Origin of the sequence: Bartonella sp. CR127HXZ (assembly GCF_042194555.1) — a bacterium.
In the GTDB taxonomy this organism is placed as follows: Bacteria; Pseudomonadota; Alphaproteobacteria; order Rhizobiales; family Rhizobiaceae; genus Bartonella; species Bartonella grahamii.
On sequence record NZ_JBHIMZ010000012.1, the window covers coordinates 1 to 57,671 of the forward strand.

Annotated in this window: 32 protein-coding genes, 1 tRNA gene and 1 riboswitch; of the genes, 15 read left to right on the forward strand and 18 right to left on the reverse strand. The window is 38.0% G+C overall.

Going from position 1 to position 57,671, the window contains the following annotated elements:
- Positions 1 to 229: 229 nt before the first annotated feature.
- The 5 genes from ACFIKY_RS07195 to ACFIKY_RS07215 all read right to left on the reverse strand — a co-directional run bounded on the left by ACFIKY_RS07195 (position 230) and on the right by ACFIKY_RS07215 (position 4,074).
- Positions 230 to 303: transfer RNA gene (locus ACFIKY_RS07195), tRNA-Gln, on the reverse strand.
- A 63-nt stretch (positions 304 to 366) separates the two neighbouring features.
- A complete protein-coding gene (locus ACFIKY_RS07200) occupies positions 367 to 1,125 on the reverse strand; it encodes an ABC transporter ATP-binding protein (protein WP_375661594.1) in 759 nt (252 codons plus the stop codon).
- Positions 1,122 to 2,072: an iron chelate uptake ABC transporter family permease subunit gene (locus ACFIKY_RS07205; protein ID WP_375661595.1), complete on the reverse strand. Its 951-nt coding sequence runs from the start codon at positions 2,070 to 2,072 to the stop codon at positions 1,122 to 1,124. Before ACFIKY_RS07205 ends, ACFIKY_RS07200 begins: the two co-directional genes overlap by 4 nt.
- Positions 2,065 to 3,021, reverse strand: a complete 957-nt coding sequence (locus ACFIKY_RS07210; protein ID WP_375636427.1) for an ABC transporter permease — start codon at positions 3,019 to 3,021, stop codon at positions 2,065 to 2,067. The genes ACFIKY_RS07205 and ACFIKY_RS07210 overlap by 8 nt, the downstream gene beginning before the upstream one ends.
- A 102-nt stretch (positions 3,022 to 3,123) precedes the next feature.
- Entirely contained in the window at positions 3,124 to 4,074 is a 951-nt protein-coding gene (locus tag ACFIKY_RS07215) for a siderophore ABC transporter substrate-binding protein (protein ID WP_375661596.1), read from the reverse strand.
- 197 nt (positions 4,075 to 4,271) lie between these two features.
- Here ACFIKY_RS07215 and ACFIKY_RS07220 point away from each other — a divergent pair, with 197 nt between their 5' ends.
- From ACFIKY_RS07220 to ACFIKY_RS07260, 9 genes are all read left to right on the forward strand, one after another.
- Positions 4,272 to 10,220, forward strand: coding sequence for an autotransporter outer membrane beta-barrel domain-containing protein (locus ACFIKY_RS07220; protein ID WP_375661597.1), 5,949 nt, complete (start codon positions 4,272 to 4,274; stop codon positions 10,218 to 10,220).
- A 674-nt stretch (positions 10,221 to 10,894) separates the two neighbouring features.
- A complete protein-coding gene (locus ACFIKY_RS07225) occupies positions 10,895 to 14,023 on the forward strand; it encodes an autotransporter outer membrane beta-barrel domain-containing protein (protein ID WP_375661598.1) in 3,129 nt (1,042 codons plus the stop codon).
- A gap of 1,170 nt (positions 14,024 to 15,193) precedes the next feature.
- Positions 15,194 to 17,995 carry an autotransporter outer membrane beta-barrel domain-containing protein gene (locus tag ACFIKY_RS07230; protein ID WP_375661599.1) on the forward strand — a complete coding sequence of 934 codons (2,802 nt, stop codon included), beginning with the start codon at positions 15,194 to 15,196 and terminating at the stop codon, positions 17,993 to 17,995.
- 444 nt (positions 17,996 to 18,439) lie between these two features.
- Positions 18,440 to 21,619: an autotransporter outer membrane beta-barrel domain-containing protein gene (locus ACFIKY_RS07235; RefSeq protein ID WP_375661600.1), complete on the forward strand. Its 3,180-nt coding sequence runs from the start codon at positions 18,440 to 18,442 to the stop codon at positions 21,617 to 21,619.
- Positions 21,620 to 22,369: 750 nt separating this feature from the next.
- Complete coding sequence (locus ACFIKY_RS07240; RefSeq protein ID WP_375644981.1) at positions 22,370 to 22,933, forward strand: hypothetical protein; 564 nt, start codon at positions 22,370 to 22,372, stop codon at positions 22,931 to 22,933.
- Between the two features lie 479 nt (positions 22,934 to 23,412).
- The gene (locus ACFIKY_RS07245) at positions 23,413 to 23,703 is read left to right on the forward strand and encodes a hypothetical protein (protein ID WP_375636439.1); all 291 of its coding nucleotides are present in this window, start codon (positions 23,413 to 23,415) and stop codon (positions 23,701 to 23,703) included.
- 594 nt (positions 23,704 to 24,297) lie between these two features.
- Positions 24,298 to 24,438, forward strand: coding sequence for a hypothetical protein (locus tag ACFIKY_RS07250; RefSeq protein WP_375661601.1), 141 nt, complete (start codon positions 24,298 to 24,300; stop codon positions 24,436 to 24,438).
- Between the two features lie 332 nt (positions 24,439 to 24,770).
- Positions 24,771 to 28,091, forward strand: coding sequence for an autotransporter outer membrane beta-barrel domain-containing protein (locus ACFIKY_RS07255; RefSeq protein ID WP_375661602.1), 3,321 nt, complete (start codon positions 24,771 to 24,773; stop codon positions 28,089 to 28,091).
- A 152-nt stretch (positions 28,092 to 28,243) separates the two neighbouring features.
- On the forward strand, positions 28,244 to 31,816 hold the full coding sequence (locus tag ACFIKY_RS07260; protein ID WP_375661603.1) for an autotransporter outer membrane beta-barrel domain-containing protein: 3,573 nt from the start codon (positions 28,244 to 28,246) through the stop codon (positions 31,814 to 31,816).
- 254 nt (positions 31,817 to 32,070) lie between these two features.
- Here the strand turns inward: ACFIKY_RS07260 and ACFIKY_RS07265 are convergent, their stop codons facing one another.
- The 4 genes from ACFIKY_RS07265 to ACFIKY_RS07280 all read right to left on the reverse strand — a co-directional run bounded on the left by ACFIKY_RS07265 (position 32,071) and on the right by ACFIKY_RS07280 (position 35,619).
- The gene (locus ACFIKY_RS07265) at positions 32,071 to 33,042 is read right to left on the reverse strand and encodes a WD40 repeat domain-containing protein (protein ID WP_375647643.1); all 972 of its coding nucleotides are present in this window, start codon (positions 33,040 to 33,042) and stop codon (positions 32,071 to 32,073) included.
- A gap of 10 nt (positions 33,043 to 33,052) precedes the next feature.
- On the reverse strand, positions 33,053 to 34,081 hold the full coding sequence (locus ACFIKY_RS07270) for a CobW family GTP-binding protein (RefSeq protein ID WP_375636447.1): 1,029 nt from the start codon (positions 34,079 to 34,081) through the stop codon (positions 33,053 to 33,055).
- A 13-nt stretch (positions 34,082 to 34,094) separates the two neighbouring features.
- On the reverse strand, positions 34,095 to 34,838 hold the full coding sequence (locus ACFIKY_RS07275) for a creatininase family protein (RefSeq protein ID WP_375656233.1): 744 nt from the start codon (positions 34,836 to 34,838) through the stop codon (positions 34,095 to 34,097).
- 613 nt (positions 34,839 to 35,451) lie between these two features.
- Complete coding sequence (locus ACFIKY_RS07280; protein ID WP_375636449.1) at positions 35,452 to 35,619, reverse strand: hypothetical protein; 168 nt, start codon at positions 35,617 to 35,619, stop codon at positions 35,452 to 35,454.
- 1,351 nt (positions 35,620 to 36,970) lie between these two features.
- Between ACFIKY_RS07280 and ACFIKY_RS07285 the strand changes: the two genes are divergently transcribed.
- Positions 36,971 to 37,327, forward strand: coding sequence for a hypothetical protein (locus ACFIKY_RS07285; RefSeq protein WP_375661604.1), 357 nt, complete (start codon positions 36,971 to 36,973; stop codon positions 37,325 to 37,327).
- An 800-nt stretch (positions 37,328 to 38,127) separates the two neighbouring features.
- On the opposite strand, the gene ACFIKY_RS07290 is transcribed toward ACFIKY_RS07285, so the two are convergent.
- Complete coding sequence (locus tag ACFIKY_RS07290; protein ID WP_375636451.1) at positions 38,128 to 39,462, reverse strand: NAD(P)H-dependent oxidoreductase; 1,335 nt, start codon at positions 39,460 to 39,462, stop codon at positions 38,128 to 38,130.
- Positions 39,463 to 39,625: 163 nt separating this feature from the next.
- Between ACFIKY_RS07290 and ACFIKY_RS07295 the strand changes: the two genes are divergently transcribed.
- Complete coding sequence (locus ACFIKY_RS07295) at positions 39,626 to 40,105, forward strand: MaoC family dehydratase (RefSeq protein ID WP_375661605.1); 480 nt, start codon at positions 39,626 to 39,628, stop codon at positions 40,103 to 40,105.
- Positions 40,106 to 41,027: 922 nt separating this feature from the next.
- Here ACFIKY_RS07295 and ACFIKY_RS07300 read toward each other — a convergent pair.
- The 3 genes from ACFIKY_RS07300 to ACFIKY_RS07310 are packed head-to-tail and all read right to left on the reverse strand — an operon-like array spanning position 41,028 to position 43,560.
- Positions 41,028 to 41,687, reverse strand: a complete 660-nt coding sequence (locus ACFIKY_RS07300; RefSeq protein ID WP_015856780.1) for a methionine ABC transporter permease — start codon at positions 41,685 to 41,687, stop codon at positions 41,028 to 41,030.
- Positions 41,680 to 42,714, reverse strand: a complete 1,035-nt coding sequence (locus tag ACFIKY_RS07305; RefSeq protein WP_375661606.1) for a methionine ABC transporter ATP-binding protein — start codon at positions 42,712 to 42,714, stop codon at positions 41,680 to 41,682. The genes ACFIKY_RS07300 and ACFIKY_RS07305 overlap by 8 nt, the downstream gene beginning before the upstream one ends.
- A 27-nt stretch (positions 42,715 to 42,741) precedes the next feature.
- A complete protein-coding gene (locus tag ACFIKY_RS07310) occupies positions 42,742 to 43,560 on the reverse strand; it encodes a MetQ/NlpA family ABC transporter substrate-binding protein (RefSeq protein ID WP_273788251.1) in 819 nt (272 codons plus the stop codon).
- A 535-nt stretch (positions 43,561 to 44,095) separates the two neighbouring features.
- Between ACFIKY_RS07310 and ACFIKY_RS07315 the strand changes: the two genes are divergently transcribed.
- Positions 44,096 to 44,743, forward strand: a complete 648-nt coding sequence (locus tag ACFIKY_RS07315; RefSeq protein ID WP_375656231.1) for an SH3 domain-containing protein — start codon at positions 44,096 to 44,098, stop codon at positions 44,741 to 44,743.
- A gap of 284 nt (positions 44,744 to 45,027) precedes the next feature.
- Here ACFIKY_RS07315 and ACFIKY_RS07320 read toward each other — a convergent pair whose 3' ends face one another.
- The 4 genes from ACFIKY_RS07320 to ACFIKY_RS07335 all read right to left on the reverse strand — a co-directional run bounded on the left by ACFIKY_RS07320 (position 45,028) and on the right by ACFIKY_RS07335 (position 49,202).
- Positions 45,028 to 46,059 (reverse strand): aspartate-semialdehyde dehydrogenase, encoded by a 1,032-nt coding sequence (locus ACFIKY_RS07320; protein WP_375644965.1) that lies wholly within the window; start codon positions 46,057 to 46,059, stop codon positions 45,028 to 45,030.
- Between the two features lie 1,258 nt (positions 46,060 to 47,317).
- Positions 47,318 to 47,698 carry a helix-turn-helix domain-containing protein gene (locus tag ACFIKY_RS07325; RefSeq protein WP_375629171.1) on the reverse strand — a complete coding sequence of 127 codons (381 nt, stop codon included), beginning with the start codon at positions 47,696 to 47,698 and terminating at the stop codon, positions 47,318 to 47,320.
- Positions 47,699 to 48,319: 621 nt separating this feature from the next.
- The gene (locus ACFIKY_RS07330) at positions 48,320 to 48,526 is read right to left on the reverse strand and encodes a Trm112 family protein (RefSeq protein WP_375661607.1); all 207 of its coding nucleotides are present in this window, start codon (positions 48,524 to 48,526) and stop codon (positions 48,320 to 48,322) included.
- Positions 48,527 to 48,539: 13 nt separating this feature from the next.
- Positions 48,540 to 49,202 carry an LON peptidase substrate-binding domain-containing protein gene (locus ACFIKY_RS07335; protein ID WP_375644963.1) on the reverse strand — a complete coding sequence of 221 codons (663 nt, stop codon included), beginning with the start codon at positions 49,200 to 49,202 and terminating at the stop codon, positions 48,540 to 48,542.
- Positions 49,203 to 49,648: 446 nt separating this feature from the next.
- Positions 49,649 to 49,746: riboswitch (glycine riboswitch) on the forward strand.
- A 137-nt stretch (positions 49,747 to 49,883) separates the two neighbouring features.
- Here ACFIKY_RS07335 and gcvT point away from each other — a divergent pair.
- From gcvT to gcvP, 3 genes are read left to right on the forward strand one after another with little or no spacing between them, the layout of a single operon-like run.
- The gene (gene gcvT / locus ACFIKY_RS07340) at positions 49,884 to 50,996 is read left to right on the forward strand and encodes a glycine cleavage system aminomethyltransferase GcvT (RefSeq protein ID WP_375653203.1); all 1,113 of its coding nucleotides are present in this window, start codon (positions 49,884 to 49,886) and stop codon (positions 50,994 to 50,996) included.
- A gap of 6 nt (positions 50,997 to 51,002) precedes the next feature.
- Entirely contained in the window at positions 51,003 to 51,371 is a 369-nt protein-coding gene (gene gcvH / locus ACFIKY_RS07345; protein WP_273723568.1) for a glycine cleavage system protein GcvH, read from the forward strand.
- A gap of 5 nt (positions 51,372 to 51,376) precedes the next feature.
- Positions 51,377 to 54,172, forward strand: a complete 2,796-nt coding sequence (gcvP, locus tag ACFIKY_RS07350; protein WP_375661608.1) for an aminomethyl-transferring glycine dehydrogenase — start codon at positions 51,377 to 51,379, stop codon at positions 54,170 to 54,172.
- A gap of 1,628 nt (positions 54,173 to 55,800) precedes the next feature.
- On the opposite strand, the gene alr is transcribed toward gcvP, so the two are convergent.
- Positions 55,801 to 56,916 (reverse strand): alanine racemase, encoded by a 1,116-nt coding sequence (alr, locus tag ACFIKY_RS07355; RefSeq protein WP_375647637.1) that lies wholly within the window; start codon positions 56,914 to 56,916, stop codon positions 55,801 to 55,803.
- Positions 56,917 to 57,671: the final 755 nt, after the last annotated feature.

Here is a 57,671-nt window from a genome sequence, read left to right on the forward strand (position 1 = left end):
ATGTGCTTAGGATACAGAAAAATCATCAGTCAATTTGATTGATCATCTCAAATTGCGATTTTGAGCAGAAAAGAAAAAGAGGCTTTAAATGATCTTTGAAAGGTCTTTGAAGATCCTTTGAGAACCACTTTAAAACTCTTTGAGAAAAAATAAATTGGTACAAAACCTAGTGGCAAAATATACAAAACCCGCTGGCAAGCTACAGCTGGCAAGCTACATACAGCGACACTGGCTGGGGAACTTGGATTCGAACCAAGATTGACGGAGTCAGAGTCCGCTGTTCTACCATTAAACTATTCCCCAATAAGCCAATTTTATCATCTCTAGCAGATTCTACAGTGTAGGCAAGCGCAAAAAATCTTTAGATTATCGATAATAAAGAGCAATAGGAATGTCATTGATTGTTTTGATTTGAATATCAACATCATAAATGTCTTTAAGAATTTCTGGTTGCATAATTTCTTTGGGAGTTCCACAATAGGCTGCTTTGCCATTTTTCAGTGCAACAATCATATCTGAATAAGATGAGGCAAAATTAATATCGTGCATAACAATAAGAATGGTTTTTTTCAGTTCATCAGCTGTGCGGCGTAACTGCTTCATCATAGAAACGGCATGTTTCATGTCCAGATTGTTTAATGGTTCATCTAAGAGAAGATAATCAGTATCTTGGCAGATAACCATGGCTATAAAAGCGCGTTGACGCTGACCGCCAGAAAGCTCATCTAAAAAACGGTCTTTTAAATCTTGTAAGCCGAGATAGCGTAGCGAACTGTCGATAAATTGTTTATCTTCATGTGTATACCAGCCTTTTGAATAAGGATAGCGTCCGAAACTTACTAAATCGTACACGGTTAAACGGAAGGATAAAGGATTATCTTGACGCAGAATTGAGAGTTTTTGAGCCAAAATATCGTGGGGCATTTTATCAATATCAAAGCCGTCGATATGAATTGTACCATTATGGTGTGGCAAAAGACGTCTTATCAGCATTAAAAGAGTTGATTTTCCCGAACCATTTGGCCCAATGAGAGAAATAATCCCCCCTTTGGGAAGATGAAGGCATAAATTATCGATAATCAATCGTGCTCCGTAAGCCTTGGAAAGATGATTGATCTCAATCATTTTAGTTTTCCCTTCATCAGTAACATTAAGAAAACAATTCCCCCACAAAATTCAATGATAAAACTTAAACGTCCTGCCATGTGAAAAATTTGTTCTAAAATAAATTGTCCTCCCACCAAACAAATAATCGCTAATAATATTGCAATCGGCACAACAACACAGTGTTTTGCTTGAGGAGAAAGTTCATAGGAAAGGTTGGCAACTAACAGTCCAAAAAAGGTGACGGGGCCTACTAATGCGGTAGAAATGGATACGAGAATGGAAACAAAAATAAGGACAGCTGTCGCACTTTTGTGGTAATTAACGCCAAGATTGAGGGCATTTTCACGTCCCAAAGCTAAAATATCAAGAAGATGACGGGAATGCCATCCAATCAGACTCACAATGAAGATAATGATTGTGGCAAAGCTTATTAATGGTGTATTGAATTTATTAAAATTTGCAAACATAATATCGGTTAAATTCATCATTTGGTCTGGATTTAGTTGCAATTGCATAAACATCCGTAAACTGAAAAAAAATCCGCCTAAAACAACACCGATTAAAAGCGTCAAATGAAGCCCTTTTAGGCTTCCTGAAAAGAGCCAGCGAAAAAGGCTTATTGAAAAAAGAATAAGAATGAGGGCTTCGAGAATGAGTTGTCCTTCTTCATTTAAAAAGGGCAAAGAAAGAGAGCCTACAAAATATATCAGAACAGTCTTTATTAAAATATAAAGCTGATCAAATCCCATAATTGAAGGGGTAAGAAGACGGTTATTAACGATTGTTTGAAATAAAACCGTAGAAACGCTTATTGCATAGGCAATAAGAAGCAGAGAGGAAAGTTTTGTAAGACGAAATGTCCATGTATAAACATTGATATTCCACGTCATGTAAAGACTAATGACAGTACATGCTATGATGATAAGTGTTGTTAGTACACATATTGTTTTTTTTCTTCTATCCAAGACGCTTTCTCCAGCGTAAAAGCAGTATCATAAAAATAAAACTACCGATTACACCCATCATAGTGCTGATGGGAATTTCAAGAGAGGGATGAATTATTCGTCCTACAAGATCACAAATTAAGACCAATCCTGCACCGCTGATGGCCACCCAAGGAGCGGTACGGCGCATATTATCGCCCATGAAATTTGACACAAGGTTGGGAACAATGAGTCCAACAAAAGGAATACGGCCAATTGTACAGACAACAACAGCAGTGATTGAGGCGACAATAAAAAGACCAAAAAACATGACAGCACGATAATTCAATCCAAGGTTATTGGTTAAATCTTCTCCCAAACTTGCAACTGTAAAGCGATCAGCAGTGAAATAGGCGAGAATACAAAGGGGAAGGGATAGCCATAAGAGCTCATATTTTCCTTCAAGAACCATTGAAAAACTGCCAAATAAGTAAGCTTGAAGAGAGGGAAGTAACATTTCATAATCTGCAATGGCATTGGTTAAAGAGCCAATAATATAGCTGAGCATAATCCCTGTAAGGGGTACAATGAGAGCAGATTTTAGAGGAATGCGGCGCAATAAAAACATAAAAAGTAAAGTGCCTGTCATGGCAAAAAGTGTCGCAACGACCATTTTTCCTAAAACAGAAATATCGGGCAGAAAAATCATAATGAAAAGAATGCCAAGGGAAGCAGATTCAACAGTTCCAGCGGTTGATGGCTCGACAAAGCGATTGCGTGTCAATAGTTGCATAATCATACCTGAAAGTGCAAGTGATGCACCTACTAAAAGGATTGCAATGGTACGAGGAAGACGTGTTTGCCAAAAAATAAGCCACGCATGGGGATCTGCTGCGAAAAGGTCAGAAGGCGTGACATCAGAATAACCAACAAAAATGCTGAGGATAGACAGGAGAATGAGAAGTGTTATGGTTATCCAGTAATTCTTCACGTTAAATCATTTTCTAACAAAACCTAAAAAAGCAAAGACTGCTTAATAAACAATCTCTGCTTTTAAATTTTATTTATATAGCAAGCAAGCTCTTTTGTACGCTTATTTGCTCTTTGTAAAGGCTTCATTGATCTGCTTAGCGGTTTCAATGAGTCCCGTTAAACCACCACTTGCACGATACCAGCTCCAAGAGTCCAAATAAATAATTTGATTTTGTTTGCTTGCTGTTGTGCGGTGAACAAGCTCATTGTTAAGCAATTGTGCTGCAGATTGCCCTTCACGTCCAATTGCGGCATCCCGATCAATCACCAACAACCAATCAGGATTTGTCTCAAGAATAAATTCAGGAGAAATGAGCTGTCCATGTTTTTGTACAGTGAGTTTATCGGTTGCTGGGGCAATTCCAAAAGCGGAATGCAAAATATCAAAACGTGATTTTGGTCCTAAGGCACTGATTTTTCCACCAGAGGTCATGAGTACAAGACCTTGGCCTTTTCCTTTAGTATTTTTACGAACTTCAGCTAAAGTTTCATTTAGTTTTGCAATTTCTGCTGCAGCTTCTTTTTCTTTGCCAAAAATTTTGCCAAGGATAGACACATTCCGTTCAATATCTGCAAGAGAGTTTTCATTTCCTACAGTTAGATCAATTGTTGGAGCGATTTTGGATAAATCGTTATATTTTGCTTGAGTTCTGGAGGAAATGATAATCAAATCAGGTTGAAGAGTGGCAATTTTTTCATAATCGGGTTCAAAAAGGGTACCAATTTTTTCATATTTTGCATCATCAAATTGTTGCAGATAGGATGGTTTTTTTCCTTCAGGAATACCGATAACCGCTTTGATACCAAGGCGATTCATATTATCAAGAGAGGCAATATCAAACACAATAACCTTTTGCGGAGAAGCGGGAACAGGAGTCGTGCCTGAAACATGATTAATTGTTACATTTGTTTGAGTACTCGTATTTGCAATACTTGTCTGTGTCCATAAAGCTGTTGCAAAGCTGGTTGCAATCAGTAAAACAGAAGTCATCCGTTTCATATATTTTATCATCGTAATTTTATCCTTTTATCTAATATTACAAGGGTTTGCGCACTTAAAAACTTAACTTTGGTATTTTATGCACAAAATGAAGCGTAGATAAATAACACTATGTTGTAAAATTGACCAACATATGTTAAAAATTGTTCACTTACCTCATTTTCACTTAATTCCAGTGTTTTTGCAACATTATTTAGAAAGTTTGACATATGATCAATGTATTTAAAAAGCGTACAAGTCTGTACGCACTGACAGCGAGTGCTCTTTTCCTTTTACAAGGTGTTGATGCTTCGATAGCGAGTGGTGGTGTTCCTGGTGGTGCTGGCGTTGGCGGCGTCCCTGGTGTTGGTGCTGGCGCTGGTGTCCCTAACGCTGGCGTTGGCGGTGCTGGTGGACTTGGTGCTGGCGTTGTCCAAGGTGGGGGTAGCGCCACTGTATGTAATGTAGCGAGTTATAAAGGTTTTAATGATCCTTTATCATCTGTTGTTTGTAATGATGGAACAGAACACTCAATGAAGTATAGTACGGTTATGGTGACAAAGAATGGTGCTAATGCTTTAGCAGTGGGAAGGTTTGCTGTTGTTGGAGGATCAGCAAAAACTACTAAACCGACAATTGTTAAATTGTACTCTTCATCTCTTCTGAATCGATCTGCTTCAAATGCTGACCAGAATGCAATGCCGCAGTATGGGAGCGCTGTATTTGCATCACAAGATGGAGTGGTTAAATTGGAACACTCATCGAGTCGTGATTTTGACACTGGGCTTTACGCTTCATATGGTGGAAAGATCGTTATGGAAAGAGGGCTAATCCGTAGTGCAATTATGGGTGCTGAGGCTGTGAATGAATCACTTATTATGTTGCGTAATACAGAGATTATTGTGTCGGGACAACAGTGGAGTTTAGGTAGTAAAGATGAAGAAGATGATCTTCAAGATAATGATGCAACTGGTTTGCGTGTCGCCAAGGGATCAGTAATAGATATGAAATTGGGGAAGCTTATTGTACCGATAGGTGTAAGTGTAGTTGTGGCAGAAAACGGAGGAATCATTCAACTAGATAATGTTAGTGTTACATTCAATGAAAGCAAACCTAACGCTGCAGCACAGGAATTGACTAGCCTTTTATCTACAGATTCAGGTTTTATTTCCTTTAAAAATGGAAACATTAATCATTCAAATACTATTGGTGTGTGGGCCTTTGACAATGAAGGTAAAGATTCTAAGAATAATAGAAGAAATGATGCTACAAGCGTGAAGCCTATTGAGATAAATGAACCCAGTACCGAGTTTCTTGCTTCTTCAGACTATGTTAACTATCTTATACCCAAAATTTTAGGGAAAAAGACAAGGGCAGGAACCGCTGAAGAAAGAGCCGCTGAAGAAGGAGCCGCTGAAGAAGGAGCCGCTGAAGCGGACTTTAGGGTTGGGGTTTCTATAAAATCTTCAACTATTAACTTGAGTGGAGAAAGGTCTGTTGGCGTATATTTTGATAATCAAACTGATGATTCAGAACAGAGCCAAAAAAGTAACCAATTACAAAATAAGGAATCTGTAGTTCTTTTGCATAACACTACTCTTAATGTTCCAGATGGTACAGTCATTTTAGGTAATAATATGAGAGGCTCTGTCCTTATAGATAGCGGATCGAATGTTTATGGTAATTCATTCTTACATGCTAAATTTACTTCTGAAGTGTCGGTTTTTGTTAATGATTCTATAGTTAGAGGTGAAGCTGATGTTGAAAAAGGTTCTCAGGGTAAGCTTTTTTTGTTCAATGGATCGAAGTGGCATTTAACGAAAAGTAGATTTGGAAAGCATAATAGCAGTTGTGAGGATTCATGTGTTTCATTTGTAAAACTTGACAATTCTAGTATTTCGTTTTTGCCTTTACAAAATGATGCTAATCAACAAAATCATAGTCATCAACTGCTTCGTATAGGAAATGGGGAAGGCACAGTTTACACCGCTTCTTGGGATTCTCATATTTATTTCGGTGCATCTGTGCCAGCTGATGCATCAGAGGCATCTCGATTATCTGATAGGCTTTTAATTCATGGTGATGTTTCTGGTCAAACTAAGGTGCATGTGCTTCCAATTAGACAAAATGGTGATGTTCAACGAGGTCAGGATGCCCAAGGTTATAAACCTCAGAGTATTTCAATTATTCAGGTTTATGGGGAGGCGAGGGAAGATTCTTTTACGCTGAATGATGCGTATGTTACGATAGGCGGTTTACCTTATCAGTATGTCCTTCGTGCTTACGGTCCAAAGCCTTCTTCGGAGATGAAGTATTTCGATGAGGCTTTGGTTGTGAGCGGTAAAGATGTTTGGGATTTTCGTTTAGAAGATAAAAATTTGCCCTATGAGCCTAGTTCTCTTCCTGTCTTAGGCAGCAGTAGTAAGAGGGAGGATGCAAATACTCCTTCCGTGCAATCTCGTGAAACTGAGGGAAGTGAGGTAGGTAATTCTTCTGTAGGGACAAGTCTTCCATCTGGAACTCCTGATGTTCCTGGGGGAAGTTATGGTCAAGAACTGGTAACAAGTGATGGACGTACGAGTATTTATCTTCTTGCTGGTGATGTGAGTGAATATTCTCGCCAGAATGCAAATGAAGTGGAATATACTATAGTAGGTTACGATGATTCTGATACAGGTTATGGTGATTATAATATAGTTGATGTGAATTCTCTAGGTACAGATAGATCTTCTTCATTACCGGAAGCAGAAGATAGATTAATGGTGACAACAGATGAAGATGGACTTACTCAGACTGTTGAGCCTTCCTCGACAACTGAGGAGGCTGTTGATTCGAGTCGAACGGTTAGTCGGAATGAAGCAGAAAATGATATAGTAGGTCATAATACTTCTGATACGGTTGGTGTGAATTCTGGAGCTCATAGAACTGAGACAGGTGATGAAGATCATACAGACGGTGGATATGAAGGATATTATGATGTAGAGAGTGAAGCATCTGAAGCTGTAACGCCTCTTCTTTCTCCTACTACTATGTCTTCTGTTACTTCTACTGTACTTGGGGGGGACGCATCTACTGATCTTGTAAGATCTGAGGCATCTGGGCATAGCGTATATCCTGTTTTATCCAATTCATCTCCTTCATCTATAGATTCGGTAACTTTAATACCTTCAGGAGCTGATTCACTTGGGAGATCTGATCTAGGCAGGATTTCTGTGATATCGGCAGATGGGGTTTCTGGAACATCTGAGTATCATACTGTGTCGAATATGCTGACACCTATAAAATCAGCAGCTTCCATGAAGCCTTCTACTTCTGAGACTTCCGCAAAACCTGTTGCGCTTTCTGATGTATCTGCTGGGAGTATTCTTATGCTTGGTAGTTCTGATAATGGAAATGTTCCTTCTAAGGAAACGATTTCTTCTACATGTGATGATATGAATAATGGTGAAGAGAGATCACTGACTACTTATTTGTGTAGTGATGGTAAATCGCGGACGATAAAAAACTTTACGTTGAAGGCAAGTGATAAAACTCAGCATCCTATGCATGTAAAAAATCAGGATACGGTTATTAAGTTAGAGGGAGCTATCATTAGTGGTGCAGATTTTTCTGACAGTGAAAATAATGTTGATTTTGCTACATCAAAGCGCGTGAGTGCTGTGCTTGCAGAAGACAATGGAGAAGTTGTTTTGGATAAGAAATCAAAAATCCAATCTTCTGTGATTGGGCTTGAAGCGCAAAGTGGCGGAAAGATTAAGATGACTGGTGGGACAGTTGATGCGCTTTATGTGGGCGCTTTGGCTGGTTCTGGATCATCTGTTAATTTAAAGGATACGAGAATTAACGTAACGGGAGATTTGGTTGCGGCTGGTCTGGCGAGTAAGGCTGGTGAGATAACAATGAATACTGGAGCTATTACTTTGGCAAAGGGAGTGGCTGTGAGGTCAGAAGCTGGGGGAAGCGTTAGGTTAGATAAAGTGGACATTACTGTGAAAAAATCAGCAGAAAAATTAGATTCTGTAGATAATTTTGCACGCGCAGCTTTTCTGTTGAGTGATAATGCTTCTGTTGATTTTAAGAATGGAAATGTTGTTACTGATGCTCATGCTTTGTGGGTTATAAAGGGTGATGATGTGGTTGAAACGGGTTCTTCTAGGAAGAAGAGATCTTCTGAGGTTCGTCCTACCGTGAATCACGCGAATATTGAGTCTTCTATTGTTAGAGTGGAAGGAGATGGAACCTATGGCATATATTTTGATGGGGTAATACAGAAAGAAGCGAGTCAACAAAATCGAAGTAAGGATTTAACAACTGAGAAAGCAATTGTTGTTAAGCGGAGCGCTGTATCCGAACAGAAGAAAACACCTATAGGCATAGCAGGGACAGTTTCGTTGAAGAAAACTGATTTTGAAGTTGCAAAGGGTACAGCGATTTATGGTAATAATTCTAGTGGTCATGTTTTATTAGAAAATAAAACAACTCTTACTGGTGACTTATTATTGAAGGCTGAAAATGATTCTAATATATCAGTTTCGGTTGATAGCTCTATTGTTACAGGCGATGTTCGCGTTGATAAAAGTTCTTATGCAAAATTAGATTTGGCTAATAGTTCACGGTGGGTTCTTAAAAGAAGTGCGCAGAAGAATTTGGGTACTCCAGATTTAGGATGTGTAGGTTCATGCGTTCCTTCTGTGAGACTTATAAATAGTGCTATTGATTTTAGATCTTCCGAATCTGAAGGGAGATATCAGACTCTCCATATTGGAAATGGGAACGGCACAGTTTATGAGGCACAGGGTGATGCTGTAATTCATCTCAATGCACGTTTAAATCCTCATGATCCGAGTGATCAACAAGTAACGGATCGACTTGTCATTCATGGTGATGTTTCTGGAAAAACAAAAATACATGTACGAGGTGATGCGGGCAATGTAGGAGATGCTAGAGCGAATGGAAAGATTGCTCACAGTGTTTCAGTTATTCAGGTCTATGGTCAAGCGAAGAAAGATTCTTTCGAACTCGATGGCAATTATGTTGCACTGAGCAACTCACCTTACAAATACACTCTTCGTGCTTATGCTCCAAAAGCGACTTCGAAACAGGAGCATGTTCAGCAGAAGTTTGTTAAGGATGGTGGAGAGTTTTGGAACTTCCGTCTAGAAAATCAGTATGTTAAGTCTATGAGATCTGCTGCCCTTTCTGAACAATTTGTAAGGTCTGTTGTTCCACAGGTTCCAACTTATCTTGTCTTGCCTAATAGTGTATTCCACGCTGGTTTGATGGATATCAGTAATCAAAACAAGCAGTTGGACACATTGCGGATGACTTCTAATGGAATGGTAGAGATTCGTGAAAATCCTGCTTTATACTTGCGCGGCTATGGTGGAAATTACCGTTATGCTTCGGATCTGTCCACGCTTGAATATGGTTACGGAGGTGATCTTGACTATCATGGTGTAGAGGCAGGTGTTCTGCTGCAAACTATTGAAAGCTCTGATAGCACTATATCCTTTGGTGTTATGGGAACTTATGGAAAACTTTCTCTGCAGCCTTTGAATGTTGAGCAAAGTAAGAAGAGTGCATTTGATAAATGGACTGCTACGGTATATGGTAGCATGCAGCATAATGTTGGCTTCTATGTCGATGGTCTTTTATCCTATGGTCTGTTCAAAGGTGATGTTCTCACTCTTGCACGGGGTAAGACAGCAACATTAAAAGGTAATCCTTTGAGTGTTTCTTTAACTGGTGGTCAGACAATTGAGACAGGATATAAGGGCTTTGTCTTTGATCCGCAGGTTCAAGTTGTGTATCAACATCTCCAGTTTAATAAGGCCCGTGATATTGACAATTTTAATATTGAAATGGGTAACCTTGATCAGTGGGTGGCACGTGTTGGTGGACGCTTAACCAAGACTCCTACAGGCTCTGAAGGCGTGAATGCTGTTGCTTTCTATGGTAAGCTTTATCTTGCTCATGGTTTTGAAGGAAAACAGTCTGTGCATTTCAAGGATGCTTTCAAGTTAGGAGCTTTTGGTTCTTCATTAGAGGCTGGATTAGGCTTTAATGCCAAATTGTTGCCACAGTTCTCTCTACATGCTGACGTTCTCTATCAACATAAGCTTAATAAGGCTGGTTTTTCGGGAACAAGTTTTTCCGGAGGAGTGCGTTATCAGTTTTAATATAAGGTACAGTATGTACTTTTTAAAAAAGGCAGCACATTGTGCTGCCTTTTTTCTTTGTAGCAACTTGTGTTGCTCTTAAAAGCTTTTCGTCTTCTTGATTGAGCAAAAAAGACATAGTTTTGTTTTATGCATGAGAGCACTTTTCTACGCTAAAGCGAATTTTTTAAAGTTTATGCTGCTACTGATACGATAGAGTGCTTCGCTTTTATCGGCTTTTTAAGCGTTCAGTAGTCCAGTATGCGTTAGGTTATCCTTTTTGGTACTGATTGATATTATCTAATATAATATTTGATGTTTTCTAAAACTCGTTTTTGAGAGTTTGTTTTCCACTGATTTAACTCATTGTTTTATTTATCTCCTTGTGGATTAATTTTTAAAGTTCACAAGGTTTAGTTGTTTTTTTAATTAATTGCACGCACTGATTTTATTTTTTCTTTACACGAAATACAGAATGCATTATACACTTATAAAGTGTGATTGTTTATTATTCTCTTATAGGTAGTTTTGGCGTAGAGCTTCTGCCAAATCTATTGGGGTAATTCATTGCACAGTTCAGATGAGCATGAGGCATGTTCTTTTTGTTACACTTTTCGTGTTTTGAGGTGTGCAATGGGATGTTTTGCAGGTGCTTTTATTTTTAATGAGAGGGGAAGAAAAGTTTCGAGGGAACTATGATTAAAGTTTTTAGAAATCATCTATGTTTGTGTGCTTGTACAACAGCTATCCTCTCTTTGTTTCAAAATGGAAGAGAAGTTTATGCGGCTACAGAGGAGGTCGGTAAACCTTATGTTATAACTGTTACTCCGATTAAAGGTATTCGTGTTATTTCTGGTTCTCATCTTGGTGGAAGTAATGCGTATAAGCCTCCTTTTAGGGGAGAGAGTGGGGATAATTATTATCCTCCTAATATGATTCCTGTTCGCAATAACGATGAGGGTATTCGTGGGGGGAGCGATTATCGTAAGCTGAGTGGAGTGGATGGAGAGATTGGGCGTAAGGATAATGTAGATAACTCTGTTAAAGATGCAGACTCTGATGGAAGAGGTGTGAGTCCTAGGTTTTATTACTATAATGGGTTGTATTATATATGCGATAATTGCGGGGATCCTAAAGAGGAGCCTAAAATTGATAATAAATCTTATAAAATTACGAATGAGAACGTTTCCAATTATCCTGATAATCCCACCGCTATAACGGTGAAAGGAATAGGCACAAGGGTTAGTGCGAAGGATGTAGCGGTTAGTAGTCAAGTTGCTGATAAAACTTTTCTAATGGGGGTGCATGTATTAGAGAACGGTAAGATTGTTTTGGAAGATCCGATTATCAAAAATACAGTTATAGCCCTTCGTGCGAGTGATGGCGTGATTGAGGTAAAAAATGGAAAGATTAAGGAAAGTCATGAGGGTGTTGATGCAGCAGAGAACTCGTTTGTTCTTTTAGAAGATACAGAAATTAAGACCGCTAATGGGAATGCGAGTCTTTTAAGTTATGATCATTCAGAAATTTGGATGTCAGGTGGATCAGTTGATTTTATGAACAGCCATGGGGTTTCTTCGACGTTAGGTGGAAAAGTAAATCTCGAGAATGTTAAAATTACTGGGAAAGGTGACAAAGGTAAGGATCGTGCGGTTGTGCATACGGATTTAGGGGGGGTGGTTAATTTAGAGGGTACGACTATTCGTGCTATGGATGTCCATGGCATATTATTAGAAAATACAGTCAATTCTATTCCTCTGCAGGAAGTTAAAGATTTATCAAATGAAGATTCTGATTCAAAGATTCCTGTGACTGAAGTTAATATGAAATCCTCTTCTGTTACTGTAAAGGGTAAGGGATCTTATGGTATCTATTTGCGGGGAGAGAAGCCATGGAGTGAAGGTGGGGATAAAAAAGAAGAAATTTCATCAGAGGAAGAAAAAGCTTTACCACGATTAGAAGTTGTTAATTTGGATAAAACAGAGTTTTCTGTTTTAGACGATGCGGCTCTTTATGGTAGAAACATTATTTCTGGTGCGGTGGGGTTGGTGCACAGCACTCTTCGTTCAGGGAATTTTTTATTAAAAGCTGAGGAAGGTGCTTCTATAACAGTTTTGGCTGATGCTTCTACTCTTGAAGGTCGCACACATGTTGATAAAAATTCTAATGCCGAACTTTATTTGGGAGGCCGTTCTAAATGGATTTTACAACAACCGTTGAAAAAAGATCAACATGAGGCTGCCCATGATTCTTCTATTTCACTCGTTAGTCTTATGGGTGAGAGCTCTATTAATTTTAAAAGACATGAATCTTCTTCTGCTGATGATTATCAAACCCTTCGTATTGGAAAGGGAAAGGGTGAAGTTTATAGAGCACGGGACGGTGCCTCTATTTCCCTTAATACATACTTGAATAGTGGTGGTGCTCTTGATCATCAAAAGACTGATCGTGTTTTAATTCATGGTGATGTTTCGGGAAAAACAAAGCTCCAAGTGCATGGGGTTTCAGGAAGTCCAGGAGGATACACGGGAAGGGGAGGAAATGATGAAGGTATTTCAGTCATTCAGGTTTCTGGACAAGCAGAGCAAGATTCTTTTCAGTTGGAAGGTGGTTATGTAGCATTAGATAAATTACCTTATCAGTATAAGCTTTATAGTTATGGTCCAAGGTCTCATTTAGGAAAAGCAAACATGGATCAAAGATTAGTTGAAGGGAACGGAGAATTTTGGGATTTTCGCCTTGAAAGTAGATCTATAGATTCTGATGTTAAACCTAAACCAGATCCTGCTCCGAAGCCTTTTCCTGACCCAATTCCAGGACCAGAACCTTCTCCGGAGCCTCATCCTAAGCCGGGAGTTAAGGCTGTTGTTCCGCAGGTTCCGACTTATCTCCTTTTGCCTAATGCCTTACGCCATATTGGTTTGATGAATGTGAGCAATCAAAATAAGCGATTAGAAGCTTTACGAATTCCTTCTGGGGGTTTATTAGAAAGTCGTGAAAATCCTTTCTTTTTTGTGAGCGGTTATGGCGGCAATCATCGTTATACTTCAAATCTTTCCGCGCTTGAATATGGTTATGGCGGCGAGCTTGATTATAATGCCATAGAGGCAGGTGTTTTGCTGAAAGCAATCGAAAATATGTATGGTTCCACTTCTTTTGGAATTATCGGGGCCTACGAGAGATTTTCTTTGCAACCTTTGAATGTTGAGCAGAGTCAAAAAAGTACATTTGATAAATGGTCAGTTACAGCATACGGTGGTATGCAGCATGATGCGGGTTTTTACGTTGATGGTCTTGTGTCTTACGGTTTGTTTAAAGGTGATGTTCTAACAACTGCACGTGGCAAGACGGCAACATTAAAGGGAAATCCTTTAAGCGCTTCATTGACTGCTGGTAAAACGTTTATGGTGGGGGAGGACGGTTTTGTTTTTGATCCGCAAGTTCAAGTTGTTTATCAATATCTTCAATTTAATAAAGTGCCTGATGTGGATGGCTTTGATATTGAGCTGGGAAAGCTTCATCAGTGGATAGGGCGTGTTGGAGGGCGTTTAACAAAGAGGCTGGTCGCAACTGATAAGGCTCAAGTTGTCTCTTTCTATGGCAAGCTTCATCTTGCTCACGGTTTTGAAGGAAAACAATTTGTGCATTTTAAAGATGCTTTTCAGCTAGGCTCTTTTGGTTCTTCGTTAGAAACCGGATTAGGTTTTAATGCCCAATTGTCTCAAAACTTTGCGCTTTACGGTGATTTGGTTTATCAGCACAAGCTAACGAAAGCTGGTTTTTCTGGAACTAGTTTCTCTGGTGGTTTGCGTTATCATTTCTAGAGTTGTTGCTGTTTCTGATTAATCTTTGAAAAAGCCACAAGTATAACTTGTGGCTTTTTCTCATTCTCTATTCATTTTGTGTTATAGCTTTTTTACGAGAGTGTAACTTCGCATATCTTTAATATGCTTTTGGGTTGGACTTCTTTCATTTTTTTGAAAAGTTTGAAGAGTTTGTACGTTATGGTTTCAAAACGCGTATTTCAGAGTGATTATTATATTATTTATTATATGCCGATTGATAAAGATATTTTTTAATTCAGAATGCGGAAATATTTTCAATGCTCTTATGATGAACCCATAAAAAGCATTCCTTTGCATATTATGTAAGATTGGCAAGTGGATAATTGTCTGAGAAAGGAGTCAATATAATTTTGGAAATTACCTTAGGAGGAGAGGATTTACAATATTAGAAATTGGCAAAGGAAAAGAAGATACTCAAGCGCAATGAGGGCTATATCTGATGAACTTTATATTATATCCGCTGTTGTTGTGAAATGGGGATGGAAAAAATGAGAGTTATCTGAGAAAACTGATGAATGAGAAACATAATGACATATTGTTTTTGGAAAATGTGTTTTCTTTAAATGCATAAATAAAAAGATAAAGTCATGTGTCATCTTCACTTTTTAAAATATGGCTCTGAATGTTTTTGAATATTGTCAAGTTGAATTAAAAGGAGATAGTAAAAATAGGAACTGATTTTTACACGTTCCTACTCTTTATTAGGCTGTCTTGCCATGAAGATTGTCTAAAAAGGTATATGTAAACTCTTGTTTTTCAATTTTGGCATATGTTTTGTCTGCTTACAAAGTACATATTGTTTCAATATAACATCTCTATCGTAAGGATGTTTATTATGTCCGTTCTGGGGGGGGGAGACAGCAGTTAAAGTAGGCGTTTTTGATGCATGTCAACCGATTAAGGCTATTTTTGAATAACAATTTTAAAGGTGATTTTTCTGTCGTTCTTCAGTTATATTTTTGCAATTTTTTTGTAAAAGCAAAAGATTTAGATTGTATTTTTGAGTAATTTTTTAATTCCATATTTACATAAAACACAAAAAATATTAATAGACTTCCTATTTTTAAACCAAAACGTATTAAATTTCCTGGTTAAATCTCTTGATACGTTATGCATTGCTCTATGATGGGGCAGAATTATGGTGTAATTATGGTAAATCTATTTAAAAATCGTTTCTCTTTATGTACTTTTACAACAGCATGTCTTTTTTTTGCACACAATGCTGAATCTCAAGTTTCCTCTGGAAAAAAGCAGTCTTCATGTGATCAGAATGCAGCATTTTATCAGTGTTCTGATGGTGGAGAGCACGAAATTAATAATAAAGTTTATTCACTAACGAATAAAAATATTAATGGTGTTTATGGAGCCATAGAGGCGTCTAAGAAAGGTACAATTATTGGAGGCAAGAATATAACTGTTAAGGGTATTTTGGATGAAAAGAATAATTCGGAAAAGATTTTTTGGAAATATGGAGTAAAGGCATCAGAACAGGCAAGAGTCTCTCTGAGCGATTCTACGTTGAGTGGCGTTTTAGTGGGGGTGGAAGCTCAAGGTGGCTCCCTCACAATATCTGGTGGATCAATTGATGCAATCAAAGTGGGGGCTGTTGCAGAAGGAAAATCTCAAAGTAGAGTTGATTTAACGAATACGCAAATTAGGCTAGGGAGTGTTGGGGTTAAAGCAGGAGAAAAAGGGTATTTTATTTTAGAGGGTGTTTCTATTACCGGCAAGGGGAGTACTGGTAAGGATGATCAAGGGCTGGATACAGGTCGTCAAGCAGCTTTTCACATATTTGAAGATGGTTATGTTGAGTTTATGAAAGGTTCTGTTGATGTTACTGATGCTCATGGGCTTTTATTGCAGGGAAATAAAGGTTCTCAGATTAATATTGGAGATTCCAATATTACAGTGAAAGGTAATGCATTTTATGGTATGCATTTTGAAGGTAAGGCAACATCAGGTGGTTCGTCAGAGGGGGAAGCATTGCGCGTTGATTTGAGAAAAACGCGTTTTGTTGTTCCAGATAGTATAGCTCTTTATAGCAGTCAATCTGGAAAGTCTAAAATATTTTTAAAGGAAACAAAGCTTTTTGGAGATTTGTTGCTGAAGGCTGATCGTCACTCTTCTATAAAGGTTGTTGCTGATGACTCTGCACTTGTCGGTCAAACTCAGGTTGATAATAGTTCTAAAGTTGACCTTAAATTGAAAAATAATTCACAGTGGGTTTTATTACAACCAAGACATAAAAAATTACAAAATCCTCATTATAGAGATGTTTCGTTTATTTCATCGGTAGATCTTTCTAATAGTTCTATTATTTTTAAAAAACCAAAGTCCAGTACTGATCATACATATCAAACGCTTTATATTGGAAAAGGAAAAGGTCTTGTTTATCAGGCTGGTAGTGGTTCTTGGGTTCATTTGAATGCATGTTTAAATCCTAGTGATACAAGTGGTAATCAGGTAACGGATCGGCTTCTCATTCATGGTGATGTTTGGGGAAAAACCATAGTCCATATACAAGGGGTTGCTGGAGGTTTAAAAGGAAAAAACGAAAAAGCGCATAGTGTTTCAATTATTCAAGTTTATGGAGATGCATCGTATGACTCTTTTCAACTGAATGGGCAGTATGTTGCATTGGATGGCGCGCCTTATAAATATGTACTTCGTTCTTATGGTCCAAGTGCTACTGGAGAGGAGGAGCATGTTAAACAGAGGTTTGCTTTGAATGGAGGCGCATTTTGGAATTTTCGTTTAGAAAATGAATATGTTCAAACTACTGATTATAGAGAAACTCCTATGGTTTCTAAACGTACACCTCCTGCACATGCTTCTTTTGAGGATATTGTTCCAGAATCTTCTGCGGATGTTGTTCCGGTGTCTTCTGCGGGTGTTGTGCCAGCGTCTTCTGTGGATGTTGTTTCAGCATCTTCTGTGGATAGTCTTTCTAAAATTAAAAATGTTCCCTCATCTGGACGAGGTGTAAGATCTGTTGTTCCTCAGGTACCAACTTATCTCCTTTTGCCAAATAGTTTGTTCCATGTAGGTTTGATAGATATTAGCAATCAAAACAAGCAGTTGGAGACAGTACGGACTAATTTGGGTGGAATGTTGGAAATTCGTGAAAATCCTGCTTCATTTTTGCGTGGCTATGGTGGGAGTTATCGTTATGTTTCAGATTTATCTGCGCTTGAATATGGTTATGGAGGGGATCTAGGGTACTATGCGCTAGAGACAGGTGTTTTGCTACAAACTGTTGAGAATGTTGACAGTACTATATCCTTTGGGGTTATGGGGTCTTATGGAAAGCTTTCTCTACAGCCTCAAGATGTTGCACAAAGCCAAAAAAGTACATTTGATAAATGGACTGCTACAGTATATGGCAGTATGCAGCATGATGTAGGATTCTATGTTGATGGTCTTTTATCCTATGGTCTGTTTAAGGGAGATGTTCTGACAACTGCTCGGGGTAAGACTGCAACATTGAAGGGTAACCCTTTAAGTGTTTCCTTGATGAGTGGTCAGAAAATTGCCACAGGATATGAAGGTGTTGTTTTTGATCCACAGGTTCAGGTTGTTTATCAACATCTTCAATTTAATGAGGCTCGTGATATTGATAATTTTAATATTGAGATGGGTAAACTGGATCAATTGATGGTACGTATGGGTGGTCGTTTGATGAAGACCCTGACTGCGTCTGAAAAAGATCGTGATGTTTCTTTCTATGGAAAGATTCATTTTGCCCATGATTTTGGCAAAGAAAGAGCTGTGCGCTTTAAAGATTCTTTCCAGTTAGGGGCTTTTGGTTCTTCTCTAGAGGCTGGATTAGGGCTTAATGCTCGCTTGTCTCAAAAAGTTGCGCTTCATGGTGACTTGGTTTATCAGCATAAGTTGAGCAAAGGTGGTTTTTCCGGAATCAGTTTTTCTGGTGGATTGCGCTACCGTTTTTAGAATGATCATCTTGGGGTAAGTTGTTTAAAAAGCCACAAGCATAGCTTGTGGTTTTTTATTATTTGTTTGTAACTTTTAAAATAAGCTTTTTTAAAAAATGTTTTTTGCATGAGTAAGTTTGTTTCTTTTTAGAAACGAGATAAGGCTTTCTGGTTTGCTGTTCTTGCTTCTTATGCTGTTTTTCTTCCTTTAGTGTATTTTTATTAAATTCTCTTTAAATCACCGCTTTGGGGTGGATTTTTTATTTTTATCTATATTTTTACGCGTTTTTATAAATAATACAATTTTAAATTGTGATATTTTGGGGTTCTGGCTTTACATAAAACATTTAGTGGATATATAAAATACAAAACGTATTTTAAATTATCGCGCGTAACCAAAGTTATTAAACAGAACGCGTGTTTTTTTGTTTTTAGAGAAGGGGAAGAAAGTATGTAGAAAATTATGCTTCAAAATCATCTCTCTTTATGTCGTTTTACAACGGTTATTTTTTTCTTTGTATACAATGCTGATGCAGGTGAGATTCCTGCTGAGAAGAAGTTATATTCATGTAACGAAAGTGCCTCATTTTATCGCTGTAATGATGGTCAACCGCATGAAATTTCCCAGAAAACTTATCGACTTACGGGTGAAAGTTCTTATGCTGCCATAGAGGCATCAGGGGAAGATACAGTCATTGAGGGAGAGGCTATAATCATTAACGGTGTTTCGAATGCAAATGTCCATTCAGGAGCAAATGCTTGGACAACAGCTGTAAAGTCCTCAAATGGGGGAGGCGTTGCTCTATTTTATTCCATGTTAAACGATGTGTCGATAGGGGCCGATGTTAATGATGAGGGCGCTTTTGAGATGCAGGATGGGGTGATTAAAGCAACCAGAATGGGGATCAGTGTTGCTGGTAAAGGGTCGTTTGTTGCTTTGACCAAGACAGAGATTAAGGCATCTTCTGATGCGATAGGTCTTTTGAGTTATAATGGTGCAAAAATTTATATGAAAGGAGGGAAAATTAACTTTGCTGATGGTATTGGTGTTCAAACAGGAGGAGTAGGAGAAATTAATTTAGATGGTGTTTCTATTACTGGGAGGGGGAAACAGGGGACAAATACAGATAATCATCGTGAAGCTTCTGCTTTTAGTATGCTTCAGGGGAAAGGCTCTCTTAATTTCCAGAAGGGAAACGTTAATGTTAGCAATGCTCATGGCATTATATTGCAGGGGAATGATAATAATGATGCTCATATCAAATATTCCAATATTTTTGTGAGAGGCAATGCATTTAATGGCATGCGCTTTTTTTGGGAAGCTGTCTTCAATGATAAAAAAACAATTATACCTGGAAAAGGGTCTGTCCATTTGACAAAGACAACCGTTATGGCTCCAGAAAGTACGGCTATTTATAGCCGCCAATTCGAAACTTCTGTTAAACTCTCACAATATTCAAAAATTTCTGGAGATTCACTCCTTAAAGCTGTTGAGCATTCCAATGTAAAGATTGAGGCTGATGCTTCTACTCTTGTAGGAGTTGCACATGTTGATGAAAGTTCTACAGCTAAGATAGAGTTAAAAAATGGTTCAAAGTGGATTTTATCGCGACCAAAAGTTGACAAATTGCACAACTCTGATGCTTCTAGTTCTAAGTTAGGGGACTATTCCTTCATTTCATCGGTCAATCTTACGGATAGTTCTCTTGTTTTTGAAGAACTAAAATCCAAAACGACAGATGGTTATCAGACACTTCTTATCGGAAAAGGGGCAGGGACTGTCTATCGTGCACAAGGCGATGCGCGTCTTTATCTTAATACATATTTGGATAAAGGAGGAGCTCTGCAAGAGCAAAAAACGGATAGGCTTTTAATCAATGGTGATCTTGAAGGAAAAACGACAGTCCATGTGTATAGTGTTCCTGGAAGCTCAGGGGCATTGACGGGAGATGGTGGTAATGATCAGGGGATTTCCATTATTCAGGTTTATGGAAAAGCCGCTGAAGATTCTTTTCAGTTAAATGGGGGGTATGTCACACTTGAAGCTTCTCCCTATCAGTATCATCTTAAGAGTTATGGTCCAAGCTCTGCTTTAGGGGCGGCAGATTCCAATCAAAGAGTGCTTAAAAATACTGGAACATTTTGGGATTTTCGCCTCGAAAGTCAATTTGTTGATTCTACTTCTCTCGATACCACTAAAGTTTTTCCTGTTCTTGATTTGGTTGTCCCTCCTTCTTCTGATGATATTCCTTCTTTTCCTAAAATTCATCCTAATATGACTGGAGGTGAGGATGGTTCTATTGATTCTAATTCGAGGCAAAAACCTCAGGAGCCAAGTCTTTCTTCTTCTGTAGATTCTTCTGATAGGGACTTCCATCTTACTACCACACCTAATGTACCTGATGTTGTTGTGCTTGAGATCCCCAACCCTCCTTCCTCTCTTGCGCCTGTTGTTCCCGCTATTGCTGAATCTAAACCAGTTGTACCACCTGCGTCTGGTTCATCTGTTCCGCCGCCTGTTTCTCGTCCCACTTCTGTTGTTGCCCCAGTTGCGTCTGGTTCACCTGTTCCGCCGCCTGTTTCTCGCCCCACTTCTGTTGTTGCTCCAGTTGCGTCTGGTTCACCTGTTCCGCCATCTGTTTTTGAGCCTTCTTCTCATTTTGAACCAAATGTGAGAGTCATTGTTCCACAGGTTCTGACTTATATTCTTGTGCCAAATACCTTATTTTATGCTGGATTGATGGATATCAGTAATCAAAACAAGCAGTTGCAAGCGCTGCGAACTGTTTCTGGTCGGTTGTTGAAAAATGATGAAAATTCCGCTTTGTTTTTGCGCGGTTACGGTGGACATCATCATTATACTTCAAATTTATCTGCACTTAAATATGGTGATTATGGCGGTGAGCTTGATTATAATGCACTAGAGGCAAGTATTTTACTCAAGAAAATCGAAAGTGCATATAGTACGACATCCTTTGGAATTATGGGAAATTATGGCAAGCTTTCTTTGCAGCCTCGAAAGATTAAACAAAGTCAAGAAAGTATATTTGATAAATGGACAATCACAGCATATGGAAGCATGCAGCATGATACGGGTCTTTATATGGATGGTCTCTTCTCTTATGGTTTGTTTAATGGAAATGTTCTCACACTTGAGCGAGGTAAAACGGCTGCATTGAGAGGTAAGCCCCTAAGTGTTTCCTTAACTGCTGGTAAAACGTTTATGATAGGCAGCCGATATTTTGTTTTTGAACCACAGGTTCAGTTTGTTTATCAAAATCTCCAGTTTCATAAGACTCGTGATATTGATAATTTTAATATTGATATGCGAAGCCCGGATCATTGGGGGATGCGTGTTGGTGGGTATTTAACGAAGACACTTACATTTACTAAAGATGCACATGTTCTTTCATTCTATGGTAAGCTTCATTTCATTCGTAGTTTTGATGATAAACAATTTGTGTATTTTAAAGATACCTTCCAGCTTGGTTCTTTTGGGTCTTCTTTAGAAGCTGGATTTGGTGTTTTTTCGCAACTATCTCCAAAAATTATTTTTCATAGTGATCTGATTTATCAGCATAAATTTACGAATGCTGGCTTTTCTGGAACGCATTTTTCTGGTGGATTAAGCTATCATTTTTAATTGTATTTTTTTAATACATCCTTTGTTAAAATTATAAGCACAAAACATGGTTTTATTGTATTGTTTTTCTGATTTTTGATTTTCATATATAATATAAAGCAAATTATGTGGACGACATGTAATAAGAATAATTAGTGCATGAACCAGATCTGTCTTTTCGGTTTTTTATAAAGATAAAATAAAGAAAGTTTAGACTAAATTATGATTAAAGTATTAAAATGCCATGTGTGTGTGTGTTCTCTTACGACCTCTATTTTTTTCTTCGCGTACAATATAGATGCGAGTGCAGAAGATTATAAACCTTCATATAATTCTTTTTTTTAGTCGTATTCGTGTGATACAGTTGATGTTGCTCGTACTTTTGAAAGTCGTGATAAGTTATATATGAGTGGATTGGATAAGAGAACTACAGATGTTATTTTTACAATACAATCTCATAACATAGTTATTAAGCCGGAAAAAAGTAAAGGGGAAAAAGGCGTTTCAGGAACTGGTTGAATTTTAGAATTAAATAGATCTGAGAAGATTACATCAGCAGTGATTGTGTCAAAAGATAATAAAACTTCTTTTAAAAAGAGTTTTATTATAGGGAATGGCGAAAAGAAAAGTGATAGAAATACCACGTTACCTCAATCTGTGGTTGGCGTGAAGCAGGGCGGTTTTTTTCCTTTGATGAAGGTAAGATTCAGGTTTCTGATGTTCATGGTATAGCGGTTGAAAGTGCCGATCCTGTTTTTAAGGAAAGATCATATGAGTTGCAGGATGGTCTTATGTCTGGGATTTTTTTTTGAAAACACAGAGATCCTTATTAAAGGACAAGGGGTTCACGGTTTGCATTTTAGAAGAGCTCCTTCGCAATATGAATATCAAGAGGGAGAGCTTCTTACAAGTTTAGGTGAATTTTGGTTTAAAAAGACTGCTCTTCATATTCCCTATGGTAGGGCTATTTATAGTAACGATGCTAGGAGGTCTCCTTATATTACGATATTAGAGGATTCGCGTATTTTTGCTGATCGGTTATTAGATGTCAAAAATAATTCATTTGTCGCGCTTGATGCCTATGCGTCTTTTCTTGCAGGAGGAGCACATATTGAGAAAGGTTCTTATGGTAGTGTTGCGTTATTCAATCGATCTCAATGGACTGTAAGAGCAAATAAAAATGCGCTTAAAAATAATCATAAAAAAGTTCTATATTTTGTAGATTCATTTCTTTCATTGGTAAGGCTTATTGATAGTTCTATTTTTTTCAGAAAACCAAGAAATGATTTTTTTAGACACTTCGTATTAGGAGATTGGATGATGATCGTGGTTTAGATTATGCTTACGTTGCAGGGGGGACGCACGTTTATATGTTAGTGCACATCTTGCTGCAAATGGTAAAAGCAAGGGAATAAAAGCTGATAAACTTCTTAATCTATGGTGATGTTTATGGAAAAACTAAGGTGCATATTGTCGATGTTTTAGTGGCTTCAAAAAAAATAAAGAACCATAGCAAAGGTAAGCAAAAAGACGATAAAAAGATAGCCTCAGTGTTTCAATTGTTCAGGTTTATGGAAAGGCTGCGGAGGATGCCTTTAAACTGGCAACAGATTATGTTGCTTTAAGAGGAGCGCCTTATCGATATAGTGTTTTCGTGCTAATGGTCCAAATTCTTCTTATAGATAGGTAAAAGGTGGGAATGAATCCGTTAAAGAGAAAAATATTGAGTATAATGGAAATTTTGGAATTATCGACTTGAAGTTGAATATGTTCAGAAACTTTCTCATCTGCGTCATATTCGGTTGGAAAATGATGTGTCTCGTTCTTTAAGCACTTATACTCATCATAATAATGTTTTCGCTGATCATGATGCTTTTGTTCTTTATTCTGAAGAGGGTGTTAAAGCAGTGGTCCCGCAAGTTTCAACATATCTGTCGATGCCCCATGCTTTGTTTCATGTTGGTTTGATGGATATGAACAATTACAACAAACAGCTGGAAACATTGCGTATCGCTGCTGGGGCTTTAGGGGAAAATGGTAAAAAAATCCTGCACTTTTTGCGCGAGGTTACGGTGGAAGTTATCATTATGTTTTTGACCACCTGAGCTTCAATATGGCTATGGCGGAAATTTGAATTATAACGCTATAGAGGCAAGTGTCTTGCTCAATGCGATTGAGGATATACATCACACTTTGAGCTTTGGAATAATGGGGAATGATGGAAAAATTCTCTAAAACCTCAAGATATTGAAGAAAGCAAAAAAGTACATTTGATAAATGGTCTATTACAGCATATAGCAGTATGCAGCATGACACAGGCTTTTATATAGATGTCCTTTTTTCCTATGGTTTATTTAAGGGGGGATATTCTCACGAAAGCAAGAGGCAAGACAACAACATTGAAGAGGAACACCTTTGAGTGCTTCATTGATTGCGGGTAAGTCATTTATGACAGGACATAAAGGGGATAGTTCGTTTCTGCCTTTCTCTATTTTTTCATAAGCCTTTTTTCATGACCCAAGTTCATGTCGTTAATTTAAATGTGTTCAGATTCTTCTGAACACTCATATTTGTTACAATTACAATTATAGTTAGGGGTTATTTTTGATCCGCAGGTTTAGGTTATTTATCAAAAGGTGCGGTTATAAGGCGTCTGATATTGATGGTTTTGATATTGAAATGGAAAACTTGATCTGTGGGTGATGCGTGTTGGTGGGTCTTTAAGAAAGATGCTTTCTGTCTCTGAAGAGGGCATTGTTGTTTCTTTCAATGGCAAGCTTCATCTTGCCAATAGTTTTGGAGGAAAACAACGTGTACAATTTGGAGATGAATTCCAATGAGGGGCTTTTGGTTTTTCTCTAGAAACTGGAGTTGGGTTGAATACTCTGTTGTCCTCACATTTTGCATTGCATGGAGATGTAACTTATCAACATCGTCTTAGCAAATTAGCAAAGCTGGTTTTTCAGAAACCATTTTTTCAGGCGGTTTACACTATCATTTCTAGCTATACATAAACTATATAGTAACTTATATATAAGTATATATTGTTATATTAAGTATTAAAAGTAGCTCTTTAGTTTTATATTTATTGTATTTTAAGAATTCTGTTAGTTTAAATATAGATATTATTCTTAAATGAATAAAAATAGGGGAATAGGAGTCGGGAAGAGTTATGTTTTATGTATTTAAAAGACATGTGTTTTTGTGTAACTTTACAACAGCTATTCTTTATTTTTTGCAGGTTACTTATGTTAGTGCTGCAGGATCTTCAAGTGATGCAGGAGAGGCATTTTATAAATGCGATGATAGAAAAACACACTTTCTCGCAGATAAAGTTTATTACTTAAAAAATTCTCAGGAGGCTGCGCCTATTGCAGCTATATATGTAGAAAAAGCTGGCACTGTTGTTAATGCCTCTCAGATAACAGTTTATGGCGATAATTCAGATAAAATATCTGCCTATGGGGCGTATGTAAGAAATGGTGGAAAACTTAATCTAACAGCTGCAGATTTTAAGGACATACCTGCTCTTCGTGCTCAAAATGCAGTTATTAGCATGACAGTAGGGGAAATTAAGGGGGCTTCACATGCTATTTATGCATGGGGGAAAGAAACGGATATTTCTTTAGAGAGTGTGAATATCGATATTGAACCAGATAATTTGAAGGTAAAAGGGATCGGTATTATGAGTGGTTTTGATGCAATGGTTAGAATGTCAGAAGGTACCGTTAATTTTAATCAGATTGGCTCATTTTCAACTCGGTTTGGGGGGGGCTATATTCTTGATACTATGTGTATTACGGGGCAAGGAAGGAGGGAGGAAGCTAGAACAGATGGTGATGGCGCTATGGGGGTATTGCTTGAAGCTTTTGAGGTTTTTCAAGGGGGTGATGTTCATTTGAAAAAAAATGTTATTCATCTTAACAATATGCATGGATTCTTGATTAAAAATTTTTCAGGTTATGTAGACGATAATGGCAAATTAATTCAAAAGTATGTTTCACCAGATGGCTTTAAGAATACAAGTATTAAGATAGAAAAAAATAATATTTCTGTGAAAGGGGATGGAGTACATGGTTTGTATTTTAATGTTTTAGCTCCAGAAGAGCTTGCTAAGATGATTAGGCAACGAGATGATGAAAAAGTTTTAGAAATCCAAAAAGTTCTCACGGGGAAGGCATTTGTTTATTTATCACAGACAAATATGACAGTTCCAGATGGTATTGCGATTTATGCGAAGGGGAATAGAGGCTATGGGGCTGAAGGTATTCTTGAATTATCTGATGAAACAAAGATTTCTGGTGATTTGTTGCTAAAAGCTAAAAATAACTCTTCTCTATTGGTGAAAGCAAGTGCTTCTTCTCTTACAGGAGGTACGCGTGTTGACGATAAATCAACTATTGATTTAGAGTTAACCCACTATTCAACATGGTATCTTACTAAAAGTAAATACAACGGTTTACGGGAATCTGTTTCATCACTTTCTTCTCTAAGTCTTTCCAATAGTACACTGATCTTTAATGATGAAGATATATCGAATGGTTATCAAACGCTACGCATTGGAAAAAGGGCGGATATAGACGCAGGAGATAGAATTCTCGCATCAAAAGATAAAAAAGTCTACAGTGCTGAGGGAAATGCTCAGATTAAGTTGAGTGCATTTTTGAGTGATGAGGGTTTGTTTGATCCCCAAAAAACCGATCGTATATTGATTTCTGGTGATGTCTCGGGAACGACATTCATTCATGTGCGAAATTTTCCGAAAGCTGCAAATAAAGAAGTCTATGATGGAAGAGATCAAAGCATTTCACTTATTCAAGTTGCTGGAACAGCGCAGGCAGGTTCTTTTCAACTCGCCAATGGTTATGATAGTTATACTACAGTGAAAGGTTTTCCTTATCAATATCGTATTCGTGGTTATGGTCCGAATTCGCCCTTTGGAAAAGCGGATGTTAAGCAAAGATTAGTGGAAGGTGAGGGGGATTTTTGGGATTTCCGTCTTGAAGGTATCTATATTTCTTCTAGAATAGGTACTTATAATGGTCCACTTATTAAACCGGCTTCGTTTTCATTATCTCGTCCTTTAGATTCTCCGCCTCCCAATCCACTTCCTACGTCATTGACATCTGCCACAGCTCCTTCTTCTACATCTTCTGATCCTGTTGATCTTCCACCTTCTCCCCCCACTCCACTTCCTACGTCATTGACATCTGCCACAGCTTCTTCTTCTACATCTTCTGATCCTGTTGATCTTCCCCCTCCGCCCTCCAATCCACTTCCTACGTCATTGACATCTGCCACAGCTTCTTCTTCTACATCTTCTGATCCTGTTGATCTTCCACCTTCTCCCTCCACTCCACTTCCTACCTTGTTGATGTCTGACTCGCCTTCTGTTTCGGCATCTCCTTCATCTGCAGATTCTGTTTCTCCTGCTCCTATTGAACCAAAGCCTTCTACATCTTCTGATCCTGTTGATCCTTCGTCTAATCTTCCTGTGTCGCTTAATGTTCAGTCTAATCTCCAAATTAGAGCTGTTGTTCCTCAATTGCCAACTTATCTTCTTTTGCCAAATACCTTATTTCATGCTGGTTTAGTGGATATGATCACGCAAAATAAGAAGGTAGAGACAATGCGGAATGCTTTTCATTCCTCTTGGAAGGATGATGAAAAGACAGCCTTTTTTCTGCATGCTTATGGTGGTAGTCATCATTATGCTTCCAATTTATCTGCTTTTGAATATGGCTATAACGCTGAGCTGAATTATAGTGCACTCGAAGCAGGTGTTTTGTTAAACGAGATTGAGAGTTTATACAGTCGTACATTCTTTGGGGCTTTGGGGAACTATGGAAATCTTTCTCTAAACCCACAGGATGTTGAACAAAGCAAAAAAAGCGCATTTGATAAATGGTCTGTTGGAGCCTATGGGAGTTTACAGCATGATACGGGTTTTTATATCGATGGAGTATTATCGTATGGACTTTTTAAGGGAGATGTTTTGACACTAGCACGGGGCAAGGTTGTTGCGTTAAAGGGTAAACAGTTTAGCGGTTCTTTAACAAGTGGCAGAACGTTTGCAACAGGGTATAAAGGTGTTGTTTTTGATCCGCAGATTCAGGTTGTTTATCAGCATCTTCAGTTTAATCCGGCACATGATGTTGATAATATTGAGGTTGATTTAGGAAAATTTCATCAATGGGTGGGGCGTGTTGGTGGGCGTTTAAGCAAGACACTTAATATTTCTGAAGAGGGACGTGTCGTTTCTTTTTATAGTAAGCTTTCTTATTTGAATAGTTTTGAAGATAAGCAATTTGTTTCTTTTAAAAACGATTTCCAATTAGGTTTTTTTGGTTCTTCTTTAGAAGCGGGGCTTGGTTTTAATGCCAAATTATCTTCGAAATTTGTACTTCATGGAGATATAAATTATCAGCATAGACTGACAAAAGCAGGGTTTTCTGGAATGAGCTTTTCTGGTAGATTACAATATCATTTTTAGTTATCCATGAAATATAGAATAATTTATATATAAGTATATAAGAGTTATATTAATAATTAAGTTAAATATTTATCGTATATTTATTTTATTTTAAGAAGTTTGTAATATACATTATTTGATTGTTCTTCGTTAATAAATAGGGGTAAGGAAGAATGGTGATAAATGTATTTTACAAACATGCATTTTTATATAATTTTACAACAGCTATTCTTTATTTTTTGCAAATTTCCCATCTTGAAGCTGCTGGAAGTTTATGTGATCCAGAGGCTCCATTTTATAAATGCGATGATAGAAAAACACACTTTCTCGCAGATAAAGTTTATTACTTAAAAAATTCTCAGGAGGCTGCGCCTATTGCAGCTATATATGTAGCAAAGCAAGGCACAATTGTTAATGCGTCTCGTATAACTGTTACGGGTGATAATCCAGATGAAATATCTCAATATGGTGCATTCGTACAAGATAGCGGAAAGCTTATTCTAAGGGATTCAAACTTTAAGGATATCCCCGGTCTTCGTGTTCTAAATGGAGTTATTCAGATGAATGACGGGAAGATTGAGGGAACTTCGCACGCTATTTATGCATCGGGGAAAGAGACGGATGTTATTTTAGTTAGTGTCAATGTTGAAATTAAACCAGACAATTTGAATGCAAAGGGTATAGGGATTGTAAGTGGTCTTAATGCATTTGTTAGGATGTCAGGTAGCACTGTTACTTTTAATGAGATTGGCGCGTTTTCAACAAAGTTTGGGGGGAGATATCTTCTCGATACCATGACGATTGAGGGAAAAGGAAAAAAATACACTGCTATAGTTAATAATGAAAGTGTCGATAAATTACCAGAGGCTTTTGACATATTGCAAGGTGGGGATGTTCATTTGAGGAGTAGTTCTATTGTGCTTAATGATATGCATGGCTTTTTGGTTAAAAATTTTTCAGCTTTTGTAAATAGTAGAGGCCAGCCTATTCATAATTATGATCTATCAGACGCTTTTAAGAAGACGAATATTGAGATTGAAAGCTCAAATATTTCTGTGCAGGGAAAGGGGGGGTATGGTCTGTATTTTAATCTATTAGATCCAAACACAGTGGCAGAATATTATGGACAAAAAGGTGTTTCAAAAGAGCCAAGAATCACTATGGGAGAGGCATCTGTTCGTTTAAAACAGACAACTTTCACAGTTCCAGATGGTACAGCTATTTATGTTACTGGGCAGGGCGGTTATGGAGCCAGTGTTTCTCTTGATTTATCAGAAGCAACAAAGATCTCTGGTGATTTGTTATTAAAAGCTGAAAAGAACTCTTCTATATCTATTAAAGCAAGCGCTTCTTCCCTTACAGGGGGGGCGCACGTTGAAGATACTTCTACTGCTAGATTAGAATTAACGCGTGGTTCTACTTGGTATCTCACAAAAAGCAAATATAAAGGTTTGCAGGGTTCTGTTTTTACAGATTCATCACTTTCATCTGTGAGTCTTTCTGATAGTACATTTATTTTCAATCGGGATGTATCCAGCGGTTATCAAACATTGCGTATCGGGAATGAACGATACAAGGAGGCATACAATGCGGAGGGTAATGTTCAGATTAAGCTCAGTACGTTTTTAAATGATGATGGTTTGTTTGATTCTCAAAAAACCGATCGTATTTTGATCGATGGAGATGTTTCCGGCGCTACATTGCTTGTGATGGAAAATTTTTCCAAAACTTCAGAAAAGAAAGTAAGCGGTGAAGGAAGCAACAGTATTTCACTTATCCAAGTTTCTGGATATGCGCGTGAAGATTCTTTTAAACTAATGGGCGATTATACTGCAATAAATGGTTTGCCTTATCAATATCGTCTTCGTGCTTATGGACCAAGTTCTTCTTTTGGAAAAGCAGATCCTATGAATAGATTAGTTGCAGGAGATCGGGACTTTTGGGATTTTCGTCTCGAGGGTATTTATATTAGTCCTAAACAAGATTCTTCTACGATTTTACCTATTCAACCTTCACCTTCTGCGCCGGTAGATCCTACACCTACAGACCCTGTTCTCACTCCATTACCTACACCTATTACACCAACACCTGCTCCGTCTGAGCCCTCTGATCCAAGTGATCCTATACCTACAGATCCTTCACCTTCTTCTTCTGTGCCTATTACACCAACACCTGCTCCGTCTGAGCCCTCTGATCCAAGTGATCCTATACCTACAGATCCTTCACCTTCTTCTTCTGTGCCTATTACACCAACACCTGCTCTGTCTGAGCCCTCTGATCCAAGTGATCCTACACCTGCAGATCCTTCACCTTCTTCTTCTGTGCCTATTACACCAACACCTGCTCCGTCAGCGCCCTCTGATCCAAGTGATCCTACACCTGCAGATCCTTCATCTTCTTCCTCTGTGCCTATTACACCAACACCTGCTCCGTCAGCGCCCTCTGATCCAAGTGATCCTACACCTGCAGATCCTTCATCTTCTTCCTCTGTGCCTATTACACCAACACCTGCTCCGTCAGCGCCCTCTGATCCAAGTGATCCTACACCTGCAGATCCTTCACCTTCTTCTTCTGTGCCTATTACACCAACACCTGCTCTGTCTGAGCCCTCTGATCCAAGTGATCCTACACCTGTAGATCCTTCATCTTCTTCCTCTGTGCCTATTACACCAACACCTGCTCCGTCTGAGCCCTCTGATCCAAGTGATCCTACACCTACAGATCCTGTCCCCACTCCGCCTGTTCCTGTTAAGCCTGATATTCAGCCCGAAATGGGAATTAGGGCGGTTGTCCCACAGTTGCCAACTTATCTCCTTTTACCAAATGCTTTATTCCATGCCGGTTTGATGGATTTTGCCTCTCAAAATAAAAAATTGAAGGCAATACGAAGCTTTTCTGGAGGTTCTTTGAAAAGTGATGAAAATCCAGCATTTTTTATCCGTGGTTATGGTGGAAGCTACCACTATGCTTCAAATCTTTCTGCTTTTGAATATGGCTATGGAGCAGAACTTGATTATAGTGCACTGGAAGCAGGTGTTTTGCTGAAAGAAATTGAGAGTTCAGAGAGTTGTACATTCTTTGGGGTCACGGGAACTTATGGAAAACTCTCTCTCCATCCTCTAAATGTTGAACAGAGCAAAAAAAGCGCATTTGATAAATGGTCTGTTGGAGCCTATGGAAGTTTACAGCATGATACGGGTTTTTATATCGATGGAGTATTATCGTATGGACTTTTTAAGGGAGATGTTTTGACACTAGCACGGGGCAAGGTTGTTGCGTTAAAGGGTAAACAGTTTAGCGGTTCTTTAACAAGTGGCAGAACGTTTGCAACAGGGTATAAAGGTGTTGTTTTTGATCCGCAGATTCAGGTTGTTTATCAGCATCTTCAGTTTAATCCGGCACATGATGTTGATAATATTGAGGTTGATTTAGGAAAATTTCATCAATGGGTGGGGCGTGTTGGTGGGCGTTTAAGCAAGACACTTAATGTTTCTGAAGAGGGACGTGTCGTTTCTTTTTATAGTAAGCTTTCTTATTTGCATAGTTTTGAAGATAAGCGATTTGTTTCTTTTAAAAACGATTTCCAATTAGGTTTTTTTGGTTCTTCTTTGGAAGCAGGTCTTGGGTTTAATGCGCGTCTTTCTTCAAAACTTTCTCTTTATGGAGATATAAATTATCAGCATAGACTGACAAAAGCAGGGTTTTCTGGAACAAGTTTCTCTGCTGGTTTGCGCCACCTTTTTTGACAAAGTATGATATGTCTTTTTATAAAAAAGGCAGTAGAAAATGCTGCCTTTTACTTTATTAAAATCTTCTCTTATTTTTTCTAAATGGTTCTTTTGTCTTGATGAAAAAGGTCCACAATATATGATTTCTTTGGTTTGTGATTGAAAATGCCTCGTAAGTGTGTTTATTTTTTAGAGAGGAAGATGGGTTTCATGCGCAATTGCTTCTGGAGGATTGTGCGGCTATTTTAGCTGTAATGGTTGTTGTTTTTTTCTTAAACAGAGATGTTGATAATACCACACTCACCATTTTCGCTACCAAAGGCAAGGTTGTGTCCTGTCTGATCCCAGTTGAGCGCTGAAATGGCGCTTTTTCCATAGCCTTTTAGAAGAACCTCTTTTCCATCGTGAAAATGTGCACACAAAATCATTCCGTCATTGAAGCCTATTGCTACAATGTCTTCGCTTGGATGGCATGCAACGGTGCTGACAAGTGCATTTGCTCGTGTGCCCAGTTCTAATGGTGTTTTTCCCATGGGGCCATCTTTTGTATGAAAGGGCCAGACAATGGCTGCTGATGCACCGGATGTTGCTAACCATTTTCCTTTCGCGCTCCAAGACCAGCTTTTGACTTTGCTTGGGTAGCCACTCATGCGGAGATGCTGATTATCAGTGAGACGCCAGCCATGGAGGGCGTTTTCTTGCATGGTAGAAATGACATAGCGGTTGTCTGGTGAGAAGGTGACACCAAAGTGTGCTCCTTTCCAGACCAATGTGGTGGGAGATGTTTGCGTTGATAACCAATGAAGGGTAACACCATTGTAATGGGCAACGGCAAGGCGCAACCCCTTTGGAGCAAAAGCAAGACCTTCTATACTGCGTTCATGTATAAGCTCTTGCAGTTCTTTGCCAACATTTGCCAGTGTGATACGTGAGGAGGAAAAAGCAAAAACTTTCCGTGGTCCAAATGCAACATTGCTTATCCATTTGCCTTCCTGTTTGCCCAGTACTTTTGTATGACCATCTGCTGTTGTTTGACAGACCTTTCCGTCTTCTCCACCTGTAATGATAGCTGTGTTATCATGGGAAAAATGGCTAGAAATTATTCCTTGGTGAACTTCAATGGTTTGTGGGATTGGGTTAAAAAAAACAATAAAACCTTCAACCGAGACAAAAGCTGGTTTGTTATCAATAAAACCGGAGGAAAGACAATAATTTTGTAAATTGTAATTGGTAATGCTTGGCATTGTTACTCGCTTATGCACAATTTTCAAAACCCGTTCTCAGTTTTTCGGCATCAAGGGTGCGGCCAATAAAAACAAGTCGGCTTTCACGTTTTTCATCTTCACGCCATGGACGTTGGTGCTGTCCTTCAAGGATCATGTGTATGCCTTGAATGACATAACGATCATCGTCTCCTTGAAATGCGATAATGCCTTTTAAACGCAAAATATCGGGACCCTGTTGTTGCGTGATCTGTTGAATCCATGGGAAAAATTTTTCTGGTTGAAGGGCACCTGTTTTTAAACTTACAGAGGTTATTGTAATATCATGAATGGTGGATTTGTGGTGATGTGCATGATCATGATTACAATCGGGACCACAGACATGGTCTGCGTGCTGATGGTCAAGAAAATGGGGATCATTATCTAAAGTGCGTTGGAGGTCAAAGGAACCTCGATCGAGGAGTTTATCAAGAGGGATGTTAGCGCGCTCTGTTGCGTAAATTATGGCTCTGGGATTAATTGCAAGAATGAGCGATTGCGCGTGTGCACGTTCTCCTTCGCTGACAAGATCAATTTTATTTAAGAGAACAATATCAGAGAAAGCAATTTGCTCTTCAACTTCTCGGCTTTTTTTAAGTTGGTGTGAAAAATGCTTTGCATCAACGACTGTGATGACACTGTCGAGAGCGGTTTTTTCATGGACCGTATCATCCATAAAAAAAGTTTGTGCAACGGGGATTGGGTCAGCAAGCCCTGTTGTTTCTATAATGATAGCATCAAATCGATGAGAGCGTTGCATTAGACTTTCCAAAATGCGAATAAGATCGCCGCGCACGGTGCAACAGACACAACCATTATTCATTTCATAAATTTCTTCGTCCGATTCAACGATAAGATCATTATCGATGCCAATTTCACCAAATTCATTGACAATGACTGCGTAACGTTTGCCGTGGTTTTCACTCAGAATGCGATTGAGAAGAGTGGTTTTTCCTGATCCAAGATAGCCTGTGAGAACCGTAACAGGAAGTTTTGTGGGAGTGTTTTGCGTCTTTTCCATGGTTCATGCCTTTTTATTGAAATGTGTTTATTTTAAATCGATTGATATCATCAAGTAAACCATGAAGCCCACAAAGAACATGAGAGAAAATTGCTTCACCGGCTTGCGGTGTTGCTTCACTTGCATTGCCTGCTGCTCCTTGTTTGTTAAGGTCACGCATTGTCCATCCAAAGGCATGAGGACCATAAGCGCGTAAATACTGATAGTTGGCAATCATATCAGCTTGCTTATTATGAAAATTTTCTGCTTTCTCCATATGCACTTTTTCGGGTGCTAAATAGAGCATTAAAGAGGTTTCTATAAATCCTCCATGGATATCAAGATGCTGTTGAGACGGTGCCATTAAACCTTGTGGTAGGCCAAAACGACTCCAACTTGTTGCTACCGCAAGCATTGAAAAACGCCTCCGTAATTCGGTGATAACAATGCTCATTAAAGGCGAATTGCCTCCGTGGGCATTGAGAAGAAGAAAACGCTTTATTCCTTTGCGATAGCAGTTTTCACCAATCTTTATCCATCGCTCAATAGCCTCGAAAAAGGTGAGGGTTTGTGTGCCTGTAACATCCATATGTTCTATAGAATAGCCAATCTTTTCAACCGGTAAAAGTGCGATATGAAATTGCTCTTTTGTTTGTAAAGTGAGGGCTTTTGCAAAAGCTTCAGCAATGATCCAGTCGGTTTCGAAGGGAAGGTGCTCTCCGTGATATTCGTGTGCGCCCAAAGGTAAAAGAGCGAGAAAAGGCGTGTTAGATATCATAAATTATTGCCCAAAAGAGAAGTTAACACAGAAAAAATGATCAAAAGTGCTGTCACTATTTAATCTATCTATAAGAGAAACGCAAATAGGCGTTTTTTTACATCACATATGGATGCTATAAAAATGAGAGTTTTGTTAAAAATAGTGAAGATTTTATTGAGCAAAGCCCACTCAATTTTTTTGTAATATGAGGCGAACTTTCTAAAGATAGCTATCTTTGGTAAGACTTTCTGATGCAGATTCTCATTTTTAATAAGTAAATATTCATACAGATTAAATACTTAACATCATGTAATGAAAAATAATTTTTCATTGTTTATTGAAAACACAATTTTTTCTGTAAGTTGCATATTCTTCTTTTTACTATGGAGCGAGGATAACCAAACTATTTCTATTGTTGCAATAGTACAGACTTTGGTTGCAATCAGAAGTTCTAAATTCTTAATTCAAGTATCTGTATATTACAAAAGAATAGAAATGTTTATTGATTGATTTTACTTTGGATAGTGTCTTAATAGACTTTAGTGCTCATGAGAAAAAATGAATATAAAGGGAAGGATTCACGTAAGATAAACTTGCAGTCTCAGAGAGCTCGATGAGTTTATAAGATGATTCAAGAAGAAACACCGTTGGATACATGATAAACAGAACGCCATTGTGTTGCACATTGATATGCTTGTTTTAAAGAAACCTTTCCTAAGGTATCCAAGCCTATTTTGCGACGCTGTTCGTGAAGGGTATAACGGTAAATCCTCATAATATAAAATATATTGTACTTCACTATATTTACTTTTTTAAAGTAAAAAGCGACACCACCATTCACTTTGCCAGTTTTCAATATTGTGTTAACAGCGCTTGATAGTTAAAATATCTCATAAGTGAAATTTTCCTTTTTTCAAGTGTGTTTACACACACATCGTTTTCTTTTGTGATTTGAAAGCGAAGAATTTTGATTGATTCAATATAAACAGAGTTAAAATTAAGAGAGTCTTATAATAATCAGCCCTCTCATTCAACATGCAAAACAAGAAATTATTATTATAGATTAGTATCCTGCTATTAAAATGATCGATTGCTAAATTTATCATTCAATATCAGTTTTCATGGCGTTATTTTTTCAATGCGCTTACTTAAGTTGGTATCTCAAAAATGCAATTTTTTAGTCAGTTTCTCTACCACTTTTCTTTCAAGCATTTGATTAATTATTTATTATTATTATTTATTTTGCACAAATTGCAGACGGTTATGTGAATATTGCCAAAAATTTATTTCAAAGAGAATTATTTTTTAATAATACAGAGTAAATATAATTACTCAAAATATAAATAGGGCTGCGCTCTACAATATTGACGAAAAATATGGAATAACTTTTATGAGAATTAAGAAAGAAAATTGCTTTTCAGTATTTTGGGGGATCATCTCATTTTTCATGACTCTCTTTTTATTTAATTTTAGGTAGTTTGTTGGTGCTCTAGTGTTGCTTATAATGTTTTTGTAAATCTGATAGATTTACTTATTTTATGCGTTTGTTTTATTGGGTTTTAAAGTCAATATTTAAGTTCTTTATGCTGTATGAGATAAAGGTGCTGAATTACCTTTTTGAAGATGCTATGCGCTATTTTTCTTTATATATCAGTAAAAGTTGAGAATCATTTTATTAACGTCTTTTCTATTTGAAAATAGAGATCTTGATTTATTTTTACATTTTATAACTGTTTTATAGAAAAATAATACACTATTTTAAGGTTTATTTATTAGGATAGATTTGTTTTAGATCGAGGTTTTTATTCGCTATCAATTTTATTTTCAAGTTTATTGATGAGCGATATAATAAAAATTCATTAAGTAATATTTCATTTTTATATTTATTGAAATAATAGAGAAGAATTATCATTAGATTAACAGTTTTAAATGTTATAGTTCTTTAAAATTTAATTACATTTTAAATTATTTTTATCATTTGTTGTTTTTGTGTCTTTACATTCAATACACAATGTGTTATATCTGTAATATAATTACAGATAATATTTTATTATGTGTAATTATATAAATAATTAAATATAAGTTTTGGTTTTTATATATGTGAATATTCTTTCATTTTTTCAGTGAAGAAAAGAGGAGCAAAGAAAGCTATGTTTAAAATATTTAAAAATCGTGTATGTTCATTTACTTTTACACTATTTATTCTTTTTTTTGTACAAACTATAGAGGGAAATGCAAGTTTTGTAAAAAATCAATTTCAAGAGAGAGTGGCAGTTACTATTTCTACACTAGAAAAAAATGTAGTTATTAAAGCTGTGGATAGAGCTGTTATTCAAGGCGTTGAGGAACAAAATGCTATTGCTTTGGGGAAAGCTGAAAAAACTGCTGCCTTTTCAGGTGCAGCTTTTTGGGGGGGAATAGGTATTATATCACTTCTTGCTTCTTTATGTATTGGGGATGTATTAGGTGCTGTTGTATCTCTTTGGGGAATATTCACTACACTTTAGTAGAAAGCTCATCGACAAAGTCGATGATTTTTTTGTTCATTTCATGATTTTGAAAAAATAAATATTTGAACTTATTTATACTGTATTGGATGGAAAAATCACTATTATTAATACCAAATGTAGCTTTTATTAACATTATTAAAGTTCAATGTCCTACATTTATGTTTTTTTACAAAATAGTGTAACCTCATTTTTTACAGTTTATGGTTATTTCCTAGTAATAAGGCTAATATACTTACTATCTTTATCAGCCTTTTAATATTGTTTACCTTCTCTCATATGAAGATTATTCATTAAAGGCATATTTTATCCTTTTTAAATTTTTTTATCTTTTATAAGAGGATAAAATAAAAAATATCCCTTATTCATGGCTCTTATGCAATAAGAAAAATGATAAATTATTATTTCAAATTTGTTTATGTTAAATCCATCAAAAGTATTTTTTACATAGAACAATTTGCGTTCGTGTATGGATAAGATTATCAAAAAAAGAGTAAAAATTCTTCTCATGAATCATCTCAAAGGCTCAAGGGCTGTCGTAATATTGACAAATAAAATGATGATGCCGGTTTGTATCTTTATAGAGTAAAGATAGTGATACACAATGAATCTTATGCTATCTCATGGGGTGGTTTATATTGTAGCATTTACGCGCCATATTGTGAGAGGGAAGTGGTGATATGCATCGTTGAAAATGCCTTTATTAAAAGATAAATACTTTTATTTGCGATACAAGTGTATTCTGGGTTGTTCTGTCGTGTCAGGGAAAGATGCTGTTAAGTAAGGTAATTAAGGAGTGTTTATAGCTTAGCGGAAGAAGGGACATGAAGTAAAAGGTCTTGTTTAGCACGAAGACGCGCAATCCATTGATCTTCACGAATAGCAGTATTATGTATTGTAATGAGTTCGTTTTTTTTAATTGCAGCTGTTACTGTTGCTTTTTCTAAAAGACCACAAGGAATGGCGTGGTGAGCGCGTGCTTCTGCGATGTTCATTATCCAAGCGCGATAAGTATAAAGACCGATAAAGTCTAGCTGATCACCTGGATGTAAATCTTTTTTAGCAACAGCACAGACTTCTACTACGGGATGGCTAAGAGGAACCATATCTTTTTTGCCATAAAGCATAGCGCGTGCGCAGGTGAGGGGAACTTCCATTGCTGTTAAATGATAGGGACGGTGAAAGGTGAAATAAGGCCCCTGACCAATTTTTAAATCTTCCATACGTTCGCGTAAACGTGGGTGCGCTATTTCTGCAATGACAAAGACACCTGGGGAAACACCTTGGCCTGTTGAATAATCTACAATACCATATCGCTGCAAAATGCCTCCATCTTGTTTTGGGATAAGCACTTTGTTTAGATCTTGCAGCGCCGCTTGTGGTCCATGCATTCCTGGGCAATCGGGGAGAAGTCCAGTGGCATTGGCAATTGCTGCCATTTCAACCATCGTTTTGGAACCATCAATAAATTCAACCAACATGCGCACATTCATATTACGCCGGAATGCTTCTTCTTCGTAAGCATCAGGTGTAGCATCAAAGCGCAGAGGATTATTTTTTCCTTTACCTGCTGCAACAATCTTATGTCCAAGGGCTGAAACAAATTCTATGAGTTCCATACAAGAAGTTGGTTCATCTCCGGCACCAAGTGTATAAATGAGCCCTCGTTTTTCTGCTTCATGTTTGAGATAAGCGCCAATTGTAACATCTGCTTCAACATTCATCATGACAAGATGTTTGTTATTCTCAAGCGCTTTGATACCAATTTCTGCTCCTGCTTCGGGATAGCCTGTTGCATCAACGATAATATCAATTTGTTCATGACGTAAAACAAGGTTAATATCATCTGTTGCTGCAATCAAATTTTTTTCAATGCTTTGCGTGAGAGCATAAGTATTTTCAACTTCACAGACATGTCCATCCTCGCCATAGGCCATTGTAGCGGCATCAAAAATACGTGACGGCGTCCTAGTGGCTACTGCAGCGACTGTTATACCATCCATATGCGCAATACTTGATAATAAATCTGTGCCCATTTCACCACAACCAATCAGTCCAATACGGATGGGGGGATGCTTTTCTGCACGTTGTTTCAAATCATGCGCTAAACCTGTTAGGTTCACATTGCTTGCCATTCTTTTTTCCCATTTGAAAACTATTCTGCTAAAGAGCTTTTCTCATTCATAAGGTGCATTTGTTTTTAAGACAATTAATCTTTTATTCTTGATGCTCTAATCAATGGATTTTATAAAAGCAAGAGGGGTGGTTGTTTTTATCAAATAAAATAGGAATAGCGTTATGCAGCAAAAAATAGCAGTACAAGATGTCACCAGTTTTATTGGGAAAGAAGTGGGATTATCGGGGTGGCGTCTTGTTACACAGGATATGATTAATCAGTTTGCATGCGCTACAGATGATCATCAATGGATACACGTTGATGAGGAAAAGGCTAAAAAGACACCTTTTGGAGGCACAATTGCTCATGGGTTTTTAACATTATCGCTTTTGTCTACGCTCGCTTATGAGGCACTTCCAGAGTTGGAGGGGAGCACAATGGGGATTAATTATGGTTTCGATAAAGTACGCTTCATGAGTCCTGTGAAAACAGGGGTACGGGTACGTGCGCGTTTTGTGTTAGATGATGCAGAAATTCGCCCTTCTGGTCGAGTGGTTTTCCATTATGGGGTTACGGTAGAAATTGAACAGTTAAAAAAACCAGCTCTTACGGCTCAGTGGCTTATTGTGGTAGTGATGGGGGAAAAATCTTCCAATATCTAGATTAGTTTGAGTACTTTATTTTATAAAATTTTTGTACAATTCTATGAGAAGTTTCTTCAATGATAATATTGAGAATAATCTATAGGGTGATAGATATGCTGGAGCTATCATAGCGTTGATAGCTATAGCAGATTGCTATCTTTCCTAGATCTTTTTGAAGAGGAGTTTCTTGGTGAAGATAGTGCATTGCCTCACGCTTTTGTTTATAGCATTCTTTAATGGGATCATAGCCCTCACATAAACAGAATGTTTCAAATGGAATATACTTGCGTTGCTAATTCACGGGCTTATTTTAAAGAAACATCTCTCAACGCTCGTCACACCCATTTCGCAATGGCGCCTGTGAATAGTATAACGGTAAAGCCATTGAGCACCCCATATCTTTATGCTTGTGAAGAAGAAAACCGGTACTATCATATTATATGCTAGCACCTTATATGCTAGCACCCAATGTTAAGACAGGTCTTGGTGCTTGAGACAATTCATAAGAGGCACGCCTTCCTTGCTTGTATAGTTTTTACTCACACGGCTCTTCCTGCTTGTAACATGCAAGCGAGAGATTTTGATTAATTCGATATGGAACAAATTGGGAATGAGAGGACCTTACGGTATTCAGAGTTCTTATTCAATATGTTGTCTAAGGTTGGGAAAGGTCGTGACCAATGTCTTAATTTGACATGATAATTTATCATTTTTATGTTAAGAGAGAGTTTCAAATATTGTAAGATCTCTCATTTCATTTCCTTTTATATTCAATCAGTTAAAACTATTTTCTTTCATGTTACAAACGGATGGGGAGAGATAAAAACGGTTTAAGAAAAAAGTTCCTAATCTCTTATGAACGTTTTCGATAACCAAGGGTTGTTGCACTTGGAAAGTGGCAAAGAGGATGATGATACTGGTATGTGAAATTCTAAGTCTTTTAATGTTTTGTTTTATCAAGTTTTTGTACGATTTTATCAGAAGTCCATTGGGTTATAATATTGAGCATGATCAAAAGAATGATGACAATGGTCATGATGAAGGTATTATAGCGTTGATAGCCATAGCGGATTGCCATATCCCCTAAACCGCCTCCACCAAGATATCCAGCAAGTGAGGTGGCTCCTATGAGAGAAATGACCATGACTGTAAAACCTGTAATCAGGCTAGGGAGAGCTTCAGGAATAAGAACATGTCTGATAATTTGAAGACGGCTTGCACCCATAGAGCGGATCGCTTCAATGAGACCGTTTTCAACGGTTTTAAAAGAGAGTTCCGCCATGCGTGCATAAAAAGGAATAGCTGAAATGGTCAGTATAAAAATTACAGCAGGCATTCCTATCCCTCTTCCTACAACGATACGCGTAACGGGAAGAAGATAAAATGCAAGAATAATAAAGGGAATGGCACGAATACTGTCAATGATCATGCTTAAAGGGCGATTGATGAGAGATGAGGAAAAAATCCCCCCGCGTGCTGTTGTGTGAAGAAGAAGACCAAGGGGAAGTCCTATAATAAATGCCATAAAAGAAGCACTAAGTGTCATCAATATTGTATCAATAACAGCTTGGGGAAGTTCATGAGACAGAACATTAAACATAGCCTAAGACCTCACAATATCGTCCTTTTTTCGTTAACCATTGAACAGCTTTTTCTAAAGCTTCTTTATCTTCTCCAGGAAGAGCCAAGAAGAGTCGCCCGATGGTTTCATCTTGAACTGTATCAATGCCACCATGCAAAATACGTGCTTTTAAACCACTCTCATTTTCTAGAAGATGAAGAAAAGGCTGCTGGGCAATTTCACCGGCAATATTGATTTCAATGACAGCTTCTCGCCCGATTGGTTTGAGATTTTTCGCAAATTTTTCAGGAAGTTGCGGGGTGACAAGCTTGAGCATGGCTATGGTTGTATCGTCTTGCGGTGATGTAAAGATGTCTTTCACACGTCCTTCTTCTACGATGTTCCCCTGATTAAGAACAACAACGCGATGCGCTATGGTGCGCACAACTTCCATTTCATGGGTGATGAGCACAATCGTGAGATTGAGGTGTTTATTAATATCAGCAAGGAGCTCTAGAATAGATTGTGTTGTTTCAGGGTCAAGAGCAGAGGTGGCTTCATCTGATAACAATATTTTAGGATTAGCAGCGAGCGCACGAGCAATGCCAACGCGTTGTTTTTGCCCCCCTGACAATTGTGCCGGATAGCAATATTCTTTTCCATATAACCCAACCAATTCAATCAGTTCAAGGGCACGTTTGTGGCGTTGTTTTTTACTTACACCACTTAATTTAAGCGGCAATGCAATGTTATCAAGAATATTTTGCGATGAGAGAAGATTGAAATGTTGAAAAATCATCCCAATTCGTTGACGGTAAGGCGCCCACTCTATCTCTGATAGATTTGAAATATCAACACCTTCAAAAAAAATGGACCCTGCATCAATCTTCTCTAACCCATTTAAACAGCGGATAAGTGTTGATTTTCCTGCTCCACTGCGCCCAATAATCCCAAGGATTTCACCAGCATGGATATTTAAAGAGAGATTATTAATTACCGGAACACCAGCCGTTTTGTTAAAACAACGGCTGATGTTTTTTAAGGAGATAAGGGTAGATTTTTCCATTCACAATTACTCGGATATTTGGCACAATTACCAAGAAGTTTGGGCGGTTTTGCCAAAAATCTCTTTGATTTTTGCACGGATAAGATCGTTGTTGTAAGCGGCAACTAATTTTTTAACCCATGGCTCATCTTTTTCGCTCGTGCGTACAACGATGATATTATCATAAGGATTATTTTTTGCGCTCTCCCATGCGACGACATCTTTTTCGAAGTTTAATCCGGAAACAATAGCCCAGTTTGTGTTTATAATTGCAAGATCAAAATCGTCAATAGCTCGCCCTAACATACCAGCATCGAGCTCACGAATTTGCAGGTTTTTAGGATTTTCGATAATATCAAGTGGAGATGCAAGAATATTATGGGGGTCTTTTAACTTAATGAGACCTAAAGAATTGAGAAGAAGTAAGGCTCTTCCACCATTAGATGGGTCGTTTGGAATACCAACATGTGCACCATCACGTAGATCTTTTAAGTCTTTGATTTTGTGCGAATAAACACCGATTGGAGCAATAAATGTATAGCCGACAATTGAAAGTTTATAGCCACGTTGTTTCATTTGTTCATTAAGATAAGGAGCGTGCTGAAAAGCATTCGCATCGATCTCTCCTGCGTTAACAGCGTCATTAGGCAAAGCGTAATCAGAAAAATAAACGAGTTCAATATCTAAGCCGGCCTTTTTAGCCTGTTCAGCAGCAGTTTTCCAAATAATCGCATCCCGCCCTTCCATAATACCAAGTTTGATTTTTGATTTGTCTGTAGCCATGACAAAAACCGTAGATAAAAAAAGTGCAAAGAGAGAGAGGAATAATCCTATAATCCGACTACGAGAAAAAATTTTTAATGTCATGTACTTTTAACTTTCTTTTCCAAGAGATTTTTTGAGGGAAGTTTCAATATACTCTGTATTTTTATACTCTGTATTTTTTAGGAAGATTTAAAGTTATACAAGCTTTAGAGAATATTCAATCACTTTTATTTTTAAAAGAGTATTATTTTTCCTTCTATTTTTAGTATTTTGGGGGCTTATCATCATTCATTCTCTGAAATTCTCTGTAATTTAGGCAATCAATTCTTTTATTGCAATCATTTGTTGAGGGAACCAATAACACTTTAAAAACTTCTTTAAGGGACGATTGGTTGAAGGACCAGATAATCAAATGATGCTTTAGCTGTAAATTTATGAGGAGCATACTGCGCAATCAAGATCAAAAGGCCGTGTTCGTGTAGAGGGGGAATAAGGGGAATAAAGAGAGATTTTGTTGCAATGTTGAGGGGGCTTTTGGGCGGGAAATAAAGGTTGCTGATCATTGGATTTAACCGCGGCAAATTTTTGCAAAGGCGAAATTTTGCCTTTCACATGTTTTGAGAGAGGAAGAAAAATAATGTTAAGAAAGAAATTTTTATCAACAACAATGATTTTATGGGCTTTGGGAGCGTCGGGGGTGGCTGTGACTGCTTCTCACGCGGAAGCTGGAACCATTGCAGGAACAGTTGCTCGTGTTGCTTCAGGTCAGGTATCTTTACGCACAGGTCCTGCGACAGCTTACAAAGTGATCTCAATGGTTCCAATGGGAGCAAAAGTGCAAATTTATGGCTGTCTATCCAATAAAACTTGGTGTTCTCTTGGTTATCACGGAAAGGTTGGTTGGGCATCTGCACGTTATGTCAATGTCAACAATGTTCCTACCGTTGCTTTTACAAAGATGCCAGTAAAGCCAAATGCTATGAGAAAATCGCCAAAAGTAAAAAAAGAAAAAGTAAAACAGGTTGTTTCTGGTTTTAAAGCTCTTCCGGCGATTCAAAAAACACGGAAAAACATACAAAAACTCTACAGAACAGATATGATTATCGATTCTACAGGTGTCAAAAAAAGAGATGAACGGACAATTTTAAATCCTTCGCCCAAAGCACAAGGAGTTTCTGTAAAGCACGTAAATGCTTATAACCCCTTCTTTCCTGATAATGTCAATTACAAAAATTTTGAACGTAATGAAACACGTTACCGTGTTGTGACTTATCCTGCTCGATAAGGGTAAAGTTAATTTCACAACCGGAATGACAAAAAGGATCAGCAGCATGAAGCAAAAAATGCTTATGCTGCCGATCCTATTGTACCGTAAAATGGCATTAAGACTGCGATGATTAACTTAACGGTGGCGAGGTATTTATGGATATTCAGAGTAAAATTTGTCAATATCCCGAATTATAGTCCTTTAGGCTGGTGATATGAATCTCCAGCAGGGGAAGATCCTACTGAAGAGAAGCCGGACTTTTGACAGACCGGCTAGGGCTCTTCATCCTTTCGGACAGGGCGTTAATTTACGGACTTAGGCTTTATCAAATTACGAGAAATGAGTAATTCAGCAATTTGAACTGCGTTCAATGCTGCTCCTTTTCTTAAATTATCGGCGACAACCCAGAAAGCTAAACCATTTTCAACGGTAATATCTTCACGAATACGGCTAATAAAGGTGTCATCTTCTCCGGTACATTCATAAGGTGTGGTATAGCCACCATCTTCGTGTTTATCGATAAGCTGACAACCGGGAGCATCGCGGAGAAGCGCTTGTGCTTCAGATACGCTTAGTGGTTTTTCAAATTCAACATGGACAGCTTCGGCATGACCGATAAAGACAGGGACACGAACAGCAGTGGCTGTTAATTTAATCTTCGGATCGAGAATTTTCTTCGTCTCAGCAGTCATTTTCCATTCTTCTTTTGTATAACCATCTTCCATGAAAACATCGATATGAGGAATGACATTAAAGGCAATGCGTTTAGTGAATTTTTTTGATGTAATTGGGTCAGCAACAAAAACAGCACGTGATTGTTCGAAAAGTTCGTCCATTCCTTCTTTACCAGCTCCAGAAACCGACTGATATGTAGAGACAACAACACGTTTAATGATTGCAGCATCATGGAGAGGTTTTAAAGCTAAGACCAGTTGAATTGTTGAACAATTAGGATTTGCTATAATATTACGCTTAGAAAAGGCATTTATAGCTTCGGCATTGACTTCAGGGACGATCAACGGAACATTGGAATCATAGCGCCACGTGGAGGAATTATCGATGACGACACAGCCAGCGGCAGCGATTTTAGGAGCATATTCTTTGGAAATGCTTCCTCCCGCAGACATCAGACAAAAATCTGTGTCAGAAAAATCGTAAGTATCTAGTGCTTTTACTTTTAAAGTTTTATCTCCATAAGAAACTTCTTGTCCTAATGAGCGTCGTGATGCTAGAGGGACAATTTCATGCGCAGGAAAACCACGTTCCTCTAAAATTGTAAGCATTTCACGACCAACATTTCCGGTTGCGCCGACAATTGCAACTTTAAAACTCATTTTCTATATACTCCTCATGTCTCTCCACGTTTATTCCCCGTGCTATACTCAGGAGAGAGTGAGTTGGTCAAGGAACATCATTAAATTATATTTTTGATTTTCAACAACTCAATTTTGTACACATCAATCACCATCAGCAGCACAATAAGTTGTTTTATTTCAAATGATACGTCTTTTTAATCTTTCAGAATTGAAAAATTGAATATTGTACGCTAAACTGTTATCTCTTTTAGAGAGCACTTTAATTAAGTGAATTCCATATCTTCTGTCAATTGTTTACCTTCACACTTTTGAATTTTTTAAGGATGCTATTACGTATTGCGTTGGGGGAATCTTTTAATACCTTATCTGTTAAGTGTTGAAGTATTTGATCTTCTCCCTATGCCTTTAAAAGCGAAGCTTCCTATTACAGTCTGTAAACAGCCAGATTCTAGCGGTTGCTTTTAGCGACTTCCCATTTTTCACGTGAACTTAAGGCTCAACAAGCAAGTCTAAAAATATTTAAAAAGACATTTGGCGCCTAAAAAACATTTGAATGTTTCAAGGAGGTATGCATGCTTCATATTCTCATACCTTAAATGATAGAATTTATGGTACAACAGGATAAACTTAAGTATCCATTATATAAATAAATTCTTATGAAAGTTATACATATAGTTTTTTCGTGTCTTATTTTTACTTTAATCCTGTTATGCTATAAAATATCGTCATTTGAAGTATGGTGATCTTTAAGCTTTCTTGATATATTTAAGTGTGTGGGAATATTCTTAGGCTTGTTTGGCGAGCTTTTTGTTTCAAGTGGATTATATGAGTGGAAAGCCGTTGAACACCTCCATGTTTAATGTTTAAAAAAAAGAGTAAGTTAGCACCATCATACATTTTTTCAGCACTCAATGTGGCTACAGTTCTTGGTATGTGAGACGATTCAATTAAGAGGTATGCCTTTTTGTACATTTTTACTCACACGTTTATTTACATGCCAACTTTGCTTGTAATGTGCAAATAAGTGATTTTGATTGATTCAATATAGAACAAGTTTGAAATGAAAGAATTTTACGATATTCGAGACACTCATTCAATATACATAACGTTAGATTATCATTATAAATCAACGCGCTATAGCTAAGTTAAACTCGTTAGAATTCGGATTATTTACAGACCAGATTAGATTTAAGAAATTTCGTTCTCATGAGGTGTGGGGAGACAGTCAAAATTCTTTTCAATGTTATTAAGGATGTTGATTGTTCTTTCAGTGAATTTATGAAAATAAGGGGTCATTTTTTTCACCAGAAATCAACTGCAAAATAGCCCTTTGTTTTTTGCGGGTCAGCATTCTAAAACTTTGCAAAAGTAAATATTCTGCTTTGCTTTCTACTCTGTCATCACAATGATAGAAGGGATCTTCTTTTTTTGTGTTATCAGCATAAAAGAAGGAAACGGGAACATCTAATATATGAGCAATTTCTTGTAAACGTCTTGCACTTACGCGATTTAAACCTTTCTCATACTTTTGAATTTGTTGAAATGTTACGCCCAAATGACTCCCTAATTGTTTTTGAGAAAAACCCATGAGGTTTCTTCTAAAGCGAATTTTTTTGCCTAAAGAAATGTCGTAAAAATGTAAATTTTTGGCTCGCACTTTGCTCCCCCTCCGGTTGCGAGCGCCCTCGCATTAGTATTCCGGGGTCTGGAAGTGCTGAAACCGAGCCAGCCTCTTGCTTTTAGTGCTGAGAGCACTTGGACATAACAAGAGCCCCCGGAAATTCCGGGATATCCGCAAAAAGCGGGTTTATTTTATACTCGGTTTTAGGGCTTCCAGGCCCTATTGATCGCTGCGTATACGATCAAAAACACAAGTTCATTCATAGGATAATTTCTTTAAATCGTCAACCATAGTGACAGCAGTTGGTTTGGTTGTTTTTTGCAAAGTTTACATGCAACTGTTGCAATGCATCCCTTTATTTTGATGAAATTTAGGACAATTTCTTGGTGATCATTATGGGGAATATTTAAAATTGTAACTATATGACTTTTATCCATTTATTGTGTATAGAAACGGAAGTTTCTTTTCGCATTCAGAAGCAAAAGACTTTTTAGAGTAAGTATAACATTGGGAGTTGGTAAAGAGAATGCTGGTGCTGGCGTGTGGTGGATTAGCGTTTAAAATACCAATATTAAAAAGATTGCATGAGCAAAAGAGAGCGTTTCATAGAGCAGTAATTGATAACAGCTTTCTCCAGAAAAAATGAACGAAATTTTCTTATTTTTTATACGCTACGTTTTCATTGTTTTGCAAAGGGCGTGCTTCTGAGGCAAGCATAATGGGAACGCCATCACGAATAGGATAGGCAAGTTTGGCTTTGAGAGAAATGAGCTCTTGTGTTTCTCGGTTGTAAGAGAGTGTGCCTCTCGTTATTGGACAAATGAGCAATTCGAGCATTTTGGGGTCTGTGGTCATTTTTTTCATGTTTTGACGTTTATTAGTTTAAACGGTAATCTGTACCTGTTTGTTTCATGAGTGAGCGTTCTGTTAATGCAAGAAGAGTTTGGGCACGGCTTTCGATATCTGGAGCTTCAAGGAGAGCTTGTTTTTCTGCTGGTGTAAAGGGGATAAGAGCTGAAAAAGCATTAACCAATATAGGTGTAGGGGCTTCTATGATACTGCTCCAATTATATTCCATTTCATGTATGGTTAGATATTTTTCTACAACGTCGAGTAAGCTCTCTCGGTTAATGCTTTCTTCAACATCAAATTCTTGCAAGTCTTTTATGTTTGATTGGATGAGAGCTGTTCGATAGGATTTTGTGTTTGTCAATTCTTGTTCTAAGGTGAAGCGGCAAACACCTTGTAAGATTATGAACAGTTGTCCATTTCCTGTTTCACTGTAGTTTGTAATGCGCCCTATACAGCCTGTTTTATAAAGTTGTGTAGAGAAGCGGTCTGTGTTCGATGAAAGTGGTTGAATAATGCCCAATAGACGATCAGTTACCATAACGTTTTCAATCATTTCAAGTGATTCTGGTTCAAAAATGTTGAGTGATAAAAAACCGCCGGGTAGTAAGAGTGCACCTTCTAAAGGAAAAAGGGCAATTTGCTTTGGAAGATCATTTTCGCAATTGTAAGAGATATTACCAGCTTTCATGAGTATTTTGTCACCTTTGTTCGGTAGTTTTAGTCTGTAAATAGTCGCAATTTATGACACTATTGAGAAAGCAGAAAACCTACTTCTTGTACATTAAAATCATACTTATAAAATACTTGAAGTCCTTATTCTAAAAAAAGAATATGAAACCCTATCTTTAAGGTTGAACTGCGCGAGAAAGAATATTGCTTTGCGATCTTTTTAGTGTGTGACGTTTTGCATGATTTTCAAGAGGTATTTTTGTTTATAGCTTTTGATTTTGTCTTAAATTTCCTAAAATGTGTTCCTTGCAATTTTTGTAAGGTTCAAAAGGATACTATTATAAATCTTTTGAAGCAGCTTACGCAAGTTTTAAAATGAGAACATTTTCATCACTTTACTAATGACAGTGTGATAAAGATAGGTTATAGGTTAGGGCATGCTGGAAAGAGCGTTATCGTTTCTTTCATTCTTTTGCGGGAGAGTGCAGATTGCGAATTTTCGCATTGCCGCCGAAGGGGAAATAGCCCATAATCTCTCAGGCTTTAAGGACCGTAAAAGGAAGAAGGCAGATCTGGAAAGTCGGGAGAGCCCGCGCCGAAGGTGTAAGCGAAAAATCTTTTCGCGAGTCTCTCAGGTTGATGACAGAGGGGTGCAGAGACGGTCATATTCTGTGGGCGTTAGCGCAGCTTTGGAGTTATTATGGGCACAGCACAAGAAACATCTTTTTTAAAAACACTTCCTTTATATGATATGCATGAAAAAGCAGGAGCAAAATTTGGTGCTTTTGCGGGGTGGAACATGCCTTTAACGTATCCTCTTGGCGTTTTGAAAGAGCATCTTCATACGCGTGCACATGCGGGACTTTTTGATATTTCTCATATGAAATTGATTGCCGTTGAAGGGGTACAAGCCGTGGAATTTTTGTCCTATGCTTTTCCCATTGATGCAGCAGCTTTAAAGATTGGGCACTCACGGTATAATTACTTGCTTAATGAGCAGGCTGGTATTCTTGATGATCTTATCATTACCCGTTTGGAAGAGGACCGTTTTATGTTGGTCGCCAATGCTGGGAATGCACAGGCTGATTTTGTAGAATTGGAAAAGCGTGCGGTTGATTTTGAATGTCAAGTGATTGCTCTTGAAAGGGTATTGCTTGCTCTTCAAGGTCCTGAAGCGGCCGCTGTTCTTGCTGATGCCGATTTGCCAGGGAATGAATTGTTCTTTATGCAAGGATTCGAACCACAACAGGATTGGTTTATAACGCGTTCTGGGTATACGGGAGAGGATGGTTTTGAAATTGCTTTGCCTATAGGGCATGCGCATATGTTGGCTGAAAAATTGCTGAGTGATTCTCGTGTTGAGTGGATTGGACTTGCAGCACGCGATAGCTTGCGGTTGGAAGCAGGGCTGTGTTTGCATGGAAATGACATTACCCCTGATACGACACCTATTGATGCGGCTCTAACATGGGCTGTTCCTAAAAGTGTTCGAGAAAAAGCACAATTTTATGGCGCGAAGGCTTTTCTTGAAGCGCTGCAAAAAGGACCTGCTCGTTGTCGTGTTGGATTAAAACCGCAAACGCGCCAACCTATTCGTGCTGGTGCGGTGCTTCTTGATGATCAAGGTAATGAGATTGGAGTTGTAACATCAGGTGGTTTTGGTCCTTCTTTTGATGGTCCTGTCGCGATGGGTTATGTTTCTGTTGATTGTAAAGTTGAAGGGACACAAGTCTTTACAGAACTGCGAGGCAAAAAGATTGTATTATCAGTTCATTCACTTCCCTTTGTTGAACAACGTTATTTTAAAGGATGATTTTTTATGTCTAAAACTTATTTTACACAAGACCATGAATGGCTTAGCGTTGAAGGAAAAGTGGTGACTGTTGGGGTTACGCATTATGCGCAAGAGCAATTAGGAGATTTGGTTTTTGTTGATTTACCACAAAGTGGGACAAAACTTTCCAAAGGAGAGGCAGCTGCTGTTGTGGAATCGGTGAAAGCCGCTTCAGATGTTTATGCTCCTCTTGATGGTGAAGTGGTCGAAATAAATGAAGCATTGGCTGATAATCCTGAATTGGTAAATCAGAAAGCCGAAACAGAAGGCTGGTTATGGAAAATGACATTGCAGGATGAGACACAACTGGAAGGGTTGTTGGATAAAGATGCTTATAAGGCTTTGATTGGATGAGTATCATGATCGAGCGTTCTTTTTCTTCTCGACATATTGGGCTGCGTCCTGATGAAACACAAAAAATGCTTGATGTTTTAGAGCTTGATTGTGTTGATACACTCATTTCTCAAGCTGTTCCACATTCTATCCATTTGGGACGTTCACTTAATTTACCAAAGGCTGCTAGTGAAGGACAAGCCTTGGAAGAACTCTCCAAGATGATGGAGCGTAATTGTGTGCACAAAAGTTTTATTGGGCAAGGATATCATGGGACTCATGTGCCCCCAGTTATTTTACGAAATCTGTTTGAAAATCCTGCTTGGTATACTGCTTATACGCCTTATCAAGCAGAAATTAGCCAAGGTCGTTTAGAACTTTTATTTTATTTTCAGACATTGGTGAGTGAACTCACAGGTTTGCCTGTTGCTGCTGCTTCCCTTCTTGATGAAGCAACAGCTTTAGCTGAAGCCAATGCCCTCGCTTTTCGCTTTTCCCGTGAGAAAAAGACGAAGATTTCTCTTCAGAGTCTTTTACATCCTCAGACTTTAAGTGTTGCGCAAACGCGTGCTGAAACACAAGGTATTTGTATCAGCCCAGAGAGGAAAATTTGTTCTAATACAGCGGCAATTGTTTTGTCTTGGCCAGATACAAAAGGTGCTTTTCATGATTACAGCGAGATCATAAAGGAGGCAAAGGAAAAAGGAGCTTTAGTTATTGTTGTGGCTGATCCTTTAGCACTTACCCTTATGGAGCCACCTGCTCAATGGGGGGCAGATATTGTTGTTGGCTCTATGCAGCGTTATGGCGTTCCAATGGGCTTTGGTGGTCCACATGCTGGTTACCTTGCAGTGAGTGATGCGTTAACGCGTCTTATTCCAGGGCGTATTGTTGGTCAATCCGTGGATACGAGAGGGCGTGTTGGTTTTCGTTTAGCTTTGCAAACACGTGAACAACATATTCGGCGCGATAAAGCGACGTCAAATATTTGTACAGCACAGGCTTTGTTGGCTAATATGGCAACCGCTTATGCTGTTTGGCATGGGCCGAAAGGTTTACAAGAAATTGCGCAGCGAATTCATCATTTAACATGTCGTTTTGTTGCTGGTTTAGAGGCTGCAGGTGTTTTTTGTGAAGGAGAATCTTTTTTTGATTGTGTAAGCATTGTTGTGAAGGGAAAAGCGAAAGAGATTGCACATCAAGCCAAAATGAGTGGACGCCTTATTCGTGTTCTCGATGATGACACCATTGCAATCAATTTTGATGAATTATCGACAGAAGAAGATGCTTGTGCTTTAGCGCAGCTTTTTGGGGCACAATTAGGCGATCAGGTTTCTCCACGACTCTTTGGCAAAAAGCGGAATGCTGCTTTTCTTTCCCAGCCTTTTTTTCATGCGGTTCATTCAGAGACAGATATGATGCGCTTTTTGCGTCGTTTGGCGGATAAGGATTTGGCGCTGGATCGTGCTATGATTCCTCTTGGCTCTTGTACAATGAAGCTTAATGCGGCGGCTGAATTGATGCCTGTAAGTTGGGCTAGTATGGCCAATATACACCCCTTTGTTTCACAAGAGGATGCAGCGGGTTATTTAGAGATGATTAATCAGTTAAATGCATGGTTGTGTGAAATTACAGGATTTGCGCAAGTTTCTTTTCAGCCAAATTCTGGTGCTCAAGGTGAATATGCGGGGCTTTTGGCTATCCGACGATATTACCAATCACGGGGAGAACATCAACGTACAGTTTGTCTTATTCCTGCATCTGCGCATGGTACCAATCCAGCTTCGGCACATATGGCAGGTATGGAAGTCGTTGTGGTAAAATGTTTAAGCGATGGTGATGTTGATGTAGACGATCTCAAAATGAAAGCGCAATTGCATAAGGATAAATTGGCTGCTCTCATGATTACTTATCCTTCAACACATGGTGTTTATGAGGAAAGCATTAAGGAAATTTGTTCTATTATTCATGAAAATGGCGGACAAGTTTATTTCGATGGTGCTAATCTCAATGCGCTTGTGGGGCTTGCTCGTCCTGCAGATATTGGCGCTGATGTTTGTCATATGAATCTTCATAAAACATTTGCCATTCCCCACGGAGGTGGTGGTCCTGGTATGGGACCAATTGGAGTTGCAGCGCATCTCAAACCATTCTTACCAGGGCATGAACAGGATGGGACAACACATGCGGTTTCGGCAGCTCCTTATGGAAGTGCGTCTATTCTTGCGATTACATGGATGTATATTCGAATGATGGGGGCTGATGGCTTAAAATATGCAACACAAATAGCCATTTTAAATGCCAATTATATTGCTGCACGTCTTTCACCCGCTTATTCCATTCTTTATCGGGGCAAGCATGGACGTGTTGCTCATGAATGTATTGTGGATACACGTGTGTTGAAAGAGCAGTATGGGGTGAGTGTTGATGATATTGCAAAACGTCTCATTGATTATGGATTCCATGCGCCCACGATGTCGTTCCCTGTTCCGGGAACTTTGATGATTGAGCCAACGGAATCAGAACCAAAAGCAGAAATTGATCGTTTCTGTGATGCTTTACTCTCTATTGCTGAAGAAGCGAAGAAAGTTGGTCGTGGGATTTGGCCAAAAGACAATAATCCGTTGGTTAATGCCCCTCATACAGTGGCAGATGCTTTAGATGATGCTTGGGAACGACCCTATTCGCGACAAGAAGCTGCTTTTCCCAACAGTTCTCTTGATCCAGCCAGTAAATATTGGCCTCCTGTATCGCGTATTGATAATGTTGCGGGAGACAGAATGCTCATTTGTTCGTGTCCGCCATTGGGAAATACCTATTAAATAACAAATATGTATTTACTTTGTTTATTTACATAAACAAAAAAGCCCACACATTTTGTGTGGGTTTTTTACTTATTGATCATGTTATTATGGAGTTATTTGTCTATTTTCTAGAATTTTGCATAGTTTTTTATAACATGAGAAAAATCGGAAAAGTCGACAAAAAACTGTGTTTTGTGGGCAATAGGCATGCTCTCCTTTGCCTTCTACCGTATGACATGGTTTTAGTGACTAGGCGCATCGGTCTAGCCAGCTAATTCACGTAAACGAGAGTGAAACCTACGGGGGATAGGGTCCAGTCTGTTGCATGTGTTGTGACATACGACTCTCACTAAGGTGATTACGACCGGTTGCAGAAAGAATAAAATCAAATTTAGTGTTATCTGATGATAAAGCCCCGCGAAACTCTGTTGTTGCATATTCTTAAGTCAAGCATTGTCTAAATATTTCTCTTTAATCTGCTTTTTATAAATATGACGCAAAAATACGTAAGAACACCTGTCAGAATGAGTAAATGCAAAACCAAATGTATTATGGTTGTTTTTTTACAGGGTGTCTTATAAAAAGCCGGCACATCTTTCCAATCCATTGTAGGTCAGTTTGTGACTTTACGGCGTTGTTTTCCTAAGAGCCCGTGTGTTTTAGCTGTTGCCTGTAAATCCACATCCAAACTTAACGCAGCGACATGTTTTAAGTCAGAGATTGAGACAAAAAAGAGCTTTATGAGTAGTTCAAGCTTTTGTATGCCAGATGATGGCGAGGGGATTGCGTATTTCTGTTGACGTAATCTTTGAAACTGGAAGACAATCTAATTTCAGAGAAATATAAAGCCGTAAAGGTGAAACTCAATCCTCAGTTTGTCATCTCCTTTTAATTCAGCTTTACGGCTTTCAGAAGCATCTAAAGCAATGTTTTTTTATAATGGGGATTACATATTGTCCCATGCTTTTATTTATTGTGTTCTTAATGGGATACCCTCATGTAAAACAGAACACTCCAAAAAGAATATACTTTGGTTGTTAATTCACGTGTTTGTTTTAAAGAGACATTTCGCTCCCAATCCCATTTCGCGACGGCGCTCGTGAATGGTACAACGATAAATCTATTGAGAGAGCTCCCAATCTTTACGCTCTATGAAGGAAGAAGTTGGCACTATCATACACTTTGCCAGCCGCTTAATGTTATAGCTCTTGGTACTTGAGATGGTTCATAAGAGGTATTATTCCTTTTTTAAATCATTTTTATCTATACATAGTCCAGTTTGTGGTATGCAAGCGAATGATTTTGATTGCTTCACTATGAACAAAACTGAAAATAAGAGAAACTTATGAGACTGGATGTTTTGTTTGATATATAGAGAATTAATACTTTAGTTTAATTGGGCATTTAATTTTAAAAACTTTGCAGTAGATTCTTTTTTGTCAATTTGTGGGAAAAAGGCTAAGCTTTTGTATTTTGGGTGAAAGCTACTTCCATAAAACAGTTCATCAACTTGTCTATTTTGAGATTTCTGTGAATGTGCGGTGTCTATGATCATTCTATGTGATTGATTGTTGTAAAATCTTTCATAAAAAACCCTCAATTTTCTAAAATGATGATTTTTATCAATTTATTTCTTTAAAAAGTTTTTATGTGTAAATGTATTTATAGCGGGAGCCAAGAGATGTTAGAATTTCATTGGGAAGGGTATCGGCATCTATAGATACTCTTTCAAGTGTTTGATGGGGTCCAATGAGTTCTACCCAGTCACCTGTTTGAGGTTTTTGATCAAGATCGGTCGTATCTACAATAATGGAATCCATAGAAACCCGCCCAACCATGGGAAGTTTGTACCCGTTGAAATAAACTGTTCCTTTATTCGAAAGAGCACGGAGCCAGCCGTCTGCGTAGCCTATAGAAATGGTTGCAAGAGTGCTTGGTCTGTTGGTTATAAAGCTTTCTCCATAACCAACAGGTGTGCCTATATCAACAACGCGGTTTTGAATGACTTGGGCTTCAAGTTTTAAAACAGGTTTCAGAGGTGATGGGTGTTTCCCCCGCGGATCAACTCCGTAAAGTGCAATGCCGGGGCGAACAAGATCAAAATAAAAATCTGATCCTAGAAAGATACCTCCAGAATTGGCAAAGGAAACTTTGCAAGCAGGCAATTGCGCAAGGATGGTTTTTAAAGTAGCCAATTGGGCATAATTGGATGGGTGGGTATCATCTTCTCCGTTAGAAAGATGACTGAGAATATATTTTATTTCTGCTTTTTCGAAAATTGTAGGGTGTTTGATGAGTTTTTGTAATTCTTTTTGATCCAGTCCTAATCGGTTCATATGGGTATCGATTTGAACAATTGCTGGAAATTTTTTATCTTTTTTTTGACAAATTTTTTGCCAATTTTCAATGGCATTCCAAGAGTTTAGAACAGGAACAATACCAGATTGTGCGACAAACTCTTCTGCTAAGTGTGGAAGTCCATTCAGAACGGCAATCGTGACATGTGATGGTAAGATGCTTTTTAATTGGAGGGCTTCTATGATTTGGGCGACAAAAAAAGTGCGACAACCAGCTTGATAAAGGGCAGGAGCAATTTTGTGAGCTCCTAATCCATAGGCATTTGCCTTTACAACTGCTGAACATTGTGTTGGAGCTACACGTTTGGCTAAAGTGATATAATTGGAAACAATGGCACTGACATTGATGGTTGCTACAGCTACATAGAGTGATGTATTGATTTCATCATTAACGGATTTTTTCATTTTAAAAGCTTATCTGTGTTCGTGAAATACGGAGTTTTTTGGTTATTTCATTGAGGTTCTTTACGATATAGGGAAAGACACTACTTTCTATGGTTAAAATCATAAGGAGCTTATACTGAATTACGCACCATTAAAGTCGTTTTTTTATGTAAAATGCTACTCTGGATATAAGAGATATTTTAGTTTTATTTGTGTTGTTAGAAACACGGTATCTTCTAATAATTTGTAAGACATAGACTTTTGTTTTTTACTTATTTTCCCTAGTTGAGGCATATAAAAATAGAACATAGTTTATTGTATTGTATCATTTTGAAGAGTGCAATATTAGGCTGTTGTTGCTGGTGCGATTGTTTTGATTAAACATTGCATTGGCTGCTTATTCAGAGAAGGTAAAATGATTAAATTAACCACTCTAAATCAATGCATTACAAGTTTTCTATCATGGGGGGAAGATCACTTATCTGTGCAATTTTGGATGTCGTCTCATGCACTTAAAGTTATTTTTGTTAAATAGAAAACAGTGTGTAAACACTTTCTGATATATTAAAAACTGTTGATTTAGAAAGCCCGTTGATTTGGATATTGTCGATTTTCAAGATGGATTGGGTATCCAATATTTACTTTCTATTGTTTGATTGGTTTTTAGTGAAATCAATTTTATCGCTTTATAGAGCGCGTTAGACTCTTTTATTTATGGATATTTATGGAAAGCGCAGTGTAAAAAGGTCAGTAACGAAAACAATAGATGTAATGCC

Bases quoted from the DNA above. Each gene is read 5' to 3' on its own strand.
- ACFIKY_RS07200 (WP_375661594.1), bottom strand. From the start codon at position 1,125: ATGATTGAGATCAATCATCTTTCCAAGGCTTACGGAGCACGATTGATT.
- ACFIKY_RS07215 (WP_375661596.1), bottom strand. From the start codon at position 4,074: ATGATAAAATATATGAAACGGATGACTTCTGTTTTACTGATTGCAACC.
- ACFIKY_RS07220 (WP_375661597.1), top strand. From the start codon at position 4,272: ATGATCAATGTATTTAAAAAGCGTACAAGTCTGTACGCACTGACAGCG.
- ACFIKY_RS07225 (WP_375661598.1), top strand. From the start codon at position 10,895: ATGATTAAAGTTTTTAGAAATCATCTATGTTTGTGTGCTTGTACAACA.
- ACFIKY_RS07230 (WP_375661599.1), top strand. From the start codon at position 15,194: ATGGTAAATCTATTTAAAAATCGTTTCTCTTTATGTACTTTTACAACA.
- ACFIKY_RS07235 (WP_375661600.1), top strand. From the start codon at position 18,440: ATGCTTCAAAATCATCTCTCTTTATGTCGTTTTACAACGGTTATTTTT.
- ACFIKY_RS07240 (WP_375644981.1), top strand. From the start codon at position 22,370: ATGAGTTGCAGGATGGTCTTATGTCTGGGATTTTTTTTTGAAAACACA.
- ACFIKY_RS07255 (WP_375661602.1), top strand. From the start codon at position 24,771: ATGTTTTATGTATTTAAAAGACATGTGTTTTTGTGTAACTTTACAACA.
- ACFIKY_RS07260 (WP_375661603.1), top strand. From the start codon at position 28,244: ATGGTGATAAATGTATTTTACAAACATGCATTTTTATATAATTTTACA.
- ACFIKY_RS07265 (WP_375647643.1), bottom strand. From the start codon at position 33,042: ATGCCAAGCATTACCAATTACAATTTACAAAATTATTGTCTTTCCTCC.
- ACFIKY_RS07270 (WP_375636447.1), bottom strand. From the start codon at position 34,081: ATGGAAAAGACGCAAAACACTCCCACAAAACTTCCTGTTACGGTTCTC.
- ACFIKY_RS07275 (WP_375656233.1), bottom strand. From the start codon at position 34,838: ATGATATCTAACACGCCTTTTCTCGCTCTTTTACCTTTGGGCGCACAC.
- ACFIKY_RS07285 (WP_375661604.1), top strand. From the start codon at position 36,971: ATGTTTAAAATATTTAAAAATCGTGTATGTTCATTTACTTTTACACTA.
- ACFIKY_RS07290 (WP_375636451.1), bottom strand. From the start codon at position 39,462: ATGGCAAGCAATGTGAACCTAACAGGTTTAGCGCATGATTTGAAACAA.
- ACFIKY_RS07295 (WP_375661605.1), top strand. From the start codon at position 39,626: ATGCAGCAAAAAATAGCAGTACAAGATGTCACCAGTTTTATTGGGAAA.
- ACFIKY_RS07300 (WP_015856780.1), bottom strand. From the start codon at position 41,687: ATGTTTAATGTTCTGTCTCATGAACTTCCCCAAGCTGTTATTGATACA.
- ACFIKY_RS07305 (WP_375661606.1), bottom strand. From the start codon at position 42,714: ATGGAAAAATCTACCCTTATCTCCTTAAAAAACATCAGCCGTTGTTTT.
- ACFIKY_RS07310 (WP_273788251.1), bottom strand. From the start codon at position 43,560: ATGACATTAAAAATTTTTTCTCGTAGTCGGATTATAGGATTATTCCTC.
- ACFIKY_RS07315 (WP_375656231.1), top strand. From the start codon at position 44,096: ATGTTAAGAAAGAAATTTTTATCAACAACAATGATTTTATGGGCTTTG.
- ACFIKY_RS07320 (WP_375644965.1), bottom strand. From the start codon at position 46,059: ATGAGTTTTAAAGTTGCAATTGTCGGCGCAACCGGAAATGTTGGTCGT.
- ACFIKY_RS07330 (WP_375661607.1), bottom strand. From the start codon at position 48,526: ATGAAAAAAATGACCACAGACCCCAAAATGCTCGAATTGCTCATTTGT.
- ACFIKY_RS07335 (WP_375644963.1), bottom strand. From the start codon at position 49,202: ATGAAAGCTGGTAATATCTCTTACAATTGCGAAAATGATCTTCCAAAG.
- gcvT (WP_375653203.1), top strand. From the start codon at position 49,884: ATGGGCACAGCACAAGAAACATCTTTTTTAAAAACACTTCCTTTATAT.
- gcvH (WP_273723568.1), top strand. From the start codon at position 51,003: ATGTCTAAAACTTATTTTACACAAGACCATGAATGGCTTAGCGTTGAA.
- gcvP (WP_375661608.1), top strand. From the start codon at position 51,377: ATGATCGAGCGTTCTTTTTCTTCTCGACATATTGGGCTGCGTCCTGAT.
- alr (WP_375647637.1), bottom strand. From the start codon at position 56,916: ATGAAAAAATCCGTTAATGATGAAATCAATACATCACTCTATGTAGCT.